General features: G+C 40.4%; 53 protein-coding genes and 3 pseudogenes (1 of these 56 running past the window's edge). 18 read left to right on the top strand and 38 right to left on the bottom strand.

The features are described 5' to 3' along the window. Together AC0UMU_RS05675 and yihA are read right to left on the bottom strand one after the other, a co-directional pair. Nucleotides 1-332 carry the 5' portion of a nucleoside deaminase gene (locus AC0UMU_RS05675; RefSeq protein ID WP_288640165.1) on the bottom strand. 139 nt of this gene lie to the left of the window's left edge, so only the first 332 of its 471 coding nucleotides appear in the window; it begins with the start codon at nucleotides 330-332; the stop codon falls past the left edge of the window. Nucleotides 333-487: 155 nt separating this feature from the next. Further along, complete coding sequence (yihA, locus tag AC0UMU_RS05670; RefSeq protein ID WP_009318712.1) at nucleotides 488-1093, bottom strand: ribosome biogenesis GTP-binding protein YihA/YsxC; 606 nt, start codon at nucleotides 1091-1093, stop codon at nucleotides 488-490. A gap of 131 nt (nucleotides 1094-1224) precedes the next feature. Between yihA and AC0UMU_RS05665 the strand changes: the two genes are divergently transcribed. From AC0UMU_RS05665 to AC0UMU_RS05645, 5 genes are all read left to right on the top strand, one after another. Beyond that, entirely contained in the window at nucleotides 1225-3207 is a 1983-nt protein-coding gene (locus AC0UMU_RS05665; protein WP_288640133.1) for a fructose-1,6-bisphosphatase, read from the top strand. 117 nt (nucleotides 3208-3324) lie between these two features. Further along, entirely contained in the window at nucleotides 3325-3948 is a 624-nt protein-coding gene (gene recR, locus AC0UMU_RS05660) for a recombination mediator RecR (RefSeq protein ID WP_009318710.1), read from the top strand. A 77-nt stretch (nucleotides 3949-4025) separates the two neighbouring features. Further along, nucleotides 4026-5462 carry a B12-binding domain-containing radical SAM protein gene (locus AC0UMU_RS05655; protein WP_288640132.1) on the top strand — a complete coding sequence of 479 codons (1437 nt, stop codon included), beginning with the start codon at nucleotides 4026-4028 and terminating at the stop codon, nucleotides 5460-5462. A gap of 8 nt (nucleotides 5463-5470) precedes the next feature. Next, on the top strand, nucleotides 5471-6220 hold the full coding sequence (locus tag AC0UMU_RS05650; RefSeq protein ID WP_122337915.1) for a glycosyltransferase family 2 protein: 750 nt from the start codon (nucleotides 5471-5473) through the stop codon (nucleotides 6218-6220). A gap of 12 nt (nucleotides 6221-6232) precedes the next feature. Continuing rightward, the gene (locus tag AC0UMU_RS05645; protein WP_022600502.1) at nucleotides 6233-6754 is read left to right on the top strand and encodes a GNAT family N-acetyltransferase; all 522 of its coding nucleotides are present in this window, start codon (nucleotides 6233-6235) and stop codon (nucleotides 6752-6754) included. Here the strand turns inward: AC0UMU_RS05645 and AC0UMU_RS05640 are convergent. Then, on the bottom strand, nucleotides 6747-7346 hold the full coding sequence (locus AC0UMU_RS05640) for a YqgE/AlgH family protein (RefSeq protein WP_278585101.1): 600 nt from the start codon (nucleotides 7344-7346) through the stop codon (nucleotides 6747-6749). The two genes, AC0UMU_RS05645 and AC0UMU_RS05640, sit on opposite strands and share 8 nt — an antisense overlap. Before the next feature lie 561 nt (nucleotides 7347-7907). On the opposite strand from AC0UMU_RS05640, the gene AC0UMU_RS05635 reads away from it, so the two are divergent. Genes AC0UMU_RS05635 through AC0UMU_RS05625 form a run of 3 tightly spaced genes read left to right on the top strand, consistent with a single transcriptional unit; the run spans nucleotide 7908 to nucleotide 10100 of the window. Next, nucleotides 7908-8327, top strand: coding sequence for a hypothetical protein (locus AC0UMU_RS05635; RefSeq protein WP_022390319.1), 420 nt, complete (start codon nucleotides 7908-7910; stop codon nucleotides 8325-8327). Further along, a complete protein-coding gene (locus tag AC0UMU_RS05630) occupies nucleotides 8299-9588 on the top strand; it encodes a DUF3440 domain-containing protein (protein WP_278585096.1) in 1290 nt (429 codons plus the stop codon). The genes AC0UMU_RS05635 and AC0UMU_RS05630 overlap by 29 nt, the downstream gene beginning before the upstream one ends. A 2-nt stretch (nucleotides 9589-9590) precedes the next feature. After that, on the top strand, nucleotides 9591-10100 hold the full coding sequence (locus AC0UMU_RS05625) for an IbrB-like domain-containing protein (RefSeq protein WP_009318703.1): 510 nt from the start codon (nucleotides 9591-9593) through the stop codon (nucleotides 10098-10100). An 86-nt stretch (nucleotides 10101-10186) separates the two neighbouring features. Here the strand turns inward: AC0UMU_RS05625 and rpsO are convergent, their stop codons facing one another. Then, complete coding sequence (gene rpsO / locus AC0UMU_RS05620; RefSeq protein ID WP_009318702.1) at nucleotides 10187-10456, bottom strand: 30S ribosomal protein S15; 270 nt, start codon at nucleotides 10454-10456, stop codon at nucleotides 10187-10189. Between the two features lie 332 nt (nucleotides 10457-10788). Here rpsO and typA point away from each other — a divergent pair, with 332 nt between their 5' ends. Beyond that, on the top strand, nucleotides 10789-12585 hold the full coding sequence (typA, locus tag AC0UMU_RS05615; RefSeq protein ID WP_122304661.1) for a translational GTPase TypA: 1797 nt from the start codon (nucleotides 10789-10791) through the stop codon (nucleotides 12583-12585). Nucleotides 12586-12726: 141 nt separating this feature from the next. On the opposite strand, the gene trpA is transcribed toward typA, so the two are convergent. The 7 genes from trpA to trpB are packed head-to-tail and all read right to left on the bottom strand — an operon-like array spanning nucleotide 12727 to nucleotide 19086. After that, entirely contained in the window at nucleotides 12727-13500 is a 774-nt protein-coding gene (gene trpA, locus AC0UMU_RS05610) for a tryptophan synthase subunit alpha (protein ID WP_288640126.1), read from the bottom strand. Then, a complete protein-coding gene (locus tag AC0UMU_RS05605) occupies nucleotides 13497-14105 on the bottom strand; it encodes a phosphoribosylanthranilate isomerase (protein WP_122303374.1) in 609 nt (202 codons plus the stop codon). Before AC0UMU_RS05605 ends, trpA begins: the two co-directional genes overlap by 4 nt. After that, complete coding sequence (gene trpC / locus AC0UMU_RS05600) at nucleotides 14095-14892, bottom strand: indole-3-glycerol phosphate synthase TrpC (protein ID WP_122303373.1); 798 nt, start codon at nucleotides 14890-14892, stop codon at nucleotides 14095-14097. The genes AC0UMU_RS05605 and trpC overlap by 11 nt, the downstream gene beginning before the upstream one ends. A 7-nt stretch (nucleotides 14893-14899) precedes the next feature. Further along, nucleotides 14900-15895, bottom strand: coding sequence for an anthranilate phosphoribosyltransferase (trpD, locus tag AC0UMU_RS05595; RefSeq protein WP_288640125.1), 996 nt, complete (start codon nucleotides 15893-15895; stop codon nucleotides 14900-14902). A gap of 13 nt (nucleotides 15896-15908) precedes the next feature. Further along, entirely contained in the window at nucleotides 15909-16478 is a 570-nt protein-coding gene (locus tag AC0UMU_RS05590) for an anthranilate synthase component II (RefSeq protein WP_009318696.1), read from the bottom strand. A gap of 5 nt (nucleotides 16479-16483) precedes the next feature. Continuing rightward, a complete protein-coding gene (locus AC0UMU_RS05585; protein ID WP_022390327.1) occupies nucleotides 16484-17890 on the bottom strand; it encodes an anthranilate synthase component I family protein in 1407 nt (468 codons plus the stop codon). Nucleotides 17891-17898: 8 nt separating this feature from the next. Continuing rightward, the gene (gene trpB / locus AC0UMU_RS05580; protein ID WP_009318694.1) at nucleotides 17899-19086 is read right to left on the bottom strand and encodes a tryptophan synthase subunit beta; all 1188 of its coding nucleotides are present in this window, start codon (nucleotides 19084-19086) and stop codon (nucleotides 17899-17901) included. 317 nt (nucleotides 19087-19403) lie between these two features. On the opposite strand from trpB, the pseudogene AC0UMU_RS05575 reads away from it, so the two are divergent. Next, nucleotides 19404-20471: pseudogene (locus AC0UMU_RS05575) on the top strand (glycerate kinase family protein); the annotation flags it as partial. 186 nt (nucleotides 20472-20657) lie between these two features. Here the strand turns inward: AC0UMU_RS05575 and AC0UMU_RS05570 are convergent. The 4 genes from AC0UMU_RS05570 to AC0UMU_RS05555 all read right to left on the bottom strand — a co-directional run bounded on the left by AC0UMU_RS05570 (nucleotide 20658) and on the right by AC0UMU_RS05555 (nucleotide 22941). Continuing rightward, nucleotides 20658-21137 (bottom strand): SPOR domain-containing protein, encoded by a 480-nt coding sequence (locus AC0UMU_RS05570; protein ID WP_009318692.1) that lies wholly within the window; start codon nucleotides 21135-21137, stop codon nucleotides 20658-20660. Nucleotides 21138-21517: 380 nt separating this feature from the next. Continuing rightward, the gene (locus AC0UMU_RS05565; RefSeq protein WP_022390329.1) at nucleotides 21518-21970 is read right to left on the bottom strand and encodes a hypothetical protein; all 453 of its coding nucleotides are present in this window, start codon (nucleotides 21968-21970) and stop codon (nucleotides 21518-21520) included. A gap of 29 nt (nucleotides 21971-21999) precedes the next feature. After that, complete coding sequence (locus tag AC0UMU_RS05560; RefSeq protein ID WP_288640122.1) at nucleotides 22000-22350, bottom strand: hypothetical protein; 351 nt, start codon at nucleotides 22348-22350, stop codon at nucleotides 22000-22002. Nucleotides 22351-22389: 39 nt separating this feature from the next. Further along, nucleotides 22390-22941 carry an RNA polymerase sigma factor gene (locus tag AC0UMU_RS05555; RefSeq protein WP_288640121.1) on the bottom strand — a complete coding sequence of 184 codons (552 nt, stop codon included), beginning with the start codon at nucleotides 22939-22941 and terminating at the stop codon, nucleotides 22390-22392. Between the two features lie 210 nt (nucleotides 22942-23151). Here AC0UMU_RS05555 and AC0UMU_RS05550 point away from each other — a divergent pair, with 210 nt between their 5' ends. Beyond that, complete coding sequence (locus AC0UMU_RS05550) at nucleotides 23152-25524, top strand: TonB-dependent receptor (protein ID WP_288640119.1); 2373 nt, start codon at nucleotides 23152-23154, stop codon at nucleotides 25522-25524. Between the two features lie 77 nt (nucleotides 25525-25601). On the opposite strand, the gene AC0UMU_RS05545 is transcribed toward AC0UMU_RS05550, so the two are convergent. Next, entirely contained in the window at nucleotides 25602-26459 is an 858-nt protein-coding gene (locus AC0UMU_RS05545) for an enoyl-ACP reductase FabI (RefSeq protein WP_009318687.1), read from the bottom strand. 301 nt (nucleotides 26460-26760) lie between these two features. Here AC0UMU_RS05545 and AC0UMU_RS05540 point away from each other — a divergent pair, with 301 nt between their 5' ends. Beyond that, entirely contained in the window at nucleotides 26761-27720 is a 960-nt protein-coding gene (locus tag AC0UMU_RS05540) for an ROK family protein (RefSeq protein ID WP_031258294.1), read from the top strand. Between the two features lie 81 nt (nucleotides 27721-27801). Here AC0UMU_RS05540 and rfbC read toward each other — a convergent pair whose 3' ends face one another. Next, nucleotides 27802-28350, bottom strand: a complete 549-nt coding sequence (gene rfbC, locus AC0UMU_RS05535) for a dTDP-4-dehydrorhamnose 3,5-epimerase (RefSeq protein ID WP_009318684.1) — start codon at nucleotides 28348-28350, stop codon at nucleotides 27802-27804. A gap of 448 nt (nucleotides 28351-28798) precedes the next feature. Between rfbC and AC0UMU_RS05530 the strand changes: the two genes are divergently transcribed. Beyond that, nucleotides 28799-29758, top strand: a complete 960-nt coding sequence (locus AC0UMU_RS05530; RefSeq protein ID WP_278714414.1) for a DUF3089 domain-containing protein — start codon at nucleotides 28799-28801, stop codon at nucleotides 29756-29758. Between the two features lie 75 nt (nucleotides 29759-29833). On the opposite strand, the gene asnB is transcribed toward AC0UMU_RS05530, so the two are convergent. The 19 genes and pseudogenes from asnB to AC0UMU_RS05435 all read right to left on the bottom strand — a co-directional run bounded on the left by asnB (nucleotide 29834) and on the right by AC0UMU_RS05435 (nucleotide 48597). Next, entirely contained in the window at nucleotides 29834-31531 is a 1698-nt protein-coding gene (asnB, locus tag AC0UMU_RS05525) for an asparagine synthase (glutamine-hydrolyzing) (protein ID WP_278714412.1), read from the bottom strand. A gap of 174 nt (nucleotides 31532-31705) precedes the next feature. After that, nucleotides 31706-32386, bottom strand: coding sequence for a glycosyltransferase family 2 protein (locus AC0UMU_RS05520; protein ID WP_278714410.1), 681 nt, complete (start codon nucleotides 32384-32386; stop codon nucleotides 31706-31708). A gap of 174 nt (nucleotides 32387-32560) precedes the next feature. Continuing rightward, a complete protein-coding gene (locus AC0UMU_RS05515) occupies nucleotides 32561-32791 on the bottom strand; it encodes an acyl carrier protein (protein WP_278714408.1) in 231 nt (76 codons plus the stop codon). A 213-nt stretch (nucleotides 32792-33004) separates the two neighbouring features. Further along, nucleotides 33005-34318, bottom strand: coding sequence for a pyridoxal phosphate-dependent aminotransferase (locus tag AC0UMU_RS05510; protein ID WP_278714406.1), 1314 nt, complete (start codon nucleotides 34316-34318; stop codon nucleotides 33005-33007). Nucleotides 34319-34619: 301 nt separating this feature from the next. Continuing rightward, nucleotides 34620-35795, bottom strand: coding sequence for a M24 family metallopeptidase (locus tag AC0UMU_RS05505; protein WP_278714404.1), 1176 nt, complete (start codon nucleotides 35793-35795; stop codon nucleotides 34620-34622). Nucleotides 35796-35802: 7 nt separating this feature from the next. Then, complete coding sequence (locus tag AC0UMU_RS05500; protein WP_278714402.1) at nucleotides 35803-36444, bottom strand: HAD family hydrolase; 642 nt, start codon at nucleotides 36442-36444, stop codon at nucleotides 35803-35805. Further along, nucleotides 36441-37727: a UDP-N-acetylmuramoyl-tripeptide--D-alanyl-D-alanine ligase gene (locus AC0UMU_RS05495; RefSeq protein ID WP_278714400.1), complete on the bottom strand. Its 1287-nt coding sequence runs from the start codon at nucleotides 37725-37727 to the stop codon at nucleotides 36441-36443. The genes AC0UMU_RS05500 and AC0UMU_RS05495 overlap by 4 nt, the downstream gene beginning before the upstream one ends. A gap of 1413 nt (nucleotides 37728-39140) precedes the next feature. Further along, nucleotides 39141-39674, bottom strand: a pseudogene (locus AC0UMU_RS05490) (MFS transporter); the annotation flags it as partial. An 8-nt stretch (nucleotides 39675-39682) separates the two neighbouring features. Beyond that, nucleotides 39683-40639, bottom strand: a complete 957-nt coding sequence (locus tag AC0UMU_RS05485; protein WP_278714398.1) for a DUF4922 domain-containing protein — start codon at nucleotides 40637-40639, stop codon at nucleotides 39683-39685. After that, on the bottom strand, nucleotides 40636-42105 hold the full coding sequence (locus AC0UMU_RS05480; protein ID WP_278714396.1) for a glycosyltransferase family 2 protein: 1470 nt from the start codon (nucleotides 42103-42105) through the stop codon (nucleotides 40636-40638). The genes AC0UMU_RS05485 and AC0UMU_RS05480 overlap by 4 nt, the downstream gene beginning before the upstream one ends. 8 nt (nucleotides 42106-42113) lie before the next feature. Then, entirely contained in the window at nucleotides 42114-42932 is an 819-nt protein-coding gene (gene murQ / locus AC0UMU_RS05475) for an N-acetylmuramic acid 6-phosphate etherase (RefSeq protein ID WP_278714394.1), read from the bottom strand. A 6-nt stretch (nucleotides 42933-42938) separates the two neighbouring features. Next, nucleotides 42939-43778: an ATPase gene (locus AC0UMU_RS05470; RefSeq protein WP_278714392.1), complete on the bottom strand. Its 840-nt coding sequence runs from the start codon at nucleotides 43776-43778 to the stop codon at nucleotides 42939-42941. Between the two features lie 91 nt (nucleotides 43779-43869). After that, a complete protein-coding gene (locus tag AC0UMU_RS05465; RefSeq protein WP_278714390.1) occupies nucleotides 43870-45186 on the bottom strand; it encodes a SpoIID/LytB domain-containing protein in 1317 nt (438 codons plus the stop codon). A gap of 94 nt (nucleotides 45187-45280) precedes the next feature. Beyond that, nucleotides 45281-45631 carry a hypothetical protein gene (locus tag AC0UMU_RS05460; protein WP_278714388.1) on the bottom strand — a complete coding sequence of 117 codons (351 nt, stop codon included), beginning with the start codon at nucleotides 45629-45631 and terminating at the stop codon, nucleotides 45281-45283. A 16-nt stretch (nucleotides 45632-45647) separates the two neighbouring features. After that, on the bottom strand, nucleotides 45648-45827 hold the full coding sequence (locus tag AC0UMU_RS05455) for a hypothetical protein (RefSeq protein WP_278714386.1): 180 nt from the start codon (nucleotides 45825-45827) through the stop codon (nucleotides 45648-45650). A 35-nt stretch (nucleotides 45828-45862) separates the two neighbouring features. Further along, nucleotides 45863-46381: a hypothetical protein gene (locus tag AC0UMU_RS05450; protein ID WP_278714384.1), complete on the bottom strand. Its 519-nt coding sequence runs from the start codon at nucleotides 46379-46381 to the stop codon at nucleotides 45863-45865. Nucleotides 46382-46383: 2 nt separating this feature from the next. Continuing rightward, nucleotides 46384-46938, bottom strand: a complete 555-nt coding sequence (locus tag AC0UMU_RS05445; protein WP_278714381.1) for a hypothetical protein — start codon at nucleotides 46936-46938, stop codon at nucleotides 46384-46386. 2 nt (nucleotides 46939-46940) lie between these two features. Then, on the bottom strand, nucleotides 46941-47495 hold the full coding sequence (locus AC0UMU_RS05440; RefSeq protein ID WP_278714379.1) for a hypothetical protein: 555 nt from the start codon (nucleotides 47493-47495) through the stop codon (nucleotides 46941-46943). A 1-nt stretch (nucleotide 47496) separates the two neighbouring features. Further along, nucleotides 47497-48597 carry a glycoside hydrolase family 108 protein gene (locus AC0UMU_RS05435; protein WP_288640114.1) on the bottom strand — a complete coding sequence of 367 codons (1101 nt, stop codon included), beginning with the start codon at nucleotides 48595-48597 and terminating at the stop codon, nucleotides 47497-47499. 264 nt (nucleotides 48598-48861) lie between these two features. On the opposite strand from AC0UMU_RS05435, the gene AC0UMU_RS05430 reads away from it, so the two are divergent. Beyond that, a complete protein-coding gene (locus AC0UMU_RS05430; protein WP_278714375.1) occupies nucleotides 48862-51270 on the top strand; it encodes a transglycosylase domain-containing protein in 2409 nt (802 codons plus the stop codon). Nucleotides 51271-51281: 11 nt separating this feature from the next. On the opposite strand, the pseudogene AC0UMU_RS05425 reads toward AC0UMU_RS05430, so the two are convergent. Beyond that, nucleotides 51282-51695 (bottom strand): annotated as a pseudogene (locus AC0UMU_RS05425) (DUF5131 family protein); the annotation flags it as partial. A gap of 9 nt (nucleotides 51696-51704) precedes the next feature. Further along, the gene (locus tag AC0UMU_RS05420) at nucleotides 51705-53912 is read right to left on the bottom strand and encodes a GH92 family glycosyl hydrolase (RefSeq protein ID WP_009318662.1); all 2208 of its coding nucleotides are present in this window, start codon (nucleotides 53910-53912) and stop codon (nucleotides 51705-51707) included. Between the two features lie 212 nt (nucleotides 53913-54124). On the opposite strand from AC0UMU_RS05420, the gene AC0UMU_RS05415 reads away from it, so the two are divergent. The 4 genes from AC0UMU_RS05415 to AC0UMU_RS05400 form a co-directional block, all read left to right on the top strand. Then, complete coding sequence (locus tag AC0UMU_RS05415) at nucleotides 54125-54517, top strand: VOC family protein (protein WP_278714372.1); 393 nt, start codon at nucleotides 54125-54127, stop codon at nucleotides 54515-54517. Nucleotides 54518-54827: 310 nt separating this feature from the next. Next, nucleotides 54828-56192: a hypothetical protein gene (locus AC0UMU_RS05410; protein ID WP_278714369.1), complete on the top strand. Its 1365-nt coding sequence runs from the start codon at nucleotides 54828-54830 to the stop codon at nucleotides 56190-56192. A 96-nt stretch (nucleotides 56193-56288) separates the two neighbouring features. Then, nucleotides 56289-57284: a toxin C-terminal domain-containing protein gene (locus tag AC0UMU_RS05405; protein ID WP_278714367.1), complete on the top strand. Its 996-nt coding sequence runs from the start codon at nucleotides 56289-56291 to the stop codon at nucleotides 57282-57284. Nucleotides 57285-57288: 4 nt separating this feature from the next. After that, nucleotides 57289-57671, top strand: a 383-nt coding sequence (locus tag AC0UMU_RS05400; RefSeq protein WP_473979891.1) for a hypothetical protein, incomplete at its 3' end; no start/stop codon positions are given.

The following is a 57671-nucleotide window of genomic DNA, read 5'->3' as shown; positions in this document are numbered from 1 at the left end:
CCTATATCCTTAGCATCGGTTTTCGTATTGGCATAATACATTTTATCGAGTCGAGCCCAATAAATCGCACCCAGACACATAGGACAAGGTTCACACGACGTGTATATTTCACAGCCGCTCAAATTGAACCGTCCCAATTTCCCGGCAGCTTCACGTATTGCACTCACCTCAGCATGAGCGGTAGGATCGTTGGATGCCGTTACTCGATTTACTCCTCTTGCAATAATTTTTCCGTCTTTCACAATCACTGCACCGAAAGGACCTCCTCCATTTTTCACATTCTCAATAGAAAGCGCTATCGCTTCCCGCATAAAATCATCTTTTGTCGCCATATTATGATCTTTGTTATTTTGTTTACAACCTGATAAAAAAAGCCCGCAGATCACAAGCAGTGAACAAAGGGCTTTCACAAATATAGTGTTTCTTTTCATGGCAATATATTATTTAACGTAATTTAGAAGCAGGTTAAGAGCCTGCAGAAAACACCTTAACTGTTTTCCAACGAATCGTTTATACTTCCGATGTAATCGAGTAATTCCGTTCTTCCCTGCTTTTTCTCTGAAGAGGTATAAAATACCGGGGGAAGTTCTTCCCAATCTTCAAGCAAACGATTCTTATAAGCCTCGACATTTTCCTTAAAGCGCACAGGCCCTAATTTATCGGCTTTGGTAAACACTATGCAAAAAGGTATTTCGTTCTCTCCGAGCCATTCTAAAAACTCGACATCGATTTTCTGCGGTTCATGTCGGCAGTCTATCAGAACAAACAGACAAGTCATCTCATAACGGTTCAGGATATAGCTCTCTATAATGCTGCGTATTTTTTCTCGCCCTTCTTTACCGCGTTGTGCATATCCGTATCCCGGAAGATCGACCAAATACCAAGCATCATTGATCAGGAAATGGTTGATAAGCTGCGTTTTACCGGGCATAGAGGAAGTCATTGCCAGCCCTTTTTTATTGGTAAGCATGTTGATCAACGACGATTTCCCTACATTAGAACGACCGATAAAGGCATATTCCGGTAAATTTCCCGAAGGACACTTCGTTACATCAGTATTACTTATTATAAAACGTGCACTTTTTATCTCCATAATCATTTTAGTTAATCGACAGTTATTATGACAAATATAAGGATTATCTGCCGATAATCTTGCCCGAATCTAAAAAAAAGGCTATTTTTGAATTACTAAACCTATTACTTTACATGGAAAATTATGATTCTATGAACGATATATCTGTAGAGACCGCATTACAAGACCTGCGATATTTACAACTGCTTTCAAAACAGTTCCCGACCATATCGGACGCATGTACCGAGATCATCAATCTGGAAGCGATTTTGAATTTACCCAAAGGGACTGAGCATTTCTTGACAGACATACACGGAGAATATGAAGCTTTCCAACATGTTCTGAAAAACGCATCTGGCACAGTACGTCGTAAAGTCAACGAGATTTTCGGTCAAACTCTTCGGGAGAGCGAAAAAAAAGAGTTATGTACACTCATTTATTATCCCGATCATAAGTTGGAACTGATTAAATCCCATGAACCGGATATGGGAGACTGGTACAAAATCACGCTTCACCAACTGATCAGAGTATGTCAAAATGTTTCTTCGAAATATACTCGATCAAAGGTAAGAAAAGCTCTCCCTGCAGAATTTTCCTATATCTTACAGGAACTGCTACACGAATCGCAGATAGACCCGAACAAACAAGCTTATGTGAACGGTATCATCTCGTCTATCATATCGACAGGGCGAGCTGATTGTTTTATCATCGCCATGTGCAACCTCATACAACGACTCACGATAGACACATTGCATATCGTAGGCGACATATATGACCGAGGACCGGGGGCTCATATTATCATGGATACATTATGTAATTATCACAATTTCGATATACAATGGGGCAATCACGATATATTATGGATGGGGGCTGCATCGGGTAACATGTGCTGTATCGCCAACGTCGTAAGAATGGCAATGCGTTATGGGAATCTGACTACGATCGAAGACGGGTATGGAATAAACCTGCTGCCACTGGCGACATTCGCCATAGAACGTTATAAAGATGATCCTTGCTCGCTTTTCATGCCCAAAGTAGGAACGGATAACGTACATAGCGAAAAGACCCAAAAACTGATTGCTCAAATGCACAAGGCAATCACAATCATACAGTTTAAACTGGAGGCTCAGCTTATCAAGGCTCATCCCGAATATAATATGGATAACCGACTATTGCTCGATAAGATCGATTATAAGCGGGGAAAGCTGATTCTGAATGGAAAAGAATATCCTTTAACGGACACTTATTTCCCGACTATCGATCCTAAAGATCCTTATAAACTTACCGATGAAGAGCAAGAACTGATGCGTCGATTACGTTACTCTTTTGTCAACAGCGAAAAACTGAGAAAACACATGCGATGCCTATTTTCTTACGGAAGCATATATCTGGTACGCAACTCTAATCTGCTGTATCATGCCTCTATACCGTTGAATGCCGATGGATCTTTTAAAGAGATAACGATACGAGACAAAAAATATAAGGGAAAAGCATTACTCGACCGAATAGATCAGATAATACGAATCGCCTATTTTGATGAAGAGGGTTCTGAAGAGAAAAAATTTGCACGAGATTATATGTGGTATCTCTGGTGCGGAGAAGATGCACCTCCATTCGACAAAGACAAAATGGCGACGTTCGAACGCTACTTTACCGATGATAAAGAGCTTTGGAAAGAGAAAAAGGGATATTATTACACATTAAGAAATGAAGAGCGTGTCTGCGACATGATACTGAAAGAATTTGGAATAAATAATATTCATTCCCATATTATCAACGGACATGTTCCGGTAAAAACGATCAAAGGAGAAAAACCGGTAAAAGCCGGTGGAAAGCTTCTGGTAATCGACGGTGGATTTTCAAAAGCTTACCAACCGGAAACCGGAATCGCAGGCTATACGTTGATTTTTCACTCACGAGGATTACAACTGACACAACACGAGCCTTTTCAGTCGGCACAAAAAGCAATAGAAGAAGGTATCGATATTATTTCGACCAGTTTTATCCTCGAACTCAATTCGCAACGAATGATGGTACGCGACACCGATATAGGAAAAGAGCTCGAAACTCAGATAAAAGATTTGAAAAAATTATTGATCGCTTACCGTAACGGCTTTATTAAAGAAAAATCTTAATTTCGTAACAGAAATATTTTTTAATATCGAATCTCTTTTAAGACTGTTTTCACTTCGGTCATCACAAAAACAGTATTATTCATAGAGAATCAGACAAACACAAAAAACAATATTCAGATGAATCAACCTTACTCTTCCGCATTACTTGAAAATGCGGTAAATGAGTTTGCCAAACTACCGGGTATCGGAAGAAAAACTGCTTTGCGGTTAGTATTACACCTGCTCCGGCAGGAGGAGTTTTCCGTAGAAAATTTCGGAAATGCCATTATAAAACTTCGTAAAGAGATAAAATATTGTCACGTATGTCATAATATTTCCGACTCGGATACTTGCTCATTATGCTCCGACCCCAACCGGGACGATTCTATCATTTGTGTCGTAGAAAACATTAAAGAAGTGATGGTAATTGAAAATACCCATCAATTCAAAGGACGGTATCACGTTTTAGGCGGCGTCATCTCTCCCATGGACGGGATCGGTCCTTCTGATTTGGAAATAGACAGCCTGGTAAAACGGGTATCGGAAGGAGGGATACAGGAAATTATTCTTGCCCTTAGCGCTACGATGGAAGGAGACACGACCAATTTTTATATTTTCAGAAAACTCGCTCCTTACAATATAAAAATTTCCATTTTAGCACGAGGGGTATCGGTTGGTGACGAACTGGAATATACCGATGAGATTACTCTCGGCAGATCTATTATTAACAGAATGCCGTTCAATGAGACATTCAAACCATAAAAAAACGGAATATAAATATACGAAATACCGTCAATAGATCGTTTATATATATTGAATTTATCGCTAAATTAAGGTCCATGAAATTAACATTCTTAGTTCCACCTGTATTAGATCATAATAAACCTGCTGAACGAACTGCGGGGTGCACCCGTATCGTGTATGCAGCACCAAACATATATGAATTGACCGTTGTCGCAATATTAGAACAAGAAGGATATACTCCGATATATAGAGACTTCGTCTATTACAAAACCTCACGAAAAAAATTCGAAAAGTTCCTTAAAGAAGATGACAGCGATATTTATTATATCTGGACTGTAAATCTGTCAATAGAGAACGATTTAATCGCATTATCCCTAATCCGGAAATATCGGCCGAACGCATTTGTCGTATTTATGGGTCCAGGACCTACTTATTTTACAGATCGCTTTTTTACAGATGAAAAAGTAGTTATCGTCAGAGGAGAACCGGAAGTCATTGTAAAAGAATGGACAAATGCTTTACGAGATGGAACAGACTGGAAACTGACCGAAGGTATCTCATACCTGAAAAACGGGAAAATCATACACAACAAATTCCATTTGTTATTAAAAGACTTAGATTCTCTTCCTTTTCCTGCACGCCATCATATTGCAGATCGGGATTATCACAATCCCAAATTAAAAATATCGCCTTATACGACAGCAATCACTTCACGAAACTGTCCTTATCAGTGCATTTACTGCGTACCGAGTTCGTTAACTTTCGCTCGGGAAATAGAGAATCGCCGGGAGTTTAAAAAGAAGCCGTTTATCTCTTTTCGCTCAATAGAGAGTATTGAAAAAGAGATGAAGATATTGCACGAACAAGGATATACTGCCATCGGCTTCATGGACGACAACTTCATTTGGAATGAAGAAAGAACACTGGCAATCTGTAATATTATGCGTAAATACGGCTTTTCATGGGGATGTCAAGCCCGCGTTGATGCGATTACCGACACAATAGCCCGAGCCTTAGGTATGTCGGGCTGCAAATATGTCGATTTAGGCGTAGAATCATTTAACGATGATATTCTCAAATTCATTAAAAAAGGAATTACACAAAAACAGATATATGACGCAATCGGGTATCTGAAAAAATATAATGTTCCGGTCAAGCTGAATATTCTAATCGGGACAAGCCCGTTAGAAACCAAAGAAACTCTTAAGGATACTTTACGGCGAGCAAAAAAACTGAAAGTCGATCAGATTATGTTCAACATCGTATCTCCTTTTCCCGGTACGGAATTTTATGCTATGGCAAAAGAAAACGGATGGATTAAGGGTGGAGAATATGTTCCTACCGATGTTCAACGAGAGTCGATATTAAATTATCCTCATCTTTCATCTCACGAAATGGAAAGGATATTATTCCGAAGCAATTTGAAATATTTCTTTTCATATTATTTTATTTCGACACAACTCAGACGCTTTACTTCAGTCAAAGAATTTTCGTACGCTTTAAGAGCCTTAAAAATAAAATTATTCGGATAATAGTCTTTATGCGGTTATCAATCATCCTCATATCTTGGAATTCTCTGGTACATCTTAAAGAGTGCCTTGCATCTCTTTCATATACACTGCAGAAAGAAGATATCGAGATCATCTGGGTAGATAACGGATCAACAGACGGCGCATCACGATATGTTAAGGAAAACTATCCTCAAATACAGACAGTCACACTTCCCTGTAACCGAGGTGTAGCATATGCCCGTAACCGGGGAATAGAAAAAGCATCGGGCAAATATATTCTGCTCCTCGATGATGACACTATCGCTAACGAGAACGCTATATACGGCATGATTGCTTACATGGACTTTCATCCCGAAACAGGAATCTGCGGTTGCAAGCTGACAAATACACAAAAAGAAACTCAAAAAAGCGATAAGGAATATCCGGGACTCGGTATAAAATTCAAAAATATTTTCTACACTTTTATACGAAGAAAAAATAAAGAGATTTTTCATACAGTTGAATATGAGCCGGAATATTTAATCGGAGCTTGTCAAATGATCCGTCGTGAAGTACTTGATTTGACAGGTCTTTTGGATGAAAATATTTTTTACGGTCCGGAAGATGCAGATTTTTGTATACGAGTACGGAATAATGGCTTCAAAATCGTCTATCTACCCCAATTTTCAATTATCCATCATTGGAAACGGGTAACCAACCGAAAAATTTTTTCAAAATTGGCATGCCGACATATTCAGGCACTCCTCTATTTCTACAAAAAACATCACCGTTATCTTTAAACTGTAAAAAGTATGTCATACCTATCCGGAACAAATATCTATTTACGAGCTATCGAACCCGAAGATCTCGACATTTTATATCAATGGGAAAACGACTCTTCTCTATGGGTTCATGGATGTACATTAGCTCCATTCTCAAAATTCACTCTTCGTGAATATATTCAAAACAGTTGTTACGATATTTATCAGACCCGACAACTACGAATGATGATTACTTTAAAAAAAACGAACGAAACAATCGGAATGGTAGATTTGTTCGAGATCGACCCACATCACGAAAGAGGAGCGGTAGGTATTCTTATAGCGCCGGATCATCAAAGGAAAGGTTTCGGCAATGAAGCTTTGCAACTAATGTGTTCATACGCTTTCGGTTTTTTGCATCTGCACCAACTTTATGCCCACATCCTTCAAGAAAATAAAAACAGTTTGAAACTCTTTTCTGAAAACGGATTCATATCTTGCGGACTTTTTAAAGAATGGGTAAAAACTGAAAACGGATATAAAAACGTAGTTGTCATGCAACGGATCAATTGAGAATAGGCAAACGAGGATATTTGAGCCATGATTTATAATCTTCTCCTAAATCTACGACAGCTTTACGCCAACTCTGTTCCCCATCACCGCAAATACAAAATAAAGGCGATACTTTTTCGGATACGATCCAAAAAATATTGGCAATCTCATCTATTAATTGCCCGGCCTCCCAACCGCTATACCCTAAAAAGAATTTTATATGCCCCTCTACGGTATTTCCACTTCTTATATAAGACAATACCACATCTATATCACCTCCGATATATAATCCTTCAGCTATCTCTATCGATCCGGGTATTAATCGCCCCAATGTATGTATATAAAACAAATGATCGCTCTCCATAGGCCCTCCGCAAAAGACAGGAATCTCCGGAACATTTTCCAAACCGTCGATTACGGTATTCAACATCAGATTGGAAGACTTGTTAAGAACCAGCCCCATACTTCCGATCGTCGGATCATGATCGACCAACAAAACAACCGACCGTTGGAAATATACCTCATTCAGGCATGGTTCTGAAACCAGTAAACAACCGGTATAGGGGTCTTTCAAACTACGGTTCACCTGAAATATTTCCGTTCCTAATCTCATCCGTATTACCAATTAATAATCTAAAGTAAAAAAACTATTCGACAAATCCAAATACTTCTGAAACAAATATTTTCAAATCAGTTATTCCCAACTTCAAAACAAGAAAGAATCAAATAATAAAAGTAATCAAAAACACAACCAAGTATCCTCTCGGGGCGTCTGACTATTCTTGTGGATTTCGCTAAAACTTTGCTCGAATAAAATTAGACAGGTTATTAAATTCCGATTCTCGTTAAAGTTTAAATTTTATAATTATTTACATATTTACTAAAGTTTATTTATCTTAAAAATAATCATTTATGAATTAAAATCTCGTGCAAATCAGAAATTAATTTTATAATTTTGTGAATATGATTTTCTTTATTTATTTTTTATATGCACAAAAGATGACAAATTGCTAATATTTATTGTCATAAAATAGTATTATCGCTAAAAATACAATGTTTTATTCAAGTACATTTTTAGTTAAAACAAGACTTTAAGAAGAGAAGATCAAATTAATAAGTATTGATGATTTTTATAATTCATCGGGCATCACATAGGATTTAAAAGTTTGTTTTTATGAAGATAGAAAAATTTTCAGGAACCGATCCCCAGTTATATAAGCTTGTCGCCCCTTTGGTTATGAGTCCAGGAATCTTGAGACAAAACAACAATTATCCTTTTAAAACTTCAATACACCACATTTGGTTTGTCACGACCGAAAACAATACTGTTCAAGGATTCATTCCGGTCGAAATCAAAGCACACAACGTCACAATAGACAACTATTATATTTCGGGAGATAATGCAAAATTGCTTTCCCAAATGATAGACAAAGTTGTAACCACTTTCGGAGAAGATTATCCGATATATTCCGTTACACATACCCGACACGTAAATATATTTCAGGAGAAAGGTTTTTCTCCAGTCAAAGAATGGAAACTTTATGTAAAAATGGAATGGAAAGGAGATGAAAACAACCCGAAAGAATGTATATGATATGACCCAAGACCGCCTGGAAAAGATCTTTTCCGGATTTGATAATGTCTATGTCTCTTTCTCCGGCGGGAAAGATAGCGGAGTATTATTGAATCTCTGCATCGATTACATTCGGAAACATAAGCTCGATCGGAAACTGACGGTCTTCCATATGGACTATGAGGTACAATATCAGGAAACAATAGAGTACGTAGAACGAGTATTCAAATCTAATGCGGACATTCTGGATGTTTACCGGGTCTGCGTACCGTTCAAAGTTATAACCTGCACCTCTATGTACCAACAATTCTGGCGACCGTGGGACGATACATGCCAAGACATCTGGGTCCGTGAGATGCCTGAAGGTTGTTACCGAAAAGAAGATTTTCCATTTTACACAGAAGACATGTGGGATTATGAGTTCCAATACAAATTCGCTCACTGGTTGCACATCCAAAAAAAAGCGCAACGTACTTGCTGTCTTGTCGGAATACGGACTCAAGAAAGCTATAATCGTTGGCGAACGATATACAGCTCGAAAAATTATCAGAAATATAGAGGTCTGAAATGGACAAGACGGTGTGGAGAATACATCTACAATGCATATCCGATTTATGATTGGCAGACAACAGATGTATGGACTGCAAACGGAAAATTCAAATGGGACTATAACCATCTCTATGATTTGTATTACCAAGCCGGCGTCTCTTTGGAGAAACAACGTGTAGCCAGTCCTTTTCTTTCTCAAGCAATCGGGAGCTTAAAATTATACCGAGCCATCGATCCTGACATGTGGGGACGTATGATAAACCGAGTAAACGGAGTCGGATTTGCGGGGATATATGGCGGTACAACGGCTTTAGGATGGCAGTCTATAAAATTGCCTAAGAATATGACATGGGCAGATTATATGAAATTTTTACTAAGTACACTTCCCGAAGAAACAAGAAACAACTATCTTGAAAAACTATCGGTGAGCGTGGCTTTTTGGAAAAATAAAGGCGGCTGTCTTGCTAATGAAACAATAAAGAAGTTGGAAGATGCCGGTATCTCGATCACTGTCGGAGAAAAAAGCAACTATAAAACTTCGAAGAAACCTGTGAGAATGGATTATCTCGATGACATCGATATTCCTGAATTTAAAGAAATCCCGACTTTTAAACGAATTTGCATTTGCATTTTGAAAAACGACCATTGTTGCAAATACATGGGATTCTCCCCTAATAAACACGAAAAAGAATTAAGGGAAAGTGTCATGAAAAAATACCAATCCTTATTTTAATTATGGAAAAATATCAAAGCCCCGTATATAAAGTTTTGTCCGTTCCGATCGAAAAGATCGTAGCCAATAGTTACAATCCAAATATAGTCGCTCCTCCGGAAATGAAACTTCTGGAGGTTTCGATCTGGGAAGATGGGTACACGATGCCCTGTGTATGTTATTATATCCCCGAACAGGACATTTATGAACTGGTAGATGGATATCACCGATATCAGGTAATGAAAACCTCGAAACGAATTTATGAGCGAGAAGAAGGGAAATTACCGGTTGTCGTAATAGAAAAAGATCTATCTAACCGAATGGCATCTACAATACGCCACAACCGGGCAAGAGGAACCCACAATATTGAATTGATGAGTAATATTGTATCGGAACTCGTAAAAGCCGGTATGTCTGACAACTGGATACAAAAGAATATAGGAATGGATAAAGACGAGTTGTTGCGCCTAAAGCAAATTTCGGGACTGGCAGAATTATTTGCCGATAAAGAATTCAGTTTAGCTAAAGATTGACACTCTTCAATAAATTTTTATTCAAAGGAAAAATGCAAAACGGCCGCCCGTAATACGGACAGCCGTTTTTTGGCCGAAGCAATTTCTTACTTTCTGATGCCAAGCTCTTTAATAATGGCACGATACCGTTCGATATCGACTTTTACTAAATAGTCAAGTAAACGACGACGTTTACCAACCAACATTCTAAGAGCTCTTTCAGTACTATAATCTTTGTGATTTGACTTTAAATGTTCAGTCAAATGAGCAATACGGTATGAAAATAATGCTATCTGCGCTTCTGGTGAGCCAGTATCAGTATTAGACTTTCCGTATTTCTCAAAGATTTCTCTTTTTTTCTCAGAAGTTAAATACATTTTTCTGCGATTTTGTTGTTAATAAATTCTTTGAGGGGGCAAAGGTATAAATTCATTTTTGATTTACCATACTTTTGCAAGCTTTTTTAAATATACGAAAGCTTTTTATTCTGAAAAGATTTTGGAATTTCCCATTTTAGCCTTGTTTGACTCTTTGCCGCATATTTCTTTTATATTATCGGAAAAATCCAAACAGATTCTAAAAACATAAAAAAAATTTTTATGAAAAGAATCGGAACAGTAAATATTAATGACAAAGGAAGAAAACTTAAATTAAAGAGAAACATCATAAAAATTTTTGTCGTACCTTTGCACCACTCAAAATAGATTATATGCAAAAAATCAGAAACATTGCTATCATTGCACATGTCGACCACGGGAAAACAACTCTGGTCGACAAAATGCTTTTGGCCGGACAACTATTTCGCGAGAATCAAAACTCCGGCGAGTTAATACTCGACAATAACGATCTGGAACGTGAACGAGGTATAACAATCCTTTCCAAGAACGTATCGATACGATATAAAGATTACAAGATAAATATTATAGATACTCCGGGACATGCCGATTTTGGGGGAGAAGTCGAACGGGTATTGAATATGGCCGACGGCTGCCTGTTGCTTGTAGATGCCTTTGAAGGCCCAATGCCTCAAACCCGCTTCGTATTGCAGAAAGCAATACAGATGGGGCTGAAACCTATAGTAGTAATCAATAAGGTAGACAAACCTAATTGCCGTCCTGATGAAGTGCAGGAAATGGTATTCGACCTGATGTTCAGTCTCGATGCAACAGAAGACCAGCTCGATTTTCCGACAATTTACGGATCTGCAAAACAAAACTGGATGTCAACCGATTGGAAAAATCGAACAGAAGACATTACCCCCTTATTAGATGCCATTATCGAGAATATTCCCGAACCAGCTTATCTGGAAGGGACACCTCAACTCTTGATAACTTCTTTAGACTACTCGTCCTATGTAGGTCGTATTGCCATAGGACGCGTGCACCGAGGAGAACTACACGAAGGACAAGATGTTGCTTTATGTAAGAAAGATGGTTCTATTTCAAAGCAACGTATTAAGGAATTACATATTTTTGAAGGTTTGGGACGTACCAAAGTGAAATCTGCCCAATCAGGTGAAATTTGTGCACTGATCGGTATCGAAGGTTTTGAGATCGGAGATACGATCGCTGACATTCAAAATCCGGAACCGCTGAAACGAATCGCCATCGACGAACCGACCATGTCGATGACATTTACCAATAATGACTCTCCGTTCTTCGGTAAAGACGGCAAATTCGTTACATCCAGACATATTGCCGAACGACTTGAAAAAGAACTGGATAGAAATCTTGCTTTACGTGTAGAAAAAGCTCCTGAGGATGGAGTATGGACTGTATATGGACGTGGAGTTCTCCATTTATCCATTTTAATCGAAACCATGCGTCGTGAAGGTTACGAACTGCAGGTAGGTCAACCCCAAGTAATCATCCGCGAAATCGACGGTGTAAAATGTGAACCGGTAGAACAATTAACCGTTAACGTACCTGAAGAATATTCCAGCAAGATTATCGATATGGTAACACGCCGCAAAGGAGATCTTCTAAGCATGGATAATCAAGGAGACCGCATACACATGGAATTTTCAATTCCGTCTCGTGGTATCATCGGCCTTCGGAATAATGTATTAACCGCTTCGGCCGGTGAAGCGATCATGGCTCATCGTTTTCTCGAATATCAACCATGGAAAGGCGATATTGACCGCCGTACAAACGGATCGCTGATTGCTATGGAATCAGGAACTGCTTATGCTTACGCAATAGATAAACTGCAAGATCGAGGCAAATTCTTCATCTTTCCGCAAGAAGAAGTATATGCAGGGCAGGTTGTGGGTGAAAATGCCAAAGAGGGCGATATCGTAGTGAATGTAACCAAATCGAAAAAACTCACCAATATGCGTGCTTCAGGAGCTGATGATAAAGCAAAAATTATTCCTCCTGTCGTATTTAGCCTCGAAGAAGCTCTCGAATACATTAAAGAAGATGAATATGTAGAAGTTACTCCGCATCATATTCGTCTCCGAAAAATTATTTTGGATGAGACGGAACGTAAACGAAGCAATAAATAACATATTTAATAAAAATAACGGTTGATCGATTGATCAACCGTTATTTTTATACTCTCTACCGCATCCGCAATCTACAAGATGCTATCTAAATTTTTCGATAAATATATTATCGTGATTTTTAAATCCATATAAATTCTCAACCTACTTTTTCCCAATCATCTCCAATAATCGAGAAACGGCTTTTGCAGGAGACCCCTGTGCAAGCAACTTAACAAACTGACTACCGATGATCGCACCGGAAGCATTCCGACAAGCTGAATCGAATGTTTCCCGGTTAGATATACCGAATCCTATCAGGCGGGGATTACGAAGATTCATCGCAGCTATACGACGGAAATATTCCTGCTTAACTTCATCGAACGACTGCTGCGCACCGGTCGTCGCCGCAGAAGATACCATATAGATAAATCCTTCTGTATTCCGGTCGATAAATCGGATACGTTCTTCGGAAGTTTCAGGGGTAATAAGCATTATTACATTCAGATCATAACGATCTGCTACGGGCTTATACTCTTCAAGATAATCTTTGAACGGCAAGTCCGGGATTATTACTCCATCTACTTCTACTTCATGGCAACTTCGGCAAAAGTTCTCAAAACCATATTGCATTATAGGGTTAAGATACCCCATCAAGATTAACGGAATATCTACTTCGGAACGGATATTTCGAAGCTGCCCGAAGAGTTTACTCAATGACATACCGTTCTGCAAAGCCTTTGCAGCCGCATTCTGAATCACGATTCCATCGGCCATAGGATCTGAAAAAGGGATTCCTATTTCTACCATATCGATTCCCTGACGTTGTAATTCTCCAATAATCTCACGAGTAATATCAAACGCCGGATATCCGGCTGTAAAATAGACCGAAAGAATATCTTTTTCTTTACGGCCAAACAATTGTTGTATTCGATTCATCTCTTTAACTTTGTTATAATTCGGTCTAATTTTTCTATATCTTTTATTCCGGGAGAAACTTCAAAACGGCTGTTCAAATCTACCCCTGCAAATTGCGGATGCCTGAAATCTAAAACTCTCTCTGCATCATTCTCTCCTATACCTCCAGCTATAAGAAAAGGGACGTTTCCCGTATAATGTTGCAATATACCCCAATCGAACGAACACCCTGAACCGCCATAACCTGATGTAGAAGTATCGAACAAGAAAAAATCACAACACCCGTCATATCTCCCGGTAGCCATCAAATCATCTGGAACAGATACAGAAAAGGCTTTAATCACCTGTATTCCTCGTTGCCTCAATGCCTCGCACACAGAAGGGGTTTCACTTCCATGCAACTGCACATGCGTAAGTCCGTATCGAATTACCGTATCTTCGATCACACACAATTCTTCATTTACAAAAACCCCTACTCGTCCTGCAGATCGTGGCAGGTACTCAGGCAAGGAATTTACATAACGAGGAGAACGGGGATAAAAAATAAAACCTATGAGATCGACCGACAGATTCTCCACCAACCGAATATTCTCCCCATCACGCATACCACATACTTTAACCAACATCTTCTCCACCGTTTAACTGCTTCACAAACTGGCTCAAGGCTGCACCGGGTCGAACCTCTTTCATAAAATTCTCTCCCATTAAAAATCCTCTGAATCCCACCCGACGCAAAGCTCTAACCGTATCGGGGGAAGAAATCCCGCTTTCCGATATGCAGATTTTATCCGAAGGCAAATATCTGACCATATCGAACGAGTGTTCCACCCGAGTTTCAAAGGTCGTCAAATCACGATTGTTAACTCCTATCATATCAGCTCCGGTATCCAAATAGTCGAGTTCTTTTTCTTCATGCAACTCGAGCAAAACTTCCATTCCGAGACTGTGAGCCAAATCAGTAAAACGACGACAAGTCTTCCGATCAAGTACTGCAGCGATGAGCAATACGGCATCCGCACCTATCGCTTTTGCTTGATAAATCTGGTATTCGTCGATTACAAACTCTTTACGTAAAAGAGGTATATCAATACTTTTCCGGACTTTACACAAATCGGCAACCGTTCCTCCAAAATAAGTATAATCAGTCAATATAGAAGATGCAGATGCTCCACCCCGTTGATAATCAAGCACAACTCTTTCGACATCGGCATCCCGATGTATCCACCCTTTTGAAGGAGAACGACGTTTAAACTCAGCTATTATACCTGAAGAAGATTCTGACAATGCACGGCTCAGGGAAACAGTACTGCGCATCATTTGTTCGCTTCCTAAAAGCATATCCACAGTATAGGCTTCTTTATGTCGCTGCACTTCGATTCGCTTATTTGCAACTATTTTATCTAGAATATTCATCTTCGAATCAAGAATTAAGTTCGACAAACATTTTCAATGTCTTTAATGCTCTTCCACTTTCCATAGATTCACGAGCTAAGGCAATACAGTCTGCCAGAGATTTTTCCGGCTCAATTACCCGAATAGCAAACGCTGCATTAGCAATCACACAGTCGGCTTGCGCCGGTGTAGCTTCACCTTGCAATACACGATCAAATATACGAGCAGCTTCATCCGGAGATTTTCCCCCATCGAGATCTTGTTCACAATAACGGTTAAAACCTATACTTTCAGGAGTATAGATCGTCTCAGTAGTAGAAGTCGCAACCTTAAACTCTCCCGTTAATGAAATTTCATCGTATCCATCGAGACCATGCACTACGGCAAAACGAGTATCGCTCCCCTGAAAGACATAATTGTAAAGACGCAATAGCGACAAATTATAAACTCCGAGCAACTGATATTTCGGCAAGGCCGGATTGACCAGCGGACCGAGCATATTGAAAAACGTACGTACTCCCAAAGCTTTACGAACAGAAGCAACGGCTTTCATGGCCGAATTGAAAAGAGGTGCATGCAAATAGGCAATATTACACATATCCATACTCTTACGAAGACGACTCATATCAGAAGTAAATTGTACACCGTGCTGCTCCATAACATTACTTGCCCCGCTTACCGAAGTAGCTCCGTAGTTTCCATGTTTCACAACGGGATAACCTGCTCCTGCTACGACAAAACACGCCGCAGTAGAAATATTGAACGTATTTTTTCCGTCACCTCCAGTACCGACTATATCGATAGGAGCATATTCGGAAAGATCGACCGGAATACGCATTTCGAGTAAAGCATCCCGAAATCCTGTCAGTTCCTCGACTGAGATGTTCCGCATTAAGAATACTGTAATTAAAGAGGCTATCTGCGCATCATTGTACTTACCCTGTACGATATTTTGAAGTATATCCCGAGCTTCGGTTCTCCCAAGATACCGATGTTCGAACAACTTATATAGAATTTGCTTCATTTCCGTTTTTATTTTAATGATAAAGAAAATTGCGAATAATCGTATGCCCTTCAGGTGTTAATACCGATTCGGGATGAAACTGTATGCCACGTACATCATATTTTCTGTGTCGAAGCGCCATGATCTGTCCGGAAGCATCTCTCGCCGTGATCTCGAGCTCTGCCGGAAATCCATCAGGACTGACCACCCAGGAATGATAACGACCTACTTGTATTTCTCGGGGCAATCCCGTAAAAAGCAAGTCGTCCGTAATAATTTCCACAGAAGTCTGCACCCCATGATATACCTCCTTCAGATTTTCCAATACTGCGCCGAAAGCCTCACCAATAGCCTGATGACCGAGACAAACTCCTAAAATACTCTTCGTAGGAGCATAACGTCGTATCAATGGCAACAATAACCCCGCTTCTTCCGGAACGCCAGGACCGGGCGAAAGTATAATTTTATCGAAACGTTCTATTTCGTCAAGCGTAATTTTATCATTCCGACACACCTCGACATCGGTCTCTCCTAACTCGTGCACCAGATGCAATAAATTGTAGGTAAACGAGTCATAATTATCAAATATCAATATCTTTTCCATATCTTCTAATTTTTCAAAGTTACTGCCATATCGATGGCTTTTTTCAAAGCTCCCAACTTATTATTCACTTCTTGCAATTCATTCTCTTCTTTGCTGTGCGCTACAATTCCGCCTCCTGCCTGATACCACAATTCATGGTTACGACTTACAAAAGTACGTATCGTTATCGCTTGATTAAGATCTCCGTTGAATCCGATAAACCCGATACAACCGCCATAAGCACCTCGGTTATGAGGCTCTATCTCAGAAATCAGTTGCATGGCCCGTACTTTAGGAGCACCGGAAAGAGTTCCCGCCGGAAAAGTATCGATAAACGTCCCGACCGGATTAGCTTCCGAATCAAGTTGTCCGCACACTCGAGAAACGAGATGTATCACATGACTATAATACTGAGGTTCTTTATAAAACAGAACATTCACATCATGACAATTCCGGCTGAGATCATTTCTTGCCAGATCGACCAGCATCACATGTTCGGCATTCTCTTTCGGATCGGCAAGAAGCGTTTCGGTAAGCTCCCTGTCTTTGCAAATATCTCCTGTACGTCGGGTCGTTCCGGCAATAGGATCTATGTACGCCTTACCGTTTTCTATCCTGCAATGCGTTTCGGGTGAAGACCCGAATATACGATACCCTCCGAAATCGAAATAAAACAAATAAGGAGACGGATTGATAGAACGCAACGCTCTATACACTTTAAAGTCATCACCCGAAAAAGGCTGGATAAAACGACGAGAAAGAACAATTTGAAAAACATCGCCACGCAAACAATGCTCTATACCTTTACGCACGTTAGCCTTGTGTTGTTCATCGGTAACAGTGCTATATACAGGCGCGGTAAGAAAAAAATTATATGAAGCGAAATTTCTATTTTCGATAACCGACTCCAGTTCGTTAAGAGTAGTGCCCTCTCCTTCAGAAAGCATCTCAACCAAAGTCAATTCATTTTTAAAATGGTTAAATACAATCACCTGTTTATAAAGAATATAAAGCAGATCCGGAGCATCATTGCATTCATCATGGCTCTCTTTTACGGGAATATTCTCGAAATATTTCACAGCGTTGAATGTCGTGTAACCATATAACCCACATACCCGGCTCTCGTCACCGGATACTCTGAATCGGGAGATAAAATCGTTTATAGCCTTTTCTACGGTAAATGATTCATCGATCATCCTCTTTTCTCTGCATCCATCGGGAAATGTCATTGTACAGACTCCGCTGTTTACCCCGATACTCGCCAACGGACAGAGAGCTATAAACGAAAGGCTGTTTTCTCCTGCATGATAGTCGGAACTTTCCATAAGTGCCGACTGAGGATAAATATCACGAACTTTAAGATAGATACTTACAGGCGTATGCAGATCTCCTAATACTTTTTTACTTCGTGTTGTATAATCGAATGTTTTCATCTGACTTTTCATTTATTTTTCATTTCACGAATATAAGTTTCCATATCTTTATCCCCTCTGCCCGAAACGGTAAGCACAACCACATCCTCAGGACGGAAACGAAGTTTTCCGAGAGCTCCCAAAGCATGTGCCGATTCAAGTGCCGGAATAATGCCTTCAAGTCTTGTCAACTCAAATGCGGCGTTTAATGCCTCATCATCATTTATAGCTAAAACCGTTGCACGTTTATTTGTCGCCAAGTTTGCATGGATAGGCCCTATACCGGGATAATCGAGTCCGGCAGAAATAGAATAAGGTTCTTCAATTTGCCCGTCCTGGCTCTGCATAACAAGAGTCTTGCTGCCATGAATAATCCCGATTTTGCCAAGTTGTATAGTAGCTGCGGACATACCAGTATCGATACCCTTTCCTCCGGCCTCCGCAAGAACTATTTTTACCCGATCGTCATTAACATAATGATAAATCGTTCCGGCAGCATTACTGCCGCCACCGACACAGGCAATAAGGTAATCAGGATAATCCCGTCCTTCTTGCAAAGAGAGTTGTTTCCGTATCTCCTCACTAATCACCGACTGCAAGCGGGCTACCATATCGGGATAAGGATGCGGTCCTACTGTAGATCCGATTATATAATAGGTATCCGAAGGATGACAGCACCAGTCTCGTATCGCCTCATTCGTAGCATCTTTTAGCGTCATATTGCCTGATGTCACCGGGTAAACCGTAGCACCGAGCATTTCCATTTTCTGTACATTAATATGCTGCCGCTCGACATCGGTTTTTCCCATATAAACAACACACTCCATATTCATAAGAGCACAAACCGTAGCCGTTGCGACACCGTGTTGTCCCGCTCCGGTCTCGGCAATAATACGTCTCTTACCCATTCGTTTGGCAATCAAGATCTGTCCTATAGTATTATTGATCTTATGTGCTCCGGTATGGTTAAGATCTTCTCGTTTAAGATAGATGCGACAACCATACCGCTCGGATAGCCGAGGGGCAAGATAAAGAGGTGAGGGACGACCGACATAGTCACGCAACAAACCGTCAAACTCGTTTTTGAATGACTCGCTTTGAATAATGGGAAGATAGTTCTTCCTTAACTCCTCTACACATCCATAAAGAATTTCAGGAACGTACGCCCCTCCAAATTCTCCATAATAACCATCATCATTTACTTGATAATCTTTCATATTGTCTTATTTTTTCGTTTTCACTATCTGTTTTCGGGATATAAAAAAAGAGGTTTGCCGTGTTGGCAAACCTCTTTATACGGTATATATTTTTAATTACATAAGGTTGCTTCTCACGACTACGGGAGTTGTAAGAATTGCCACCAATATGTATTTACTAAAATCGTATTCATCTTTACATTTCACTCTGTTTGTTGAGTGCAAATGTATAGAATGAATTTGAAAAAACAAATATTCGAGGAAAAATTTTAAATAATTTGTTTTTTCGAAATAAAGACTGTACTTTTTCACCCAATCTGTAAGCCAAATACATCTTTATGAAAAAAATAGTCATAGCATCCGACTCTTTCAAAGGTTCGGTATCTTCTGCCGACGTTGCCCAAAGCGCAAGAGAGGGAATACTCCGTGTATTTCCGGAATGTGAAGTTATCTGCCTAACCGTTTCTGACGGTGGAGAGGGATTGTACGAAACATTACTGCAACAATTAAAAGGGAAACAAATAATATGTTCCGCACATAATTCCCAAATGGAAACGATCAATGCCGGCTACATCTTATCAGAAGATGGGAAAACAGCCGTTATAGAAACAGCAGCAGCCAACGGTCTAGCACTGATACCTAAAGAAAAACGTAACCCGATGGAGGCAACGACATTCGGGACAGGAGAACTGATCAAAAATGCTATCCGGCGAGGATGTCGGAATATCCTACTCGGCATAGGCGGAAGTGCGACTAATGATGCCGGCACAGGAATGTTGCAAGCTCTCGGAATCCGGTTCAGAGATGAAAACGGCACAATCTTAGGATATGGAGGAAAAATATTAACCCGGATCGCCTCCATCGATGAGTCTGGAGTATTACCGGAACTGAAAGATTGCCGGTTCACAATAATATGCGATGTAAACAGTCCGCTTTTCGGTCCTAACGGTGCGGCCTATGTATATGCTCCTCAAAAAGGAGCCGACCGTGAACAAGTACGTTTTCTTGACAAAGGGCTAAGAAATTTCTCCCATATAATCGAACAAGAGAAAGGCATAAATATCAGTAAAGTTTCGGGGGCAGGAGCTGCAGGAGGAATGGGAGCAGCATGTCTTGCATTTTTTCACGCCCAGTTAAAACCGGGAATAGAAACGGTACTCGAAATAATCGGTTTTGACAAACTCATTGTCGAAGCAGATTTGATCATTACCGGAGAAGGAAAGCTCGACCGACAAACCATTATGGGAAAAACAGCTTCGGGCATTCTCGCTGTCGCCCGAAAACACCACATTCCCGTCATCGCTTTAGGCGGCTGTGTAGAAAATACGAAAGAACTCATAGATGCCGGATTTCTTGCGGCATTCTCTATACTCCCATATCCCGTCACTTTGGAACAAGCCATGCAGAAAGACTTTACTCTTTGCAATATTGCCAATACAACAGAACAGGTAATGCGAATTATTAAAAATCAAGCTCAATAAAACCAATTATATACCCCATAAAATAGAATGGCTATATATATTATTGTACAAAAAAAGAAAGTATTCTTGCAATGAGAACACTTTCTTTTCTGTTATAATATTTTTTTTATTTTATTCGTTAATCAACAACCAAGCGTCCGAGAACCGATTCGGATACTTCGCTTTCACACTTTCACGCAACTCGGTAGCAGAAGGTCTGTCATCGAAACTGCCGACTATAACACGATACATACCTTTTGCATTCTGTGCTAAAAAAGCATTATATCCGTCTGCGACTAAAGACTCCTGCAAATTAGAGGCATTGGTTTTGATAGTAAAACTTCCGACAACGACATTGAACATTTTCAGTTTAGAAGCATCTCCGGCATTTACCGTTGTAATTTTCTCTGTACTTACCCTTACCGGAGAAGAACTTGTATCTGAAGATGAGGCCGGCTTGGTCACGACAGGTTCCGGAGCTAAAGTCTGCTCTGCAACAGGCTTTTCCTGCGCTTTTTCGTATGCCGCTTTATATGAACTTTCTTTAGCTTTACAAGAAACAAAGCCTATGGCTACAGCTACGGCCACAACTAACACCCAGTTTTTTTTCATATCTTTTTTATTTATATGTTACTTAATACCTTTTCTTTGAACGGTTTGCCTTATATTGAAAGGCAAATGTACAAAATAAATCAGAGATATATACAGCTTTATAAAAAAACTGTACATTTTATCGAGCAATAAATTTTTCCCAATTATATTAAACATAGTAAGAGCATCGGACTACTCAACTTATAATAATTAATAACCGGATTTCATGAATCTTAAGAACTTGTACAAATTTTGTACGGACATTTTTCGAGAACTATTTTTGAAGTATTTTTCTGTTCTGACGAAGAAGATAACGAGCTACGTGATGTGTAAAATAGGAAAACAGTTTCAAAAATCAGAATATATAATTTTATCGGAAAATTCAAACCGGCTTTAAGATGTTATTTCTTTTGCTTTCCTTGATCTCTATGCTGCAACATAGCTTTTGCAAAAGAATTTTCAGCACGACGGTACAGAAAAAGCTTTCTCGGGGAGAGAATTCCTCTGAAACGAATAAAATACTCACGTTCTATCTGAGCTTCTTTAAGCGGCAATAGAGAGAGAGCTTCTGCTGATGCTGCATATTCTTTTTCCGAAACAGGAGTTTTCGAATGTGCAATACGCCTCGCCTCGCTGCGCACTTGGCGATTCAACCGATATTTTTTCAACTGCATTTCATCATACAACGGAAAAAAATGTGCAGCCTCCTTATCTGTAAGACCGATTTGCTTTTTCAGATACTCTTTTTTATAAGTTTGAAAACTCTTGTAACGATCTTCCGGAGAAGTGCCTTGCGCTTTGCATACAGGCAAAATCAAAACGAAAAATAAAAATGCAGTAATTATTCTTTTCATCTCTTTATATACAATAAGTATCAGATCTCTTATTCTCCTAACGCCAAATACTCATATACCGAATATTCATCTACATTACTGTAAAATAAATAGTCTTCTACATTCTCATTTGTTATTGAAACTTCCGTTTCCGCCACAACAGAGGAAGATCTTTTTTCCGGAACGAACAAACGCACCATCAAAGCTATTCCGGCAAACATTGCCGCCATATATAACCAAGGTCTGACACGTTGCCATACAATCGGCTTTTCAGGTTCGACAACCTCAAAATTGTCCAATTGACTTACCATTCGAGACGTAAAACTTTCAAAATACCCATCGGGAACTCTCATGCCTGTATCACGCCCCACCTGCTTTAATATGTCTTTATCTTTTTCCATAATATCTTTGCCTTTTAGACTATAATCGGACAATAAGGTTTAATCATCTGATGTTAAATATTCTTCGATTTTACGAACCGCATGATGATACGAAGCTTTCAATGCTCCTACCGATGTTCCCAAAATGTGAGACATCTCTTCGTATTTCATATCATCAAAATAACGCATATTAAAAACAAGACGTTGTTTTTCGGGAAGTTTCAATATGGCTTCCTGCAAACGTTTTTGTAATCTATTCCCGTCAAACCATTCATCCGCCTCCAGTTTATCAAGCAAGAACAAGTTTTCTCCTTCTAACGGGACATGATTCTGTTGACGTTGCTTATTTAAAAATGTAATCGTCTCATTGACTGCAATGCGATACAACCAAGTAGATAAACGGGCTTCGGCTCGAAAATAAGCAATACTGTTCCATGCTTTAAGAAAGGTATTTTGTAACAGGTCGTCAGCATCGTCATGAGAAAATACCATCTTACGTATCTGCCAATATAACGGCTCGCTATAATGAGCGACAACCTGCGCAAACGCCTCTCTGCATTTAAGAGGATCTTGCAATTGCTCTACGATAGTGTCTTCATTGTATTGTTGCATAATATATGACCGACAAATTAGCAAACAGGCGGATAAACAATTTCAACTACTATAAATATGATGAAAAACAAAAAATCTCTTCGATTCGGTAAAATTACACAAAATACAGAATTCGGCAATTTTTTATTTCTTAAAAATCACTACATATAGTGATTGCCTCCTCCACCATTATGGCTTTAATTTGTATGTTCAAAAAATAAGGTAAAAAGGATGAAAAAATTACTACTGCTTCTATTAATCGCAACCGAGGTACTTCCAGTTCTTGCCAGAATAGATAAAGAACAATCTGACCGGGATAGTACGATTTACAAGAACGTGAATCTGAACGAAATAGAGGTGATATCATCTCCCAAATCAGAAACTCGGTTCTTTGAATTTCCCGGTTCTATATCGATTATCGGAGAAAAAAAACTGGAACGACAGCATATCATGTCATTAAAAGGTCTTTCGTCAATAGCCCCTAATCTATATATTCCGGATTACGGCTCTAAGCTGATTTCATCAATATATATACGAGGGATCGGTTCACGAATCAATTCTCCGGCAGTAGGATTAAATGTCGATAATGTTCCGTATCTGGACAAAAGTTCGTTCGATTTCGATTTTATGGATATTGAAAAAATAGAGATTCTGCGTGGTCCGCAAGGTACTTTATATGGACGAAATACTATGGCAGGATTAATCAATATATACACAAAATCTCCTTTTGATTACCAAGGAACGAAGATAAAAGCCGGATACGGTAACCATAATACATGGAATGCGGCCCTCTCCCATAGTCATAAAATAAATGAATATGTAGCGTTCTCTGTCAGCGGAAAATACCGGAAAAACGATGGATATTTTAAAAATATCGCAACGGGAAAAAATTCGGGATCAACAGAAGTTGCTGGAGGACGAGCTCAAATCTATATAAAAATCAATCCCCGTCTGAAAATAAATCTTACTTCCGATTTTGAATATAACGATCAGGATGGTTATCCTTACCAAATGTTCGACAAAAAAAAAGACATCCGATATCCGATCAATTATAACGACCGCTCTTCCTATGACCGGAAATTATCGACCAGCAGTATTTTATTACAATATATACATGACCGGTACATTATGAACTCGATTACCGGATATCAGTTCCTGAAAGACAATATGCACATGGATCAGGATTTCACCCCTTTATCTGTTTTCACCTTACAACAAAAACAAAAACAGGACGCCATTACTCAGGAAATAACTTTTAAATCGACAACCGACAAAAATTTGCAATGGGTTGCCGGCGTTTTCGGATTTTATTCCCACTTACGAACCGACGGACCGGTAAATTTTAAAGAAGACGGATTAAAATACATGATCGAGGATAATGTAAATTCAATATTCGAAAACATCAACGGGCTTCCTGTTCAATTAGGTTTAAAAGTACAAAGTCCCAATTTATATATAAACGGAATATATAAAACTCCGACATTCGGGCTTGCTGTTTTTAAACAAATGACATACAACAACTTATTTATAAAAAACCTTTCCGGGACAATCGGATTGAGACTCGACTATGAACACACGAAAATAAACCACCATACATTTATCGATGAACCGTTTATATCAGACTTCAATATTATCCTTCCCCCCTCAATGGGAGGAAGAGCAATTTCGATTCCTGTATCCGTACCTTTATCTGTCGACGGAAAGGACAAAATGAATACATGGGAACTTTTACCGAAATTTGAATTAAAATACAAATTCAATTCCCGATATTTTATATATGCTTCCGTCGCTCGAGGATACCGCTCAGGAGGATACAACTTTCAAATGTTCTCTAATATCGTTCAGGAACAACTCCGAAGTAAAATGATTACAGAAATCCTCAATAAAGTCCCACAGAGGTTTAAACCGATGTTACCCGATTTAAGTCATCTGACAAACAATCAGACCGATGTCAATAATTCAATCCGTTACAAACCCGAACACAGCTGGAACTATGAAATCGGAGGCCGTGCCGATTTATGGAACAGAAGATTGGGTATCGATTTTTCTGTATTTTATATAGACTGTCGGAATCAGCAAATTTCTATCATAGATGGATTCGGACGTACGACAAAAAACTCCGGACATTCTGCCAGTAAAGGCTCTGAAGTTTCTGTCCGCCTGTCACCTGTAAATAATCTTCAACTTACGGCAGCTTACGGATATACCCATGCCACATTTATTTCAAATGAAGATGGTAACAAGGGAAATTACGTTCCGTTTGCCCCTAAACATACCTTAGCTCTTACGGGGAATTATACTATAGAAATAAAAAAAAGCTGGCTCGACTACATTTTTATCAATGCCGAATACGCAGGACGAGGAAAAACTTTTTGGACAGAATCTAATGATGTAGCACAAAATTTCTACGGATTATTAAACGGAGATTTGACATTCCAAAAAAATAATATCGATCTAAGTATATGGGGAAAAAACCTTCTGAATAAACGCTATCAGGCTTTTTATTTCGAAACGATGAATGCAGAAAACCTGAAAGAGAACAATGGATTTATGCAATTAGGACGTCCGATAACCTTCGGATTCGATGTAACATTACGATTTTAGTTCCTGCCATATATAAACAAAAAAGGAAAAGTGAACAGAACTTTTCCTTTTTTGTTATCACGTTAAAGAGTCACAGATTATCCATAACAAATATCTCCGTTCTCATTTCTATATTCGTCAAAACTTTTATTGTATTGTGTCATCGCACGCAAACTCATTCCCATACTGGAGAATCCGCCGTCATGATACAAATTTTGCATAGTCACTTTACGAGTAAGATCCGAGAACATCACGATACAATAATCGGCACATTCCTCAGCACTTGCATTTCCCAGAGGCGACATACGATTAGCAAAATCCATCAGCGACTCCATTCCTTTCACACCGCTACCGGCAGTAGTCATAGTCGGAGATTGAGAAATAGTATTGATACGTACCCCCTTTTCACGTCCATAAATATAACCAAAACTGCGAGCTATAGACTCAAGCAATGCTTTGGCATCGGCCATATCATTGTAACCGAAAAGAGTACGTTGTGCAGCAACATAGCTCAATGCCAATATAGAACCATTCTCTGCAATAGCATCCATCTTTTTAGCCACCTGTATCATCTTATGAAACGAGATAGCCGAAATATCGAGAGTTTTGTTCAGAAGATCATAATCAAGATCATCATAAGGACGTTTTTTCCGAACATTGGGCGACATACCGATCGAATGTAAAACAAAATCGATCTTTCCACCCAAAATTTCCATTGATTTGGCAAATACCATTTCGAGATCTTCAACATTGGTAGCATCTGCCGGAATAATCTCGGCATTAAGTTTCTCTCCTAATTCAGAAACTTGTCCCATACGCACTGCAACCGGAGTATTGGTCAACGTAATAACCGCACCTTCTTCAACAGCCCTCTCGGCAACTTTCCATGCGATAGACATTTCATTCAAAGCACCAAAAATGATACCTCTTTTTCCTTTCAATAAATTATTACTCATAATTTGTTCTCATTAATTGAATTTCGAAAATGCACATTTTACCTATTTTTGTGCCATTTTCGGGGAGCAAAGATACTATATTTTTTTGATCTGCCAATCATTAATATCAAAATTGCTATCTCCACATAGCAAATTAATCATTTTATAATTATAATCAGATTATCACTTTTCTGAAACATCAATAGAGGATAAAGAAAATTTCACTCTTTTTTGACGCATTTTTATCAGTAAAAAAAGGAAAATAAAAAGTTTCGATTACCTTTGTGAAATAATCATATAACATTTAACACACAATATGACCATGAGTAAACCCTATGTAGTTGGTATTGATATTGGTGGAACCAACACCGTATTCGGCATTGTAGATGCCCGCGGAACCATTATTGCAAGCGGTTCTATTAAAACAAATAAATTTAATGAAGTAGAAGATTACGTCAACGAACTTCATACTGAGCTTTTCCGTTTGTTGGAACAAAACAATGCGACGGACAAGATCATGGGAATCGGAGTAGGTGCTCCGAACGGTAACTATTTTAACGGGACAATCGAATTTGCGCCTAATCTACCTTGGAGAGGAGTTATTCCTTTAGCCCAAATGTTGACAGACCGTTTTGGCATTCCTGTCTCTTTAACAAACGACGCCAATGCGGCAGCTATCGGAGAAATGACTTACGGAGCAGCCCGTGGTCTGAAAGATTTTATCATGATCACTTTAGGTACAGGAGTAGGTAGCGGTATCGTTGTTAACGGACAATTAGTATATGGGCACGACGGATTTGCCGGAGAATTAGGACACGTAATCGTTCGTCCGAATAACGGAAGACTCTGCGGTTGCGGCCGTACGGGCTGTCTTGAAGCTTATACTTCAGCTACCGGTGTTGCACGCACGGCAAGGGAATTTCTTGAAGTTCGCAACGACCCAAGCAGTCTGCGCCAAATTCCTATCCAAGATATTACTTCTAAAGACGTATATGATGCTGCCATTACCGGAGACAAGTTGGCTTTGGAAATCTTCGATTATACAGGCAAAATATTAGGGGAAGCTTTTGCTAACTTCATTGCATTCTCAAGTCCGAAAGCAATCATATTGTTCGGAGGTTTGGCTAAAGCCGGCGATCTCATTTTGAAACCGATCAAAGAAGCTATGGATCGCAACACACTAAATATTTATAAAGGTAAAGTGAAAATCATGTTCTCCGAATTGAAAGAGAGCGATGCTGCAGTATTAGGTGCCAGCGCATTAGGCTGGGAAGCTAAATGATAATGACATTTCCAAAATAAGAAACAGGGTGTAATGTTACACCCTGTTTCTTATTTTCGCAAAACAAACAAATCCTCTGTTCTATTCAAAGCAGTCGGCATCAGCCAAATATTTCCCGTTCAAATCTTTAGCAGAAAGTAGTAATTTCTCCGCTGCCAACGGCCATTTTATACCGACTGAAGGATCATCATACATTAATGTTGCTTCCTGATCAGGCGCATATACATTATCGACTTTATAGGCAAACGTCGCAGTATCGCTCAATACCAAAAAACCGTGAGCAAATCCACGAGGGATAAACAATTGTTTATTATTTTCTTCCGATAGTTCTACCATTACATATTTTCCGAAAGTAGGAGAAGATTTTCGCAAATCGACCGCGACATCGAGTACCCGACCATTCAAAACTCTTACCAGTTTTGCTTGCGAATAGTTACCTTTTTGATAGTGTAATCCCCTCAACACTCCATACGTAGAATGAGACTGGTTATCTTGCACGAAATTTATCTCTCCGACATAACGATCAAATATTTCTTTCCGATAAGTTTCCATAAAATAACCCCGAGCATCTCCGAATTTTTGAGGCTCGATCACAAATACTCCCTGTATTTCTTGCTCCGTAAATTTCATAAATCTTCTTCTGTTTTAAAACCTGTCTAAATTTTCCAATAAAGAAATCCTGTCAGGTCATTTTTATGTTATCTTCCGAACTGTTTTCCCGTTTTCATTTATCTGGCTATTATCCCCACAAAAACTCCCCAATATCCTCAAAAGAAATTCCCAAGCCTGATTCGTGCAAAATTCAGACTGGTCTCAGTCACAAAGATAGTGATAAAAGCAAAACTATATAAAAAGCCGAAGCGAAAAAGAGAAAATGTTTGTGGGAAAGTATGCAACAATAATCAAAATATCAACTCTTTTTTCTTATAAAAAATTATAATACCTTTGTCTATTGAAAATTTTACTTTAACAAATATCTACGTATCCTCAAAATTAAATAAACAAATCTTTCAAGAACCCTTATTTTATAGAGCAAACATAATCTAATGTAATATAAACTGTGTATAAAAGAGTCTTTATGTATAAAATCATATATATAATTTTATTAATGATGATATGGAGTGCTTGCAACTCTCGTCATTCTAATATCGAAAATGCCTATATTCCTTCTGAACCGGATTATACAGACAGCAAGATGTGGTACATAAACCTCAATGATACGGATGATTCCGGTGCAGATATATTCTATATAGTTTCAACATGGGAATTTGACTGGTACACCAATGACGGACAAATATGCCACTATGCCGATCCGGTCAATATTAAAGATCACCGAGATGATATGGCTATCGAAATCTCCAAAATAGCCCAATATATGGGACAGAAAAATAACTTTTATGCTCCATATTACCGGCACATTACTCTTAACTCTTGGGCTACATGCAATGAAGACACCATCAATCGGCGCTATCATACGGTTTCATTCAACGATGTCCAAAAAGCATTTCAATATTTCATCAACACAAATAATAATAATCGCCCGTTCATCTTAGCCGGGTTCAGTCAGGGAGGAAAATCGGTTGTCGAACTCATAAAAACGATGCCCGATGATGTCAAGAAACGGATGGTTGCCGCCTATGTTCTCGGCTACAAAGTCACTCCCCAAGACACGACAGAATGTAAGAACCTCCGAGCTGCAAAAGATTCTCTCGATCTCGGTGTTACAATCTGTTATAACTCAGTTTCTGATATAAAATATATAAAGCCTGTAATAAGTGTTCCGTCCGCTATGTGCATAAATCCGGTCAACTGGAAAACCGATGCTACTCCGGCAATTCTTCATGATACTATTACCGTCACCTTATCTCCAGAACACAATGTTCTTATCCTATCCGGTTATAGCGGCAGCGAATATACCCCTATTCTCGGGATCATCAACACCGGAGACTTTCATGGCGCAGAACCGTGGCTTTACAGCGAATGCCTTGCTAAAAACATCCAACAACGTATAAAGGCCTATCGAAAACTATATCCATAAACCAAACAGAAAATCTCGGATACAATTCAGGTATTATAATGAAGAACTTTGTGAGTTAAAGTCTATCTAAATGCACTAAACGACCTTATTCAACATAATATGTAAATTGATCCATTTCCATAAATGTTGAGGGGCTGTTGTTCCTTTTTCCAAAAAACTGTTCCATTGTCGGTTTAGTTGTTCCCCGTCAATCCAGTCAGACGCAACACTTTCTCTCAGACCGTCAATAGATTCTCCTACCCAATTTTGCAGTTCATTCGATAGCCATAATCGAGAAGAACGTCCGGCTTCTCCTTTCGGTGCCAAACGAACATTTTTCGGGAGTAACCGAGAGGCTATCTGGCGAATCATCCACTTATCCTGACAAGAACGTTCTTTCATATAATGCGGTAAAGCAAAAGCATATTCAATCAAACGATGGTCTAAAAACGGTTTCCGGAGTTCGGTAGAATGCATCATACTCACCCGATCATTAAACCGAAGAATATGCGGAATACGTTCATAAAACAAATCTCTATATCTCAGATTATCTTCTTCATCCCGAAAAGGATGCGGATATTCAGGTAAATGCGCCAATTCTTTAAAATCGGACTTCAAGCAAGAACAAATTACGGATTGGTCCATATCCCCTTTTCTCGGATAACTTGCCCAAACCTCATCAAGGCCGAGTCCGTCACACAAGACAGTAGTCCCCTGACGATGAGCAGTCCTAAATAAACGAGCATAAGCCAATGATGAAAATCCGTCATAAGGTTCATCCTGTACTCGGGCGATTTTTACAGCTTCTTTCACCACTATATCAGGAGTAAGTTGTACCTGTTCCAAATGATATTCTGTATGTGAAAGCATTTCCTCTGTCCATAAAATTTCATCTGAAAATTTATCTCCGCCATAATAAGAATATACTTTAAACGGATCATGAGGAAATAACCGATGTATAAGACCTAACAAAAATGAGGAATCGATTCCTCCGGACAGATTGAATCCGACCGGAACAGCCGCATCTAAATTATAGCGGACGCTCTCCTCTGCCAATGATAAAAAACGTTCTGCTGCTTCTGTCTCCGAGTCAGGAATTTCGACAGACTGTACTGCTTTATCGAATTCATACCATTGCCGTACATCCAAAGATGAAGAATTAAAAAACAAGCAATATCCAGCCGGAAGCTGATACACTTCATCCCAAAATGTTTCATAAGGCATTCCATACGTAGAATAAACCAAATATCCAGCCCAGCGACAAGATGACATCTGTTTGCGAATACCGGCAGCAAATAGGGCTTTTATCTCAGAAGCAAAATATAAATTCCCTTTCTGTAAAGAAAAATAAAGAGGTTTTACTCCAAACCGATCTCGCGCCATAAAAAGAGTTTTTGCCGACCGATCATATATCGCAATAGCAAAAATTCCGTTAAAACGATCGAGACATGATCTCCCCCAACGATGATAAGCCTTCAAGATAACCTCTTCCTCCGTATCGGAATGAAATGTATAATAACGGCTCAATAATTTTCTCAGTTCGACATGATTATATATATTACCATCGCAAACCAGAATAAGTCCGGTATCCTCATCCATATAAGGCTGTTCCGAAACGCCTTTTATCTGTTTTACCGCCAACCGGTTATGAATCATTCCTATTTCAGAATCAACTACCCAAGATATCCATGAACCCATATTATCCGGACCTCGATGAAGCTGCACTTGCGACATCTTTTTTAGTAACGACTTCATATTAGGAACTTCTCCTACTACACCTGCAATTCCGCACATATTATTATTCTATTTTATCGATTCTCGTATCGAACCTCAATCTGACAAAACTTAAGATTGCTTTTACCTAAAATCGGGTATCAGATTTCACCCAATCTCTTCATACAAAACATTCGTCGAAGACGTTCTAAAAAACATTTTTTTTAGAAAATAGTTCAAAGCTCATATCACATCTTACCGGCTAAAATTATTTTTAAGAAAAGGTAAATTCGCTTTCCGACTTGTATTATCTACCATTTCGGAATAAATATTACCGAGACAACGTATTTTCCCCCGAAATGAATATCGGGTAAAAATATCCCCGCCAATTTTCTCATACAATGAAAAATGATGTGCTGAGTGACGTCCTGATAAACGAAACAAAGGCGAATAATACCTGAATAACCTCCCTGAAGTAATTTCCCCGGGAGAATAATCACGGGAACGCATATACTGCATATTACTACCCCGCACATTGTGAAAACACAGATCATACTCTGGATGAGTCATCAAAAAAGAGCCCTGACGCTGCAACTTGAAAATATCACTCCAGAGCTCCTCATCCCGGCATATTATACCAAGATCACCTCTCAGCCGTATAATTCGGCTTTTTTCAGGAAAATCTCCCGGAACACGTGTATAAAACCGCACCTTATCAGGATACAGAGCCTTATACTCCTGACAAATATCTCCTGTCTCATCATTCGATCCCCGATCCACGATCACGACTTCCGTATCAAAAGTAGTACACTGATTCAATATGCCATCCAGTCGAAGCCGTAAAGTATCTGCATGTTGCCGGGTAACCAAAACAACCGAAATTAAAGGCGAGTGCAATGTCAACCCCCGAAATACCAAACTTACTTCTTTTTTCATTATTCAGAGCATATTTAATTTTTTATGAAAATAATCTTGATTGTTCTGTCCAATACAAATGGCCTTCGAATTTTTCACATTTTTTAACCTGAAATAATCGACCATTCTTTCTTTTCAAACGATTCAAAATCTGAAGAATATCATTTTATTTCGAATAAAATTCTCAGCAATTTTTTATTGCCTGCTGCATACACAGCGATACAAATCTTCTATCGTATCATTATATAAAAAGTCCTTTTTATTCAATTCTACCTGATATTCTTCTTTTACCATTTCTACAAAAGATACTGCCAACAAAATATTCCATTCCCGTAATTGTTTAAATCGAGTCCCCGGTTTTATTTCCTTCGATGAAGTACGAAAGAATAAAGTAGAAACATGATTCATAAAAAGTTTCTTATCCATAAAAACAACCTCCTATATATTCTTAACAAACGGGTTGGCAAGCTTTTTTGTTCAAGTAAAAAAGATTAATTCAAGAAAAAGCATTAATCCAATAAAATAAAAAAATCCCGCTTTACTCAATTGTTATCATAAAAAATACACCCCAAAAGTTTTTTATCTAACTTTTGGAGTGCAGATCATTAACATTAAATCAATCCTATCGACAGAAAAACTTTATATGCTATGATGACGGGCAAACAGAGACAAACGTTCGTTCAACAAATCATACTGATTATCTTTGATAAAAGAAGTACAAGCCCGAATCCCTTCCTGACGACTTCCCGTTGTAATAAGAGAAATAGAACTTACACCATAATAAATTAATTCTTTCATCAATTCTCCACCTGTCATTCCGGGATAACCGATCGTAAAATAAAAACCATCAGCCAAAGGTTCTCCTAAATCAGTATCATATACCAGATGAAAACCGTGCCGAAGAAAAATATCCTTTAACCGCTTTGCTCTATGTCCATATTCCTTTACTTCTTCCAAAAATGCGAAATCCCGATCAGAAGCGGCCTTCATCATTGCGGCCATGGCATATTGCGCCGAATGGCTTACCCCAGAAGATATTGCATACAAAGCCCTATGAATAAAAACCGATCCGAATGTTCCTCCGCCATAACGATCGGTCAACCCGGGATACACACGATGATACAACTTATCGGAAATCACGACCACACCTATCCGCTGTCCTGCATAACTAAACGCTTTAGAACCCGATATCAACAATAAATAATTATCGGTATAACGAGCAACAGTAGGTTGGTAAGGCGGCTGAAAAGGAGTTCCCAATTCTTTTCGGAAATCCATTGCAAAATAAGCAAGGTCTTCTAAAACTATTACGTCATATTTATTTACCAAATCTCCTATTGTCCTCAACTCTTCATCTTTGAGACATATCCATGAAGGATTATTGGGATTGGAATAAATAACAGCAGCGATATTTCCTTTTTCCAAATAACTTTCCAATTTTTCCCGAAGCTTATCTCCTCGAAAATCATACACATCAAAAGCTTCATACTTATACCCAAGTACCACTATTTGTTGTTTTTGTACAGGGAAACCGGGATCGATAAAAAGAATCGTGTCTTTTTCCGGATTGCATTGACCTGCCACTAAAAACGATGTAAATGTACCCTGCATAGAACCGACTACCGGGACACAACCTTGCGGATCGACATCAACATCGATAAATGCTTTTACAAAACGTGCAGCTTCTTTCTTCAGACGAGGCAATCCGTCTATAACCGGATAAATCGAAGCAACTCCGTTACGTAACGCTTCAATCTCAGCTTCTACTCCGACAGCGGCAGGAGGCAATCCCGGAACTCCCATCTCCATATGAATAAATTCCTGTCCTGTTTTTTCTTCAAGACGTGATGCGATTGCGACTACCTCCCGAATAGTTGCCTTTCCGAAATCTGGAATACTCATCTCATCGATAGTCTCATTTACAATATCATAGTCAATTGGTGTATTTTTCATATTTATATATTTTTCGATATTCTCACAGATCAAACACTTTTATTTTATATCGGATAAAATTTAAAGTGCAGGAACAAATATATAAATTATTTAATAATAGACTTTCTTTTTTTCTATTTTAATAAAAAATCTACTGCTTTTTGAAATGAATTATACCGATTCAGAAGCACAATTATATTTATAGGAGCAGCCGGTAAACACAAATTTGATTATATATGTTTACCGGCTGCTCCTATGACAAGACCTTCGATCTCGTTTAAATTTTCCAATAAAAAATATCCGAAAAAGTTTAGACTGTCTCTTAATCTAATGGCAAAATTCCCTCCTCACATTGGGTCAGTTTTTCTATTCCGGAAGCTGTAACAACAAAGGTATTCTCTATTCCGACAGCTCCGACTTGAGGTATGACAAACTTAGGCTCCAATGCAAAAACCATTCCCTCCGCTAAAATGTCTTTTGAACGCGGAGCAAACACTGGAGCTTCATTTAATTCTATACCGACCCCGTGACCTATGAAACCGGCCTTTTGACGATGCCCCATAAAATTAGCTTCAAATCCCGCTTTTTTTGCAATATCAAAAGCCAGATCATATATCTCTGATGCCGCAACACCCGGTTTTGCCATCTTCTCGATTTCCGACTGTATTTCCAACGACACATCGTGCGCTTCTCTGGCTTTCTCCGGAATTTCTCCCAAAGAAAATACCCGGGACATATCACTCATATATCCGGTGAAATTACCCCCGATATCGACCATAATGGTATTCCCCGGTTTCATGATAGAACCGTTACTGCTAATAGGAAGCGAAGGGTCGAGCCCCGCTCCGCCAAGAGCAAAATCATAAGGCGAAGGCTCATCTGCATTTTCTCCAGCAAGAACACTTCCCATATATATTTCCATACTTTTTCCGAAAATACGCACCAGACCTAAAGACCCATGTAATCGAGCTAATCTTTCGAGTTCTATCGAATACTCCACATCCGACATCCCTTGTTTATAGACAGAAGGAGCTTTACGGTACATAGATGAATGATGCGCTGCAGATTCCCGAATCAATCCTATTTCATAAGGAGTTTTTATCGTCCGCACCCCTCGTATCAAAGGAGTCCCGTTTTCGATTTTTGCTTCAGAAAAAATATTCCTCAGCCGTATCGACTCATTATAAGTCAACGAGTCATTTTCAAGTAACAAAACTCGCGGCAGAGCAATGCCCAAACGACTCAATTCATCCGGAATTTGTTCCGGCTTGCGAATATAAACGACATTTTCTCTCGACAATCCCACCGGACGACGAACAAAATAAATCATCTCACCTTCCGCAGGAATGTATGTATATCCCGAAAATACTCTTCCCGATGTATAAAATAAATTTGCATTATCACTCACAAGAAAAGCATCCGCCCCACTCCTGCATATTACGGATTGTATCTTGCTCTTCCGTAATTCAATCTCGGTTGTAAAATTTTTTGCGTACATATATTCTTTACGATAAATTCATAAAATAATCGGTTAATTCAGAAAACGAATCAAATGCCAAATCAAAACGATCGGTCGATCCGAAACCATACCGGACAAAAACAAAAGGCCAACCGGCCAAACGTGCCTGCACACCGTCACCATCAGTATCGCCTATATATACAGGGCTCTTCAATTGAAATCTCTGCTGAAGCAACCGCATATTCTCTCCTTTTTGCAGATAGGTATCTCCAAATGAAATAGAACCGGATATCCACTCTTCTATTTCTGCAAATTTAGCAAAAATCTGCAATTCTCCTTTCTCGCAATTACTCAATAAAAAAAGCCGGTATATCGTTGATAACCTTTCAATTCCAATCTTTACTCCATCAAATAATCTTCCTCCTCGTACCGGCAGTTCCCGAGCCTCTATTTCATGAACCCGAGCTACAAACTTTTCTCGATCTTCAGAAGTCATTCCGGGAGTAATTACCCGCATAATTTCATCGATAGGCGTTCCCATCAGTTTCAACAACTCTTCTCTCCTCAATACGGTAGAAACACCTATTTCTTCAAAAGCCTTATTCCAACACAAAGTATAAGTATCTACGGCATCCCAAAGAGTCCCGTCCATATCCAATACAAGGGCATCCGGTTTTGTTACTATCATAACAGATCAATACATTTTTCAAGTTGCATAAATCGAGAACCTTTTACCAAGATAGTAAACCCTTTTAGCGGATCCGACTTCAGAGAATCCGTCAAGGTTTCTGTCGCAGGATAACACTCCAGTCCACCCGCTACTTTAACAAATTCCGTGCCGCAAAGAATAACCTTGTCAAATCCGGCATTTCTCAATTTGTCAACAATTTTCCGATGTTCGGCTTCACTGTCGGCTCCGAGTTCACCCATATCCCCGAGGATAACGGCCTTATGGGAAGCATCCATTGCGATAAAATTATCCAACGCAGCATTCATACTGGTAGGATTAGCATTATAAGCATCTAAAATCAGCGTATTGTTCCCCGTTTTCAGCAGTTGCGAACGCCTGTTCTGAGGCTCATACTCTTCCAAAGCTTTTTTAATAGCCATATCAGGGACTTTAAAATACGCTGCAATAGCAGAGGCAGCCAGCGCATTCGACAAATTATAATTTCCTATAAGATGCGTATTAACAGTAACCGGACTTCCCCCCTGCCTCATAAGGTCAAATGATAAATACGGAGAACAGCTCGTCAATTTCCCGGAAACAAATAATCCCGGAGTCTCCCCATACTCGCTTTTCTCGATACCTTCGCTTTTCGGCTGCAGAACAATATTCTCATGGTGCAGGAATATGTGCCCGCCTCGTTGGCGAATATAGTCATATAACTCACATTTGGTTTTTATCACCCCTTCAAATGAACCGAAACCTTGCAAATGCGCTTTCCCGACATTTGTAATAATTCCGAAATTCGGTTCGGCTATGTTCGCTAATGCTTTAATTTCTCCGGGGTGGCTTGCCCCCATTTCGATAACCGCTATTTCATGAGCTTTTGTCAGCTTCAATAAAGTAAGAGGCACTCCGATATGGTTATTCAAATTTCCTTCCGTTGCCAGAACATTATATTTCTGAGATAAGCAAGCTGCGGTCAACTCCTTGGTCGTCGTCTTACCGTTAGTTCCGGTAATAGCAATTACCGGAATATTCAACACCCTACGATGAAGCTTTGCCAGAGCTTGCAATGTCTGCAAAACGTCATTTACCCAAATAATACGCTCATCCGTTGCCAATTCAGGGTCATCTACAACAGCATAAGCACACCCTTCGGACAAAGCTCGTAAAGCAAAGTCATTTCCATTAAAATTCTCACCTTTTAATGCAAAAAAAATAGAATCACAGACGCATCTACGGCTATCCGTCGTAATAATACGATGCTCTTTAAATATCGAATATAATTCTTCTATTGTCACTTTTATACCAATTTTTTATATCGGCGAAATTACACTATTTTTTCAAAATAAGATTCTTATCCGCCAAGCTTTATACTCTCTGTCTCAACTTTTTTCATCGGTATCTTCATTGATCCCGAATGTCCGGTCTATCTTCAAAAACGGCAACACGGCAAATCCCGGTAATGTACAAATCATCACCCATATAAAGAAACGGTTATACCCTATAAGCTCTTCGATCCACCCCGCCGCCATTCCGGGAATCATCATCCCGAGAGCCATAAATGCCGTACAAATTGCATAATGAGCGGTCTTGTGTTCTCCTTCCGAGATATAGATCATGTACAACATATAAGCCGTGAAACCGAATCCATAACCGAACTGTTCAACCGCAACCGCAATATTTATCCACAACAGGCTTTCCGGTTGCATATAAGACAAATAAACATAAACCAAATTAGGTAAAGATATAGCCAAAGCCATCGGCCACAACCAGAAATGCAATCCCTTTCGGGATGCAGCTATTCCGCCCAATATTCCACCGATAGTCAAAGCAATGACTCCCACAGTTCCGTAAACCATCCCGACTTCTCCGGTCGTTAATCCCAATCCTCCGGCATCCCGGTCATCAAGCATAAAAGGAGAAGCAAGTTTCAACAATTGCGATTCTGCCAATCGATAAGTCAACATAAAAAGAATGCCGATTCCGATTTCTTTTTTTCGAAAAAAAGAGACAAAAGTCTTCCAAAACTCACGGAACACCTCCTTTACCGTACGAAAATTTCCTTGTATGTCTCCGGAGGGACGAGGAAGTACCCATCTATGATATCCGGATAAAAACAAAAACATTCCGGCCAATACAAAAAAAGTAATCGACCATGCAAACGGGATATTACCCGATAATCCCCTGAACAAAGCCTCACTTTTTCCGGTAAGCATCGCATCTGCCCGAATAACCATATAAGCAGGCTTATCTCCATTTAAATGGGTAAAAACCAGCCTTTCTCCTGCAATTAATTGAAAACTGTTATCTCCCCGCCGTAAATGAGTGTTCAACACGATTTCTCTATCCGGCTCAGGTATTTTTATCGGTTTAACAGAAATAATTCCGACATTTCCCGACACGACGGAATTTTCCGTTTTCGCATTCTCTTCGTCACCGAAATGTTTCCGTATAAAATTTCCTAAAGGACGTGAAACATAATTCTCCCACCAAGATTCTGTCACAAGTCTTTTAGCTTTATTTGGCGACATCGTAACCTCCTCTGCAGGAACAAAACCTTGCTGCCTGTTATAATTATTTACTCTCGATACCACATTCTGTACACTGTCTACCGAAATTGTACCGGGAGCTATATAAAGAGTCGAAGATGAAAGGACAAAATCTTTCTGACTCGTAATGAATCGTTCATTTTCGGGAACAGGTGAATTCATCACTTTAAATTCCACAGGAGAATATCCCGAAACGATTTCAAGCCACCCGGCAAGAATAATCAACAGACCTTGCCCCGTAATCATGGCAATGCGGTAAAAAGTGCTGCGAATGCCGACATAAAGAGATTGCTCATGAGGTGTAAGAGCAATCATATAAAATCCATCGGCAGCAATATCATGGGTGGCCGAACTGAATGCCAGCAACCAGAAAAACGCAAGCGTAACCTGCAAAAAGAACGAAGTGGGAATCGTAAATGCAATCCCGGCAAGTCCGGCACCGACCAATAACTGCATCATTATTATCCACCAGCGCCGGGTTTTTAAAATATCGACAAAAGGGCTCCACAAAGGTTTCAACACCCACGGCAGATACAACCAACTGGTGTATAAGGCAATCTCTGTATTGGATACTCCCATGCGCTTATAAAGAATCACGGCAATAGTCATTACTGCGACATAAGGTATTCCTTCTGCAAAATAAAGCGTCGGAATCCAGCACCACGGTGACCGTCTGTTTATTTTTCTCAGTGACATATCGGCTCTTATATTTTACGCCATTCCTTGCATATTCGGTTTGTTTCTTCTGAAGTTAAAGACACTTGAATAAATATATCTACAATCTCTTCTTTTGTAAATCGTTCGAAATCGGATTTACGAGGTAACGGAACGACTCCGCTCAAATCAATAGCCCCCGGACTGATCAACCGCTGTTTATCCCCTTCTTCATAATATTGAGTCGGACGATGTGTACGGCGGGGTAATATCCATAGCCTCCACACCGGAGCTTCATAAGTACACAATATATTCATCATCGGTTCTGTATCTCCATTGAGAACAGGCAATAATCGCAAGAGCAAGTCAAAGGCTTCGGCAATTCTATCCATTTGTCCCGATTCTACAAAAAACACGCTTTGAGGCCATCGTTTGAGCCTGCCTAACAAAATATTTCCGTCTCGATATACCGCCTCTCCTTGTTCACGATAAATATCGCTCCAAAGATACTCCAACGGGACAAATCCTTTGTTACCTGCCTGAAAATGCATGTGATCGGGAGCAGAAGCCCCGCAACGAGGACCGTTGTAAAAGACGATATAACGGTCGATAGCCCTGGCTAAATCCAGCATATCGTTCAAGCGGCCACAAATAGTCTGCGGTGTATGTATGACAGACGGTATAGTCAGATGTTTAGGGAAAATAGGATACGGATTGGCAAGCATGACATACTTCCCGGCAACAGTAATCCCGACTTGCTCCGCCGGTCTGTTTTCTTCACAAAGAAAACATTTCCGGTTTTGAATAGATTGCCGGTCAACAACTGCCGCTGCCGAACGTATTCGTTCCGGATTAAACTGTAATGTAACGGGAACTCCTTCCACAAAGACAATCCGAGTTTCCACCCGTTCCAGTGCCTGACAGTTTTTATCGAGTAATGCCCACACGGAGCGTTGCTCTCGGATGAGGCGATCTGCACAGTCCGAATCGATCTCAAATTTATTCATCTCTCATTCATTTTTTTCCGCACTTCCATTTCGAAACTACGCAATTTGTCTTTATACGAATTATTTGCATTTATTTTTTCTACGACAAGTGCGGCATCCGAATTACCCTCCCAACGACGACAAAGATATATCGGCTCATAGATGCGTCCTATTTTATAACTTCGCGAGAACATCAGTCCGAGAGCATAATCCTCGCCATAACTGGTATTCGGTACGGTAAACTCTCGCAGCAATTCGGTACAAAAAGCACGTGGCGCACCCAACCCGTTAATGCGTAAAGCGTTATTATGCCCATTTCCGTCTGTCCATTCCCGATGATCGATAATACCCGGCGGAATGACCTGCATATCGAAATCGGTCATAATGTAGCTGCCTACCACCATGGCGCATTGCTCACGATGAAACATGTCTATAATTCTTTGCAGCGTATGCTTGTCTTTATAAACATCGTCACTATCGAGCTGTACAGCATATTTTCCACATTGAGATGCAAATATCCCGACATTCCAACACCCGCCTATTCCGAGTGTGTCTTCTTCGGGGATAATATGAATCAGTTTTCCATCCGAACTCAGATCTTTCAAAATATCCGTTGTTCCGTCCGTCGAATGATTATCTACGACAATTACATTGAAAGGGAAATCGGTCTCCTGTCCCAATGCCGAGCGTACAGCATCCCCAATTGTTCTCACCCGGTTATATACCGGAATAACGACCGAAGCCTCCACGTCAAACTTCATTGCAGATGCATCGAACGTTCGTGTTCGTGCAGGAAGCCACGCACCGATCGTTTTCAAATAATCGGTACAAGCTCGTTCCATCTCTATCTGTACGGCACGGTTGCGCGGATCGACATAGTCAAACTGCTTTTCTCCGGATTTACGGAAATCATATTCGCCTTGAGAATATAAAAACTCAGGGATATGTACAGGCAAACTTTTTCGGGAAACCCGTAAACGCAAATCATACCATCCCGCATAACGGTATATCTCTTTCATCTGTCCGGCAGCCTCCCGAATAGAGCGATTCCGATAAAACAGAATAGTCCCGAAATCGAAATCATCTCTTATACTACCGGATAGATAATCTATTACCGGATGTTTTTCTTCCTTTCCGGCAATGTTTTTATAGTAATCGGCATAACAAAGTCCCGATCCCGTATCTTCCGCAATACGGATAAAACGGTCTATTGCACAACTCCCGAAACATACGGGACTATATCCCGAACAAAGTATCGTATAACCATCTTCAGGAATATTTTCGGCAATTTGCCGTATGGTTTCCGTAGAGTACAGATCATCGACAAACAAAGACCTGCACCCTTCGATATCCGGATCATTCCGGTCTTTTGATAACAAAAGCATTATCGATAACGGATAACGGCTCTTTTTGAGAGAAGCGACAGTCGAAGATACTTGCTCGACAGAATCAAAAGGGAGAAAACAAGATATTACAGGAGATTCCATAATTATGATTATTGGTGTTTCATATATTCATCGACAGCTTTCTTTACCGATCCGTGCAATAGCAGTAACTCCTTTGCCGTATCATAATCCAAGCCCGTTTCTTCCACAATCATGCGAGCCCCCCGATCTATCAGTTTCTGGTTGGTCAATTGCATATTCACCATTCGGTTGCCTTTCACCCGACCCATTTTTATCATTGTGGCGGTAGAAATCATATTTAAAACCAGCTTTTGCGCCGTACCCGATTTCATACGTGTACTTCCGGTCACGAACTCTGGTCCTACGATGATCTCGATAGGAATATCAGCTTCCCGAGAGACCGGAGAACCCGGATTACAAGAAATGGAAGCCGTAAGAATTCCGGCTTTCCGACAGTGATGCAACGCTCCGATTACATAAGGCGTCGTACCGGATGCTGCAATTCCGATTACCGTATCGAGGGAACCGACATTGCGGTCGCAAAGCTCTTTCCATCCCTTCTCAGCACTATCTTCTGCAGCTTCTACCGGATTACGCAATGCAGTATCGCCTCCGGCTATGAGTCCGATCACATAAGTATTCGGCATGCCGTAAGTGGGAGGAATCTCCGAAGCATCCAATACGCCGAGCCGTCCGCTCGTACCTGCCCCTAAATAAAAAATACGACCGCCCCGTTTCATCTTCGGGACAATCGCTTCTACCAGTTTTTCGATCTGAGGTATTGCCTTTTCTACCGCAACGGCAACTTTTTTATCCTCTTCGTTGATTCCTACAAGTAATTCATGTACCGATTTCTCTTCCAAATGATCATGTAAAGAGGGCATTTCGGTTATTTTTTCAAATTTCATCTTAATTCAGTTTGCTGCATTTAAATGATATTTTACAAGTTCCGTAACAGGAGCGGATAGAATTTTACCGACCGTCAAAGAAAGAGATCGCGCCACCTCTAACAATACCGGACGGTAATAATATGCCACAGAACCTACCATGTGCACCGTTTCTCCTTGAGGATAATGCAGAACGTTTCTACGAAAAAAAGATGTGAATGCATTGACCGCCAATAGCCGTATTTCAGGTTCGTCAAGATTTTCCGCAACAAACGGAGAAAGCGAAGCGAGAAACCGGTTCGGAAACGGCTCTTTATAAACAGCTTGTAAAATCTGTTCCCGAGAAAGTTGAAAACGGGCAAAAAAACGATCTCTTAACGGTTGGGAAAGTTCCTCTTTCAGGCAATCCGCCACCAAACGTCGTCCTAAATCCGCACCGCTACCTTCATCTCCCAAGATAAAGCCGAGAGGCGAAACATGCTGCTCTATATTTTTCCCATTATAATAACAAGAGTTCGACCCTGTCCCCAATATACAGGCAATACCCGATTCATGCCCGCATAACGCTCGTGCAGCACCTAACAAATCGCTGTTTACTTCGACTTGGTCACAACCGATCACATATCGTAATAATCCCAAAATCATCTGACATTGAATCGGAGTAGCACACCCGGCTCCATAAAAAAAGACTTCGGTTATATCGGTAACAGGAAGTCGTTCGAGTACCTCTCTCGACAATATTTTTCTGATCTCGTCATCTGTTTGGAAAAAAGGATTTATTCCCGCTGTCTTAAATGCGATCGTTTGAGTCTCGTCTGCCAAACACCAATCGGTTTTGGTAGAACCGCTATCTGCTATCAGTATCATTTTTTCAATTTTCTGGAAATTGTTGCAATGTATCAAATTTTTCGGGAATCGGATGAAAGTCGTCTCTAAAAAATTATTGAAATATTCTGTGTCAATATATTCTTTCAATCGCACTGTTACGATAATAATGCGACAATATTTCCCGATAAGAGTACCCCTTCGCACCCATCACCGCCGCACCGATCTGACAAAGACCGACTCCATGCCCCCAACCTGCCCCTTTCAAGGTATATGACTGCGGAATACCATACTTCACATTTTCCGGATGTACCGTAAATGCAGAACTGTATAAATGCGAAGCGGACAAAATACGCCGAATAAACAACTCTTTACCCACAACACGTGAAACTTTCGTTCCTACAATACGCAACCGGACAATTCGCCCGGAAGCCCCTCTTGCCAAAGGAACAAGCGAAACAATTTCACCGAAATCTATACCCGACCGTTTCCGGATAAGGTTCGCCAGTTCCGACTGGGTGTAAGATACCGACCAACGGTAAAAGTCGGTGGTCTCCTGATCATACCCGTTCAGCACTTGTTCCAAAATCTTCGGGTCTCGTGTATTGCAAAATGCTTCGGGCGAAGATTCTATAAATTCCGAAGCATTCTTCTCATCGGCCAAGTCGGGGATTTTTTCATCCGAAAACTTATCATACACAGGGATAAGGTAGGGATGATGCTTCTCTTCCCAACAATTTTCAAACAGTTCGCTTACTCCGCCGCAACATTTTGAGAATCGTGCATCGCAAATCCGGCTTTCACTTGTCAGGACTTCGCCACGGGTGGATCGTACAGCTTCTGCCACCTGAGAGGTAGCGATACGGGTTATCCCCTGATAACGTTGACAATGATCGTCAGCACAAACATCAAATAAAAAATGATCTTCCCTATCATACCAACAGACGATTTCATCAGGGTTTTCCCTCTTGTTACTTGCCCTTTTATTTCCCGGTTTCCCATTAAAACGGGGAAGTTGGGCCAATAACCAGCTTCGGGAAATTACAGCATGAGCCTTAAGCAATTCAAGCGAAGCCGAAGCACTCATCTCCGATGATATGACACTCGTCAAATATTTTTCCAAAGCAATACGGTTTATCGCTACAATCTCCGTGTCATCGGTAATCAGTTTCAATATTCCGGAGAATCGTTGTGTTTCTTCCCGTTCCCAATGAAAATCCACACCGATAGTCACACTGTTCAAATCGAACGAACAGTTCTCATTCTCCGGAATGAACATCAAGGAATCGTATTCCTTACCATTCCATAAAATTCGATTGCCGGACAAGCATATAACCTTATGCTCCCCCTCAGTTATTATATCGGAAGGAGATACCGAAAACTTTCCGTTCAATCTGAAAACAATCTCTTTACGGTGTAAAATACCGACTTCGATCCGGGGTTCTGTCATAGGTCTTTAAATATGAAAACAGATACAAAGTAAATGATTTTATTCCGGGATCTGCCGCTTTCCGACAAATGAAAAACAGGTCTTGCAATCATAATCACTTCAAATAAACACCTTTTTCTTTCAAAGATTCATTTTTCGTTTGATATTCTTCCATACTCCTCCGGATTTCTGCAGTATTACTTTTCGGATATTCTCTTTTCATCACAATACTATCTTCGAGGTAATAACCTTCATGATCCTGACGGGTCAAAAAGAATGTGGTGTCGGTCAGCATCGTCGCATTAAATTTCGCACTCCACGATCTAAGATCATTATATTCTACCAACAATACCGCATTTCGACCCTCTTGTGACAATAATTTCACCTTCCCTTGTTCTATCCGATTTCCGAAATAATAGGTATAGACATAATCCCCTATATTGTCCTTATCTGTCAGTATCTTCATCGAAACTATAATTTCATTACGATTCAAACTCCAAGCCCAATTTCCCCCAAAATCGAAAGTCGTCAGGACTGTCCGAATCGCTCAATAACTCAGCCGAAGATTCCGGCTCTTTTATCTCCCGAGAACGGGGACTCCCCGTACACGAAACCCAGAAGATCAGGTGCAATAACAGAACACCATAAAACAGATTTTTCATAATCGTGCGAATTTAATATTTTTCATAAAACAAGATCAATCTCGATGCGTTCGCTTGTAGTCTTCAATTACCCAACGCCCTTCTTCAAGTTCTCCTTCGGAATAGTATTTTGTCATAATAATACTATCTTCGAGGTAATAATCCCCAGGTTTCTGTCGGGTCAGAAAGAATGAGGTATCGGTCAGCATCGTCGCATTAAACTTTGCACTCCACGGTATGGTAGCTTTGTCATCCCCTACCAAAAGTACTGCATTACGACCATCCTGTGACAATAATTTTACATAACCTACTCTTATACGGTTTCCGAAATAATAGATATATAAGTAATACCCCACACTGTCTTTATGTGACAATATCTTCATTGAAACCGAAGCTTCGTCGTCACTTGCAAACCAATGCCAACTTCCTTCAAAGTCGAAATCCGTCAGGCTCGAATCGCTTAATAACTCAGCCGGAGATTCCGCCTCTTTTACCTCCCGAGAACGGGGACTCCCCGTACACGAAACCCAGAAGATCAGGTGCAATAAAATAATACCATAAAACAGATTTTTCATAATTATTTCAAATAAATACCTTTCTTTTTTAACGCTTCATATCTGATTCTTTCTTTTTGATTATATTCTTCTATTATCTTCCGGACTTCTGCACGTTCTTTTTCAGGATAATATTTTGTCATCACAATACTATCTTCGAGGTAATAATCCTCTGGCTTCTGTCGGGTCAGAAAGAACGAGGTGTCGGTCAGCATCGTCGCATTAAACTTTGCACTCCACGATCTATGATCATTATATTCTACCAATAATACCGCATTTCGACCCTCTTGTGACAATAATTTCACCTTCCCTTGTTCTATCCGATTTCCGAAATAATAGGTATAGACATAATCCCCTATACTGTCCTTATCTGTCAGTATCTTCATCGAAACTATAGTATGACTATCAACCCAGCACCAACGCCAATTTCCTTCAAAGTCGAAATCCGTCAGGCTCGAATCGCTTAATAACTCAGCCGGAGATTCCGGCTCTTTTACCTCCCGAGAACGGGGACTCCCCGTACACGAAACCCATAAAATCAGGTGCAATAAAATAACACCATAAAACAGTCGTTTCATATTTATTTCAGAGAAATCCTTTTCTTTTTTAACGCTTCATATCTGATACTTTCTTTTCGGTTATATTCTTCTATGATTTTTCGGACTTCTGCCGTATCTTGATACGGTACATATTTTCTCATCACGATACTATCTTCGAGGTAATAATCCTCGTGTTTCTGTCGGGTCAGGAAGAACGAGGTGTCCGTCAACATCGTCGCATTAAACTTCGAACTCCACGATCTAAGATCATTATATTCTACCAACAATACGGCATTCCGTCCCTCCTGCGACAACAATTTCACCTTCCCTTGTTCTATCCGGTTCCCGAAATAATAAGTATACAGATAATCGCCCACACTATCTTTATTTGAAAATATCTTCATTGTAACCGAAGCCTCGTTATCACCTGCAAACCAATGCCAATCCCCTTCAAAATCAAAAGTCGTCAGGCTCGAATCGCTTAATAACTCTGCCGGAGATTCCGGCTCTTTTACCTCCTGAGAACGGGGACTCCCCGTACACGAAAACCATAAAATCAGGTGCAATAACAGAACACCATAAAACAGTCGTTTCATATCAATATTGTTTTAACATTTCATCATACGATTTAAATTTGTCCATCCGGTTCATCCAACCATTCAAGTTCTGTCTTTGCTCATCCGACCCATCTGCAATTTTATGATAGTTGGCAATCCTATTTTTCCGGTATTGTTCATAAATCTCTCCGGGATTCGGATATCGGTTCAACACCTCGATCGTTTCCGGGCCGATAAAGCCATCTACATCTACCTGACCACCCAGTTGATTGATTGCCCGTTGCAGATTTCTTACAGCCGCATCTCGACCGGAATTTATATAAAAATCGAAATAGAGCTGCCTGATCACCGGATCATCGATCTCTCCCGCCCGCGAAGGCTTCCAAAACTCCTCTCTGTAAATCTTCTTTGCCCCCTCAGGTGTAAGCTTCTTCAGATTTTCCACTGTCGGTTCCACACCGATATGTTTTTTTGCAAATGCGTTCCACGTGCTCGACGATATACCGTGGTTGGTCGCTCCGCCTCTATCATAACGGCTGTTGACATATCCCCCTTCGCTTTCCAGAACTTTGGCTACCTGATCCTCAAAACCGCCCGGTTCCTTGTCGGCCCGCCTACGTTCCAACTCCTCCTGACCGAGGGGACCTTCTCCCGCACTATATTCAAGTCCGGAACGTGGACGGGGCGGATCGGGTACAACAAATGTACTCAATAAAGGCGATTTTGTCAATACATCCCAACCATAATATTTCTCGTTTTTTTTAGTGTCCTGCGAAAGCGGAACTTGTGCGGCGTCCCGGGCAGGACTTTGACCGGCATTGCCGGTATCCGGACGGTCCTTTGTCCGGTCGCCTTCCGATAGCATACTCAAACTGAAATTTCCCCGAGAGTCTCTGTAATCTTGTCTTTCGGATCGATCTCCCGGTGTCGAATTGCCGGAGATACTTTTCATCGCCTCCTGATAGGTACGATCACGCCCCGGTCGATACTGATACTTGGGATTATCCGCATCCCAAACCGAGATTCGGGCAGGTATCCATTTCCCCGGGAACAGAGATCGCTTCATAAAACTGTTGGTTTCGGGATTCCATAATACTTCTTCGGGTATCCCATCTTCATAGTTCAAGTTTTGTTTTGACATAATTATGATTTTTATAGATTAACAATTACGCCGATAAAAATAAGCCTGAAAAAAGTGTTCTTTATGCGATAATTATAAAATCGTACAGGTAATATTTATATACTTCTTGCATATACCTTTTCAGGTGAGTGTACAGATAGTTCATCTCTTGTAAGATAACCGCTTAAAATAAGCTGACCCGATCGTATTTTTTTATTGGAAAATTTAGACAGACTTTAAAACTATCCGTAATTTTGTACCGTATTTAAACATTGAATACTTTATATGAAATATATGGATACTCGCAAACGGGTTTCCTGCGGATTATCAGTTTTCCGCAAGATCAAAGGTCTGTTCGTTACAGGGTGGAAACGTTACAAATCATTATACCAGAAGTCTCCGTGGTATAAAAAAATCGTACAAATAATACTGACCTTTATCTTATTATTCATTTTCTACCTGTTTTTGGTAGATATTAATTTTCTTTGGCTGTTCGGAAAGTCTCCCGGACTGGCAAGCATCAACCATCCTCAGCAAAACATTGCATCCGAGATTTACAGCGCAGACAGCAAACTGATCGGAAAATATTTCAGAGAAAACCGTACACCCGTCAAATATGAAGAGATCTCTCCGATAATCATCAATACTCTTATCTCGACCGAAGACGAACGTTTCTATAAGCATTTCGGAGTCGATATACAAGGAGTTTTCGCTGCCGTGAAAGACATGACACATGGCAAGGCACGAGGTGCCAGCACCATCACTCAACAACTGGTAAAAAACATGTTTAAAGTCCGTTCGCAATATTCTACCGGACTTTTAGGATATATTCCGGGAGTAAAACTCTTGATCATGAAATCGAAAGAATGGATCACCGCAATCAAAATAGAGATGTTCTATACCAAGCAGGAGATACTGACCATGTATTTCAATACCGTCGATTTCGGCAGCAATGCCTACGGTATAAAAACAGCATGCAAAACCTACTTCAATACGACTCCTAAAGATATTACTTATGAACAGGCCGCTACACTTATCGGACTGTTAAAAGCGACCACAACCTACAATCCCCGCGTGAATCCTAAAAACAGCCTGAAACGCAGAAATGTAGTACTTGACAATTTACAGGCTCATAAGATAATAACAAAATCGCAATGCGACTCTTTAAAACAACTTCCCATACGGCTTCATTACAACCTGGAGTCGAATTATAACGGATCTGCTCTTTACTTCAGAGAAGCTGTCGCAGAATCTCTGAAAGAATGGTGCAAAGACAATGACATCGACCTCTATTCAGACGGGTTAAAGATATATACGACTATCAATACCCGCATGCAGGCGTATGCCGAAGAGGCCGTAAACAAACAGATGCGTATCGTTCAGAGAAATTTTGATAATCACTGGGGAAAAATAAATCCTTGGCAAGATAGGAATCATAGAGAAATCCCCGATTTCATAGAAAATCTGGCCCGAAAAACCTCAGCTTACAAAATTTTGGAAGAGAAGTTCCCGAACGATCCGGATTCAGTCGCTTTCTATTTGAATAAACCTCATAAGTTGAAAGTTTTCGATTATCGACTCGGACGTAAAGATACGACATTCAGCACAATGGATTCGATCCGTTATATGGAACGCTTTATGCATTGCGGATTTGTTGCGATAGAGCCGCAAACCGGCGAAGTAAAAGCATGGGTGGGAGACATCGATTTCGATTCTTGGAAATATGACAAAGTTCTGTCAAAGCGCCAACCCGGATCTACATTCAAACTTTTCGTATATAGCGAAGGCTTCAATAAAGGTCTTTCTCCTTGTGACGAACGCATCGACCAATATATCGAATGGGACGTACTCGAAGACGGCAAACCGGCTAAATGGATACCTCACAACGCAAACGGTATTTACACGGGTGATACGATGACTCTGAAAGCTGCTTTTGCCCGTTCTATCAATACGATAGCCGTGCAGATAGCCAGGGAAGCCGGAATCCCAGATATTATAAAAACAGCTCATACGATGGGTATAAAAACTCCGTTGAACGAAACACCGGCCGTTTCACTGGGAGCTTCGGACGTATCGTTATTGGAACTGGTAAACGCTTACGGAACTGTTATAAATGATGGTATGGTACACGATCCGGTTATGGTGACACGCATCGAAGATAAAAACGGGAAAATCATTTATCGCCATAAACAAGAACAAAAACAGGCATTACCTTATGAAACAGCTTTCCTTATGACACAAATGCTTATGGCCGGGCTTACCGAGCCGATGGGAACTTCTCAAGCACTTTGGGGATATGATCTTTTTCGATACAATACCGATTTCGGCGGAAAGACAGGAACTTCGTCTAATCATTCCGATGCATGGTTTGTGGGTGTAACACCGAATCTTGTCGGAGGTTGTTGGGTCGGAGGCGAACACCGCAGTATTCATTTCCGTACGGGAGCTCTCGGACAAGGTAGCAGAACCGCATTACCGGTATTCGGATATTTTATGGAAAAAGTTCTTGCCGATGACAGCCTGTCAAAATATCGGGCGCGTTTCCCGAATCCGAAACAAACCATCTCCCGGTCATATCAGTGCCGAACTCCTTATCCCCCGATAGAGCCGGACTCTATGGATATGGAAACAGACAGCATAGCCGTAAGTACAGATAGGTATATAAATAAAGATAGTCTCGTTTCCGAAAAATAAAATTCGACATACTATTCGGTATCGATTTTCGCCTTTCGAGCCTGGGAGTGTTGATACCGACGCTTGATATGATACAAATATCCGTCTTTCAATAAACGTGCGCCAGTCTGTTTAAAAGAGAAAAGGACTTTGCCATGAATACACTGCTTCCGGATATTCAATACCCAATCATAATTGCATATCCGGGCTCGGTTTCCCGATTCTCCTCCTACGATCACCTGTTCTACCCATGTATCCAGACAATTATAAAAATCGATGTCGCTTAACAACGGCTCGCAAATAATCAATTTGTGCCGTATCGGTGCATCTCGGTAAATCGGCAAACGGAAATCTGTCCGGTCTTGATGCTCCATCGTACAGCAGATCGTTACATTCTCATAACCATCTCCCTAATCTTCCGGAATACAATTCAAGAAACGACCTATCGTTAATACTTATTTATACCATATCGAACCGGGTTTATTACCCATTTCAAACTCAAGGGTAGAACCGTCCATGATCTGTTCGTGAGTGATGTAACTCTTATCATAAGGTTTTCCGTTCATTTTTACCGCCTGTATATAGATATTTTCCCGACTTACACCTTTCGCCAATACGGTAAAGACTTTTCCATTCTCCAAATTTATTCTTACTTCAGGAAAAAGAGGTGTTCCGATTTCATATCGACCGCTTACCGGATCGACAGGATAAAAACCCATGGCACTGAACACAAACCAAGCCGACATCTGGCCGCAGTCTTCATTCCCGCACAATCCGGCAGGAGTATTCAGATACAGTTCATGCATCACTTTAGCCGCATATTCCTGAGTCTTCCACGGTTTGCCGACTTTATTATAAAGATAAACGACATGATGGCTCGGTTCGTTTCCGTGTGCATATTGCCCGATCATTCCGGTACTGAAAATCGGTAGATTATCATCGGCATCAGGAGCATAAGCAAACATACTGTCGAGCTTTTCCGCAAAACGTTCTTTGCTCCCCAATAAACCGATCAACCCGTCTATATCCTGCGGAACGTACCAGAAATATTGCCAAGCATTGCTCTCTGTAATATGCTCGGTATAGTCTTTTGCCGTAAAGCCGGAGATAAATTTACCTTTACTATCTCGCGGCTGCATAAAAGAAGTCTCGGGATTATATAAATTGCGAAATGATTGCGAACGCTTGTAAAACCTTTCCGCAATTTCCTTTTTCCCCATTTTCTCAGCCATTCTGGCGATGCAATAATCGTCATAAGCATATTCCAAAGTCTTAGACAGCGACTCTTTTTCCATATCATACGGAATATAACCGTATTTTTTATATAACCCGATTCCCCGATAATCGTCTCGATCGGCAGAACTTACGCAAGCTTGCAAAGCCTTCTCCGCATCAAAATCACCGATTCCTTTCAAATAAGCATCCACAATAACCGGGACAGCATGATAACCGATCATCATATCGGTTTCGCAACCATACAGATTCCAAAGGGGCAAACTCCCGTACTGATCATAAAATGCAAGAAACGCTTTCACCATATCGTTAACCCTCTCCGGTTCGGTATAAGTAAACAGCGGATGAGAGGCACGGTAGGTATCCCACAGCGAGAATGTCGAATAATTTACCCACCCGTCTGTTTTATGTGTCTTCTTGTCCGGTCCGAAATAAGATCCGTCCGCATCGCTGTAAATAGTAGGAGCGATCATCGTATGATACAAAGCCGTATAAAATTTCACCAAATCATCCCGATCACCTCCTTTTACCTCGATTTTCGATAATTGCCTATCCCAATTTTTTTCAGCTTGTAAACGATAACGATCAAAATTATTGTCAGGAACTTCCGCTTTAAGATTCAAGGCCGCCCCTTCCATACTGACTCCTGAAATCCCCGTATTTACCAGAATTTGTTCACCTTCTTTCGTACCAAAATCGAATCGGGCGACATAAGCGGTTCCGATCCGCCCTTCCTCCGGTGTAGCAATAGCTGTCGTATCGATATGGCAAATGGTAAAAGGTTTAGAAAAACGGGTTTGGAAATATACCCGCTGGTCGGGAGACCATCCCCGAGAAAAACGGTATCCCCGTACCGTTACCGAATCGATCACCTCGATATACGAATCTGTTGTAAAATCCCAGTTCATCGCTTTTTTCAAGTTCAGAAAAACCGCAGCCTCCGCTTCCGGAAAAGTATAGCGTTGTATTCCGCACCGTTCAGTCGCCGTCAACTCCACATGAATGCCGTAATCTTTCAACAACACCTGATAATATCCGGCAGATACCGATTCATCGTCATGAGAAAATGAAGAATAAATTCCTAACGGCTGCGGAGCTTCCCGATAAGGCAATGTCACGGGCATGAAAGAAACATCATACAGATCTCCCGCTCCCGTTCCGGAAAGATGTGTGTGGCTGAATCCGGCAATCGTACTGTCCGGGTAAAAATAACCGGCAATGCGATCCCAACCCGGCAACCCATTATCGGGACTGAGTTGTACCATACCGAACGGAACTTGCGCACCCGGATAAGTATTTCCCGTAAAATCCGTTCCGATCAAAGGATTTACATACTGAACATAATTGTTTTCTGTTTTCTTGGTTGAATCACATGCCGACACGAATAATAGTATCAGAACAAACGATAAAGGAATATTTTTCAAGACCATTCAAAGTGTTTTAAGGTTTGTACAAATTTACTTAAAAATACAAGTCTGTCTAAATTTTCCCATAAGAAAACATCTTCGGGTCATCTTCACGTTTTCGAAAAGACAGGTATTTTATATCAAGACGCTCAAAACTTAAAAATCCCTTACTCCATTATGAATTTAAAATTCTTTTTGTCTAATTTTACGAGTCAGATATTATAAAAACAATAAAGATGAAAATAGACCATATCGCTATTTGGACAGACGACATCGAGACGACGCGTGACTTTTATCTTACCTATTTCGATGTAACCTGCGGAAATAAGTATGTAAATCCGATAAAAAATTTCACTTCCTATTTCCTATCTTTCGGAGATGGAAATGCCCGTATCGAACTGATGACAAAACCCGGAATAGAAGAAACAAACGGGAAACGGGGTTTTATCAAAGGACTTGCACATCTCTCTATCACCATCGGCTCAAAAAAAGATGTCGATAGTCTTACGGAACGCTTGAGAACAGATGGCTACACCATTGCCGGAGGACCCCGTACATCGGGCGACGGATATTATGAAAGCGCCGTTCTCGACCCTGAAGGTAATTATATCGAGCTTTTGGGAGAATAACGGATTATACCGACAACATCATAACGATTTCTACGTTTTAGAACCTGAATCGAATCAAACAATAAAATATTTTACTTAATTCTTGCATATAAATATAAAAATAATTATTTTTATGAACCTTAAAGCCTGTCTGAATTTTGCTCGGGTCAGGTTTGAGAGTTTCTTTCGAGGATATTTTTCTGTTTTTACAAGGAGGATAACGGGCTATCTGACGAGGGAAAACAGGAAAAGAGACCGGAAGAAAACGCAAAAATGACCTGATAATATTTTTTTGTCGGAAAATTAAGACAGGCTCTTAAATTTTTATTCCATGAAAATCAAAATACAGATACTGATTTTAATTATCTTACCGGCATTGCCTGCATTCTCCCAGTTTTCAGGCTTTCCCGACATTACACCGAGACCGCCCGAACCGGCGACATTGAAACCGGATATTCGAATAGGAAACGAGCCCTCATCATCAAGAGGTTATTCATATCCAGGCATCCGTCACCCGCACCACACAGACACATACGATTACGATTCTGAGATATTACATCGCAGGAATCTTATCAACCGAAAGATTATCGAAGAGGCAACTGCTCATATAAAAGAACGAGAAAATGCCATGAAACTGGCAAGGCAATTGCTCGATCACGGATTTCCGTCATGGGCAAGAGAGAAAGGAACTGCATGTTTTTATTCGGCATTCGACGAACTATGCGGAATGCTTCACGATTCGCTCCCCATGAATTTGGGAAGAGCCATATTTATCACTGAAAACGCATTTTTAGAAAATACGATGAACTACAATGCGTTCGAAGCATCTCTACAAAAACGAATAGATTTGTGCAATTGGAAACTCAATGAACTGAAAAAGAAAACATCCGATGATTTCACCAAAAACGCCGTACTCTACAGCCTAATGACCGATACTTTTACCGTTTGCCTGCCCGGTACGGAAAAACAGATCATCCACTACCCCGTACAGTATAATCTGGATGATTACAGAAGTGAAAAAAATTTTACGAGCCACTTCATAACCACATTACTGGCAACTAACCGGGGACAATGTCATTCTATGCCTTTACTATATATGATTCTTGCCGAAAGATTGGGCACCGAGGCCTATTTATCTTTTGCTCCGCATCACAGTCTGGTAAAAATACGGGGGAATAACGGAGAATGGTACAATTTGGAAATTACATGCAGATATATACTGTCCGACTACCATTACATGAACCATAGTTTCATCAAGACCGAAGCGATCCGCAGCGGCCTGTACCTCTCTGTTTTGGACAAAAAAGAGACGCTGGCTTCGATAGTCGCACTGCTCGGACGCTATTACCTGTTAAAATACGGATATGACCCTTTTATTTTAAAATGTGCCGAAGAAGCAAAAAAATATATGAAAGTTCCCTTGGACGCGTTGATTCTGGAAGCAAATTATGAAACACGACTGACTATGGAAGTTGCCCGTCTGTTGAATATACCGACTCCCCAAGCAATGAGGGAGATGTGTCCCGAAGCATACAAACACTACGAACACATGCAGGAAATATATCGAAAAATAGACGATACAGGGTACGAAAATATATCGCCTGAAGTCTATGACCGTTGGCTGAAACATATAGAACAGGAAAAGGAGAAAGAAAAACGGCATCCTCGTTCCCCGTTCATACAGATTATAAAATAAACTGCAAATCGAGAGCGGAAACGACGGATTTTTTCGACCGATTATGCCGAGATGCAGCATTTATTCTAATGAAATTAAAGTCTTAAACTCAATAATATGAGAAAAGCGTTTTTATCTACCCTACTGTTCGCCTTTTGTTGCCTGACAACTTGGGCGCAAGACAACAAGAGCAACGAAAATCCGTTTGCCGAAATAGGAATCCGGGCTTCGGTCGCATCGTTCAGTAAAAATCCCGAGTTTCATGACCGCAACCGTACGGTAGAGATCGGATCGGTACTGTTCGATACGAAAACCGGAGAGGTTATCGGGCTCATCGATGAATCCGTTCCGGGGATTTCCCCCGATGTAACAAGTATGAGCATCGACCCGAACTGTGAGAGATATTACTCTATATCGCCTTATGCGTATGCGCTGAATAATCCGATCAGATTCGTCGATCCGGACGGAAGAGACCCGAAAGACAAAGTCGTCGGATTCGGAATCGGCTTGTTGACAAACATTATTCCCGGGACAGGCGAATTAAGAGACCGTTATAGCCCGACAGATCTGGACGACTATAATAACGCTCTGCGCAATGTCGACAATGCGGCTATCATTTTGGGAAGCGGCATGATCGATGCCGGAGGCGGTGGCATGGCAATGGGTGGAGCGATCGCCGTATCCGGACTGGCCGTTACGGCCGTAAGCGGCGGGACGGCTGCCATTGCCGGATTACCGACAGCCGTCGTCGGAGAGACCCTTGTGGGAGCAGGTACTGCAACAGCAAGTACCGGGGCTGTACTAATGGCGAACGGAAACAAGAACCGGAATGAAGGATATAACAGAGGAAAATCCAAAGCAAACGAAATCACTTTTATCCAAGGAAAAGGAGAAAAGGGGATAAAAATAACCGTCAAAATCCCGGAAGGGTACAGGCTGATCAATGAACGGCATAAATCTAAAATTTTCTATAACGGAAAAAATTATATATCTCCGGATATCGACGGACATAACGGGGGTATCTGGAAAATGGGAAAAAAAATAGATGATCTTGATCATAAATATAAACGAATGGGTACATTCGATGAAAATCTAAATAGAACAGGAGATTAATGTTATGAAACTGGAAAAAGAGTATGACTATTCATGGAGATGGATAGCGGATGAGATTGTCAAGTATGCACCGGAAAATTATGACGAAAAAGGTATCTATAGAAAAAATGAATGGCTGATGGTATCTGATATAGGTAAAGTTTACGACGGAAAGAGGTTTACCCGGGAAGAGTATTTGGAGACGGAAGATAAATACGCACAGGCGGTAATCAGAGGAATGGAATTGGCCGGTTGTTCTTTCCTGACAGTAGAGTATTTATCCATTTCAAGAAGTAAGACAGATATGAAACGCTTTACACCCAAAGATATCCTATATGAGCAGAATAAAGACCTATATGATATGTTCCTGAGCATAAAGGAAGGTATGCGCATACATATCTCCCAAAT

It is taken from the genome of Coprobacter fastidiosus (genome assembly GCF_982245605.1).
The sequence above is the reverse complement of the archived record's forward strand: the minus strand, read 5'-3'. Positions and strand labels throughout refer to the sequence as shown.

Bases quoted from the DNA above. Each gene is read 5' to 3' on its own strand.
- yihA (WP_009318712.1), bottom strand. From the start codon at position 1,093: ATGGAGATAAAAAGTGCACGTTTTATAATAAGTAATACTGATGTAACG.
- AC0UMU_RS05665 (WP_288640133.1), top strand. From the start codon at position 1,225: ATGAACGATATATCTGTAGAGACCGCATTACAAGACCTGCGATATTTA.
- recR (WP_009318710.1), top strand. From the start codon at position 3,325: ATGAATCAACCTTACTCTTCCGCATTACTTGAAAATGCGGTAAATGAG.
- AC0UMU_RS05655 (WP_288640132.1), top strand. From the start codon at position 4,026: ATGAAATTAACATTCTTAGTTCCACCTGTATTAGATCATAATAAACCT.
- AC0UMU_RS05650 (WP_122337915.1), top strand. From the start codon at position 5,471: ATGCGGTTATCAATCATCCTCATATCTTGGAATTCTCTGGTACATCTT.
- AC0UMU_RS05645 (WP_022600502.1), top strand. From the start codon at position 6,233: ATGTCATACCTATCCGGAACAAATATCTATTTACGAGCTATCGAACCC.
- AC0UMU_RS05640 (WP_278585101.1), bottom strand. From the start codon at position 7,346: ATGAGATTAGGAACGGAAATATTTCAGGTGAACCGTAGTTTGAAAGAC.
- AC0UMU_RS05635 (WP_022390319.1), top strand. From the start codon at position 7,908: ATGAAGATAGAAAAATTTTCAGGAACCGATCCCCAGTTATATAAGCTT.
- AC0UMU_RS05630 (WP_278585096.1), top strand. From the start codon at position 8,299: ATGAAAACAACCCGAAAGAATGTATATGATATGACCCAAGACCGCCTG.
- AC0UMU_RS05625 (WP_009318703.1), top strand. From the start codon at position 9,591: ATGGAAAAATATCAAAGCCCCGTATATAAAGTTTTGTCCGTTCCGATC.
- rpsO (WP_009318702.1), bottom strand. From the start codon at position 10,456: ATGTATTTAACTTCTGAGAAAAAAAGAGAAATCTTTGAGAAATACGGA.
- typA (WP_122304661.1), top strand. From the start codon at position 10,789: ATGCAAAAAATCAGAAACATTGCTATCATTGCACATGTCGACCACGGG.
- trpA (WP_288640126.1), bottom strand. From the start codon at position 13,500: ATGAATCGAATACAACAATTGTTTGGCCGTAAAGAAAAAGATATTCTT.
- AC0UMU_RS05605 (WP_122303374.1), bottom strand. From the start codon at position 14,105: ATGTTGGTTAAAGTATGTGGTATGCGTGATGGGGAGAATATTCGGTTG.
- trpC (WP_122303373.1), bottom strand. From the start codon at position 14,892: ATGAATATTCTAGATAAAATAGTTGCAAATAAGCGAATCGAAGTGCAG.
- trpD (WP_288640125.1), bottom strand. From the start codon at position 15,895: ATGAAGCAAATTCTATATAAGTTGTTCGAACATCGGTATCTTGGGAGA.
- AC0UMU_RS05590 (WP_009318696.1), bottom strand. From the start codon at position 16,478: ATGGAAAAGATATTGATATTTGATAATTATGACTCGTTTACCTACAAT.
- AC0UMU_RS05585 (WP_022390327.1), bottom strand. From the start codon at position 17,890: ATGAAAACATTCGATTATACAACACGAAGTAAAAAAGTATTAGGAGAT.
- trpB (WP_009318694.1), bottom strand. From the start codon at position 19,086: ATGAAAGATTATCAAGTAAATGATGATGGTTATTATGGAGAATTTGGA.
- AC0UMU_RS05570 (WP_009318692.1), bottom strand. From the start codon at position 21,137: ATGAAAAAAAACTGGGTGTTAGTTGTGGCCGTAGCTGTAGCCATAGGC.
- AC0UMU_RS05565 (WP_022390329.1), bottom strand. From the start codon at position 21,970: ATGAAAAGAATAATTACTGCATTTTTATTTTTCGTTTTGATTTTGCCT.
- AC0UMU_RS05560 (WP_288640122.1), bottom strand. From the start codon at position 22,350: ATGGAAAAAGATAAAGACATATTAAAGCAGGTGGGGCGTGATACAGGC.
- AC0UMU_RS05555 (WP_288640121.1), bottom strand. From the start codon at position 22,941: ATGCAACAATACAATGAAGACACTATCGTAGAGCAATTGCAAGATCCT.
- AC0UMU_RS05550 (WP_288640119.1), top strand. From the start codon at position 23,152: ATGAAAAAATTACTACTGCTTCTATTAATCGCAACCGAGGTACTTCCA.
- AC0UMU_RS05545 (WP_009318687.1), bottom strand. From the start codon at position 26,459: ATGAGTAATAATTTATTGAAAGGAAAAAGAGGTATCATTTTTGGTGCT.
- AC0UMU_RS05540 (WP_031258294.1), top strand. From the start codon at position 26,761: ATGAGTAAACCCTATGTAGTTGGTATTGATATTGGTGGAACCAACACC.
- rfbC (WP_009318684.1), bottom strand. From the start codon at position 28,350: ATGAAATTTACGGAGCAAGAAATACAGGGAGTATTTGTGATCGAGCCT.
- AC0UMU_RS05530 (WP_278714414.1), top strand. From the start codon at position 28,799: ATGTATAAAATCATATATATAATTTTATTAATGATGATATGGAGTGCT.
- asnB (WP_278714412.1), bottom strand. From the start codon at position 31,531: ATGTGCGGAATTGCAGGTGTAGTAGGAGAAGTTCCTAATATGAAGTCG.
- AC0UMU_RS05520 (WP_278714410.1), bottom strand. From the start codon at position 32,386: ATGAAAAAAGAAGTAAGTTTGGTATTTCGGGGGTTGACATTGCACTCG.
- AC0UMU_RS05515 (WP_278714408.1), bottom strand. From the start codon at position 32,791: ATGGATAAGAAACTTTTTATGAATCATGTTTCTACTTTATTCTTTCGT.
- AC0UMU_RS05510 (WP_278714406.1), bottom strand. From the start codon at position 34,318: ATGAAAAATACACCAATTGACTATGATATTGTAAATGAGACTATCGAT.
- AC0UMU_RS05505 (WP_278714404.1), bottom strand. From the start codon at position 35,795: ATGTACGCAAAAAATTTTACAACCGAGATTGAATTACGGAAGAGCAAG.
- AC0UMU_RS05500 (WP_278714402.1), bottom strand. From the start codon at position 36,444: ATGATAGTAACAAAACCGGATGCCCTTGTATTGGATATGGACGGGACT.
- AC0UMU_RS05485 (WP_278714398.1), bottom strand. From the start codon at position 40,639: ATGAATAAATTTGAGATCGATTCGGACTGTGCAGATCGCCTCATCCGA.
- AC0UMU_RS05480 (WP_278714396.1), bottom strand. From the start codon at position 42,105: ATGGAATCTCCTGTAATATCTTGTTTTCTCCCTTTTGATTCTGTCGAG.
- murQ (WP_278714394.1), bottom strand. From the start codon at position 42,932: ATGAAATTTGAAAAAATAACCGAAATGCCCTCTTTACATGATCATTTG.
- AC0UMU_RS05470 (WP_278714392.1), bottom strand. From the start codon at position 43,778: ATGATACTGATAGCAGATAGCGGTTCTACCAAAACCGATTGGTGTTTG.
- AC0UMU_RS05465 (WP_278714390.1), bottom strand. From the start codon at position 45,186: ATGACAGAACCCCGGATCGAAGTCGGTATTTTACACCGTAAAGAGATT.
- AC0UMU_RS05460 (WP_278714388.1), bottom strand. From the start codon at position 45,631: ATGAAGATACTGACAGATAAGGACAATATAGGGGATTATGTCTATACC.
- AC0UMU_RS05455 (WP_278714386.1), bottom strand. From the start codon at position 45,827: ATGAAAAATCTGTTTTATGGTGTTCTGTTATTGCACCTGATCTTCTGG.
- AC0UMU_RS05450 (WP_278714384.1), bottom strand. From the start codon at position 46,381: ATGAAAAATCTGTTTTATGGTATTATTTTATTGCACCTGATCTTCTGG.
- AC0UMU_RS05445 (WP_278714381.1), bottom strand. From the start codon at position 46,938: ATGAAACGACTGTTTTATGGTGTTATTTTATTGCACCTGATTTTATGG.
- AC0UMU_RS05440 (WP_278714379.1), bottom strand. From the start codon at position 47,495: ATGAAACGACTGTTTTATGGTGTTCTGTTATTGCACCTGATTTTATGG.
- AC0UMU_RS05435 (WP_288640114.1), bottom strand. From the start codon at position 48,597: ATGTCAAAACAAAACTTGAACTATGAAGATGGGATACCCGAAGAAGTA.
- AC0UMU_RS05430 (WP_278714375.1), top strand. From the start codon at position 48,862: ATGAAATATATGGATACTCGCAAACGGGTTTCCTGCGGATTATCAGTT.
- AC0UMU_RS05420 (WP_009318662.1), bottom strand. From the start codon at position 53,912: ATGGTCTTGAAAAATATTCCTTTATCGTTTGTTCTGATACTATTATTC.
- AC0UMU_RS05415 (WP_278714372.1), top strand. From the start codon at position 54,125: ATGAAAATAGACCATATCGCTATTTGGACAGACGACATCGAGACGACG.
- AC0UMU_RS05410 (WP_278714369.1), top strand. From the start codon at position 54,828: ATGAAAATCAAAATACAGATACTGATTTTAATTATCTTACCGGCATTG.
- AC0UMU_RS05405 (WP_278714367.1), top strand. From the start codon at position 56,289: ATGAGAAAAGCGTTTTTATCTACCCTACTGTTCGCCTTTTGTTGCCTG.